The 42,382-nt window shown below is 74.5% G+C and carries 32 protein-coding genes, 2 tRNA genes and 2 pseudogenes; 22 read left to right on the top strand and 14 right to left on the bottom strand.

Annotated features, from left to right (window positions below; translation table 11 throughout):
• The coding region (locus ABZ449_RS32720) for a hypothetical protein (protein WP_360353415.1) at positions 1 to 197 on the top strand (197 nt) is incomplete at its 5' end.
• 104 nt (positions 198 to 301) lie between these two features.
• On the opposite strand, the gene ABZ449_RS32725 is transcribed toward ABZ449_RS32720, so the two are convergent.
• The 4 genes from ABZ449_RS32725 to ABZ449_RS32740 form a co-directional block, all read right to left on the bottom strand.
• On the bottom strand, positions 302 to 976 hold the full coding sequence (locus ABZ449_RS32725; protein ID WP_360353417.1) for a nucleoside/nucleotide kinase family protein: 675 nt from the start codon (positions 974 to 976) through the stop codon (positions 302 to 304).
• A 101-nt stretch (positions 977 to 1,077) separates the two neighbouring features.
• Positions 1,078 to 2,034, bottom strand: a complete 957-nt coding sequence (locus ABZ449_RS32730) for an LD-carboxypeptidase (RefSeq protein WP_360353418.1) — start codon at positions 2,032 to 2,034, stop codon at positions 1,078 to 1,080.
• A 159-nt stretch (positions 2,035 to 2,193) separates the two neighbouring features.
• A complete protein-coding gene (gene trpS / locus ABZ449_RS32735) occupies positions 2,194 to 3,198 on the bottom strand; it encodes a tryptophan--tRNA ligase (protein WP_360353460.1) in 1,005 nt (334 codons plus the stop codon).
• Between the two features lie 311 nt (positions 3,199 to 3,509).
• Positions 3,510 to 5,084: an APC family permease gene (locus ABZ449_RS32740; protein ID WP_360353462.1), complete on the bottom strand. Its 1,575-nt coding sequence runs from the start codon at positions 5,082 to 5,084 to the stop codon at positions 3,510 to 3,512.
• 324 nt (positions 5,085 to 5,408) lie between these two features.
• Between ABZ449_RS32740 and ABZ449_RS32745 the strand changes: the two genes are divergently transcribed.
• Both ABZ449_RS32745 and ABZ449_RS32750 read left to right on the top strand, forming a co-directional pair.
• Positions 5,409 to 6,533, top strand: a complete 1,125-nt coding sequence (locus ABZ449_RS32745; protein WP_360353420.1) for an iron-siderophore ABC transporter substrate-binding protein — start codon at positions 5,409 to 5,411, stop codon at positions 6,531 to 6,533.
• Positions 6,534 to 6,842: 309 nt separating this feature from the next.
• Positions 6,843 to 7,955 (top strand): hypothetical protein, encoded by a 1,113-nt coding sequence (locus ABZ449_RS32750; RefSeq protein ID WP_360353422.1) that lies wholly within the window; start codon positions 6,843 to 6,845, stop codon positions 7,953 to 7,955.
• Between the two features lie 86 nt (positions 7,956 to 8,041).
• On the opposite strand, the gene ABZ449_RS32755 is transcribed toward ABZ449_RS32750, so the two are convergent.
• Complete coding sequence (locus tag ABZ449_RS32755; RefSeq protein WP_360353424.1) at positions 8,042 to 8,584, bottom strand: NUDIX domain-containing protein; 543 nt, start codon at positions 8,582 to 8,584, stop codon at positions 8,042 to 8,044.
• A 123-nt stretch (positions 8,585 to 8,707) separates the two neighbouring features.
• On the opposite strand from ABZ449_RS32755, the gene ABZ449_RS32760 reads away from it, so the two are divergent.
• Positions 8,708 to 9,733: an ATP-grasp domain-containing protein gene (locus ABZ449_RS32760; RefSeq protein WP_360353425.1), complete on the top strand. Its 1,026-nt coding sequence runs from the start codon at positions 8,708 to 8,710 to the stop codon at positions 9,731 to 9,733.
• A 116-nt stretch (positions 9,734 to 9,849) separates the two neighbouring features.
• Here the strand turns inward: ABZ449_RS32760 and ABZ449_RS32765 are convergent, their stop codons facing one another.
• Positions 9,850 to 13,860, bottom strand: coding sequence for an ABC transporter transmembrane domain-containing protein (locus ABZ449_RS32765; RefSeq protein WP_360353427.1), 4,011 nt, complete (start codon positions 13,858 to 13,860; stop codon positions 9,850 to 9,852).
• 372 nt (positions 13,861 to 14,232) lie between these two features.
• Positions 14,233 to 14,898 (bottom strand): TetR/AcrR family transcriptional regulator, encoded by a 666-nt coding sequence (locus ABZ449_RS32770; RefSeq protein WP_360353429.1) that lies wholly within the window; start codon positions 14,896 to 14,898, stop codon positions 14,233 to 14,235.
• Positions 14,899 to 15,029: 131 nt separating this feature from the next.
• Here ABZ449_RS32770 and ABZ449_RS32775 point away from each other — a divergent pair, with 131 nt between their 5' ends.
• The 4 genes from ABZ449_RS32775 to ABZ449_RS32790 all read left to right on the top strand — a co-directional run bounded on the left by ABZ449_RS32775 (position 15,030) and on the right by ABZ449_RS32790 (position 21,492).
• Positions 15,030 to 16,739 carry a carboxyl transferase domain-containing protein gene (locus ABZ449_RS32775; protein WP_360353430.1) on the top strand — a complete coding sequence of 570 codons (1,710 nt, stop codon included), beginning with the start codon at positions 15,030 to 15,032 and terminating at the stop codon, positions 16,737 to 16,739.
• A 142-nt stretch (positions 16,740 to 16,881) separates the two neighbouring features.
• Positions 16,882 to 19,140, top strand: a complete 2,259-nt coding sequence (locus ABZ449_RS32780) for a biotin carboxylase N-terminal domain-containing protein (protein ID WP_360353432.1) — start codon at positions 16,882 to 16,884, stop codon at positions 19,138 to 19,140.
• A 32-nt stretch (positions 19,141 to 19,172) separates the two neighbouring features.
• Entirely contained in the window at positions 19,173 to 20,123 is a 951-nt protein-coding gene (locus ABZ449_RS32785) for a hydroxymethylglutaryl-CoA lyase (protein ID WP_360353463.1), read from the top strand.
• 178 nt (positions 20,124 to 20,301) lie between these two features.
• Positions 20,302 to 21,492, top strand: coding sequence for an acyl-CoA dehydrogenase family protein (locus ABZ449_RS32790; RefSeq protein WP_360353434.1), 1,191 nt, complete (start codon positions 20,302 to 20,304; stop codon positions 21,490 to 21,492).
• Between the two features lie 161 nt (positions 21,493 to 21,653).
• Here the strand turns inward: ABZ449_RS32790 and ABZ449_RS32795 are convergent.
• Positions 21,654 to 22,079, bottom strand: a pseudogene (locus ABZ449_RS32795) (universal stress protein); the annotation flags it as partial.
• Positions 22,080 to 22,385: 306 nt separating this feature from the next.
• Here ABZ449_RS32795 and ABZ449_RS32800 point away from each other — a divergent pair.
• Both ABZ449_RS32800 and ABZ449_RS32805 read left to right on the top strand, forming a co-directional pair.
• On the top strand, positions 22,386 to 22,865 hold the full coding sequence (locus ABZ449_RS32800; protein ID WP_360353436.1) for a hypothetical protein: 480 nt from the start codon (positions 22,386 to 22,388) through the stop codon (positions 22,863 to 22,865).
• Between the two features lie 434 nt (positions 22,866 to 23,299).
• The gene (locus ABZ449_RS32805; protein ID WP_360353437.1) at positions 23,300 to 24,325 is read left to right on the top strand and encodes an HAD family hydrolase; all 1,026 of its coding nucleotides are present in this window, start codon (positions 23,300 to 23,302) and stop codon (positions 24,323 to 24,325) included.
• A gap of 148 nt (positions 24,326 to 24,473) precedes the next feature.
• Here the strand turns inward: ABZ449_RS32805 and ABZ449_RS32810 are convergent, their stop codons facing one another.
• On the bottom strand, positions 24,474 to 25,280 hold the full coding sequence (locus tag ABZ449_RS32810; protein WP_360353439.1) for a GNAT family N-acetyltransferase: 807 nt from the start codon (positions 25,278 to 25,280) through the stop codon (positions 24,474 to 24,476).
• Between the two features lie 1,058 nt (positions 25,281 to 26,338).
• Here ABZ449_RS32810 and ABZ449_RS32815 point away from each other — a divergent pair.
• From ABZ449_RS32815 to ABZ449_RS32835, 5 genes and pseudogenes are all read left to right on the top strand, one after another.
• A pseudogene (locus ABZ449_RS32815) lies at positions 26,339 to 27,337 on the top strand (helix-turn-helix domain-containing protein); the annotation flags it as partial.
• Between the two features lie 899 nt (positions 27,338 to 28,236).
• The gene (gene orn / locus ABZ449_RS32820) at positions 28,237 to 28,839 is read left to right on the top strand and encodes an oligoribonuclease (RefSeq protein WP_360353441.1); all 603 of its coding nucleotides are present in this window, start codon (positions 28,237 to 28,239) and stop codon (positions 28,837 to 28,839) included.
• 175 nt (positions 28,840 to 29,014) lie between these two features.
• Positions 29,015 to 29,090, top strand: a tRNA-His gene (locus ABZ449_RS32825).
• A gap of 183 nt (positions 29,091 to 29,273) precedes the next feature.
• Positions 29,274 to 29,720: a DUF4442 domain-containing protein gene (locus ABZ449_RS32830; RefSeq protein WP_360353442.1), complete on the top strand. Its 447-nt coding sequence runs from the start codon at positions 29,274 to 29,276 to the stop codon at positions 29,718 to 29,720.
• A 110-nt stretch (positions 29,721 to 29,830) separates the two neighbouring features.
• Positions 29,831 to 30,778: a hypothetical protein gene (locus ABZ449_RS32835; RefSeq protein WP_360353444.1), complete on the top strand. Its 948-nt coding sequence runs from the start codon at positions 29,831 to 29,833 to the stop codon at positions 30,776 to 30,778.
• Between the two features lie 221 nt (positions 30,779 to 30,999).
• On the opposite strand, the gene ABZ449_RS32840 is transcribed toward ABZ449_RS32835, so the two are convergent.
• The 3 genes from ABZ449_RS32840 to ABZ449_RS32850 all read right to left on the bottom strand — a co-directional run bounded on the left by ABZ449_RS32840 (position 31,000) and on the right by ABZ449_RS32850 (position 33,169).
• Positions 31,000 to 31,515, bottom strand: coding sequence for a GNAT family N-acetyltransferase (locus ABZ449_RS32840; RefSeq protein WP_360353445.1), 516 nt, complete (start codon positions 31,513 to 31,515; stop codon positions 31,000 to 31,002).
• Positions 31,516 to 31,642: 127 nt separating this feature from the next.
• Complete coding sequence (locus ABZ449_RS32845; RefSeq protein WP_360353446.1) at positions 31,643 to 32,548, bottom strand: fused MFS/spermidine synthase; 906 nt, start codon at positions 32,546 to 32,548, stop codon at positions 31,643 to 31,645.
• 105 nt (positions 32,549 to 32,653) lie between these two features.
• Positions 32,654 to 33,169 carry a hypothetical protein gene (locus tag ABZ449_RS32850; RefSeq protein ID WP_360353447.1) on the bottom strand — a complete coding sequence of 172 codons (516 nt, stop codon included), beginning with the start codon at positions 33,167 to 33,169 and terminating at the stop codon, positions 32,654 to 32,656.
• 263 nt (positions 33,170 to 33,432) lie between these two features.
• Between ABZ449_RS32850 and ABZ449_RS32855 the strand changes: the two genes are divergently transcribed.
• On the top strand, positions 33,433 to 35,055 hold the full coding sequence (locus ABZ449_RS32855) for a tetratricopeptide repeat protein (RefSeq protein ID WP_360353449.1): 1,623 nt from the start codon (positions 33,433 to 33,435) through the stop codon (positions 35,053 to 35,055).
• Between the two features lie 99 nt (positions 35,056 to 35,154).
• On the opposite strand, the gene ABZ449_RS32860 is transcribed toward ABZ449_RS32855, so the two are convergent.
• Entirely contained in the window at positions 35,155 to 35,811 is a 657-nt protein-coding gene (locus ABZ449_RS32860) for a histidine phosphatase family protein (RefSeq protein ID WP_360353450.1), read from the bottom strand.
• Between the two features lie 241 nt (positions 35,812 to 36,052).
• Between ABZ449_RS32860 and ABZ449_RS32865 the strand changes: the two genes are divergently transcribed.
• The 3 genes from ABZ449_RS32865 to ABZ449_RS32875 all read left to right on the top strand — a co-directional run bounded on the left by ABZ449_RS32865 (position 36,053) and on the right by ABZ449_RS32875 (position 40,469).
• Entirely contained in the window at positions 36,053 to 37,267 is a 1,215-nt protein-coding gene (locus tag ABZ449_RS32865; protein WP_360353452.1) for a hypothetical protein, read from the top strand.
• Positions 37,268 to 37,494: 227 nt separating this feature from the next.
• The gene (locus ABZ449_RS32870; RefSeq protein ID WP_360353454.1) at positions 37,495 to 39,093 is read left to right on the top strand and encodes a hypothetical protein; all 1,599 of its coding nucleotides are present in this window, start codon (positions 37,495 to 37,497) and stop codon (positions 39,091 to 39,093) included.
• A gap of 8 nt (positions 39,094 to 39,101) precedes the next feature.
• The gene (locus tag ABZ449_RS32875) at positions 39,102 to 40,469 is read left to right on the top strand and encodes an AAA family ATPase (protein WP_360353456.1); all 1,368 of its coding nucleotides are present in this window, start codon (positions 39,102 to 39,104) and stop codon (positions 40,467 to 40,469) included.
• 4 nt (positions 40,470 to 40,473) lie between these two features.
• On the opposite strand, the gene ABZ449_RS32880 is transcribed toward ABZ449_RS32875, so the two are convergent.
• Positions 40,474 to 40,800 (bottom strand): hypothetical protein, encoded by a 327-nt coding sequence (locus ABZ449_RS32880; RefSeq protein WP_360353458.1) that lies wholly within the window; start codon positions 40,798 to 40,800, stop codon positions 40,474 to 40,476.
• Positions 40,801 to 41,053: 253 nt separating this feature from the next.
• On the opposite strand from ABZ449_RS32880, the gene ABZ449_RS32885 reads away from it, so the two are divergent.
• From ABZ449_RS32885 to ABZ449_RS32895, 3 genes are all read left to right on the top strand, one after another.
• Complete coding sequence (locus ABZ449_RS32885) at positions 41,054 to 41,407, top strand: hypothetical protein (protein ID WP_224284994.1); 354 nt, start codon at positions 41,054 to 41,056, stop codon at positions 41,405 to 41,407.
• Positions 41,408 to 41,681: 274 nt separating this feature from the next.
• Positions 41,682 to 42,227 carry a bifunctional DNA primase/polymerase gene (locus ABZ449_RS32890; protein ID WP_360353465.1) on the top strand — a complete coding sequence of 182 codons (546 nt, stop codon included), beginning with the start codon at positions 41,682 to 41,684 and terminating at the stop codon, positions 42,225 to 42,227.
• A 68-nt stretch (positions 42,228 to 42,295) separates the two neighbouring features.
• Positions 42,296 to 42,369 (top strand) — tRNA-Lys (locus ABZ449_RS32895).
• Positions 42,370 to 42,382 lie beyond the last annotated feature (13 nt).

A 42,382-nucleotide genomic window follows, 5' to 3' on the forward strand; every position in this document is an offset into this window, starting at 1 on the left:
CGTTCTTTCGTGTTTCCAGCTTATCAGATGTTTTCCGCTCCGTTTCCGGGGCTTCGTTCATCCAACTCGCCGGTGTCTTCCGGGGTTTGACGCCCTGTCCGACGTTTCAAACTCTAGCCGATCCCCGCTCCGAAAAGCGAATCCGGCCGCAACCCGATAAAACGCGCACACCGAATAAGCACCAGGCCGCAACGTGAAAACGACGAAGCGACCCGGCCCGAACCGGGAAGTGGTGTTTCAGAGGATTGGCCGCCCCGGGACCGTCCGCGCCGATGCGTGTCCGGTGCTCCCTGCCGAGCGACTAGAAAACACTACCCCCGTCCGGAGCCGAAGGCAAACCCGCCCCGGAGACGGTCCGGGTGCAGAGCGCCCGGCCGGGCTTCACGTACGCGCCGTTGGGGTGGTCGTTGCCGGTGACCCACTGGCGGGCGGTGGCCTCGCCGCGGCCGCCGTCGCGGTGCCGCCGGAGCAGGCGCTCCTCGCGGACCCCGTCGTCCGTGTGCACGTACCAGAGCTCGCGCAGCAGTCGGCGGGCATCGGGCCATGGGGTGTCGGAGGAGGCGAGGTAGTTGCCCTCGGTGATGACGAGCCGGGTGTGCGGGCGGACCACGTGGCGGGCGGCGACCGGTTCGTCCAGGGTGCGGTCGAAGTCCGGGGCGTAGATGTCCTGGAAGCGGTCGCCGGCGATGCGGCGCAGCAGGGCGACGTAGCCGTGGGCATCGAAGGTGGCCGGGGCGCCCTTGCGGTGGCTCAGGCCGAGGCGGTCGAGCTGGGCGCCGGAGAGGTGGAACCCGTCGAGCGGGACGTAGGCGGCGGTGCCGGGGCCTTCGGCGCGCTCGACCTCGGCGACGAGGTGGCGGGCCAGGGTGGACTTGCCGGCGCCGGGCGGGCCGGCAAGTCCGAGGATCGTGCGGGCGTTGCTGCCCGGGCCGCGGAGGAAGCCGAGGGCAAGGGCGGTGAGACGGTCCTCGTTCATGGCCGCACCTTACTGATGGCGTCCTTGCCCGGCGCGCCCCGAGCCCGGCGCGGCAGCCCTGGGCCCAGTGGGGCACCGGGCCGGGCCCGCCCGGTGCCGGCTCAGCGATCGGCGAGGGCGGGCAGGTCCAGCGTGAGGGTGCCGGCGTCGGCGTCGAGGAGGGCGGGAACGCCGAGCGGGACGGTGAGGGTGGACGGGCAGTGGCCGAAGCCCAGTTCCCAGAGCACGGGGACGCCGAGCCCGCCGAGCCGGTCGAGCATCACGTCCCGGACCCGTTCCGGACGTCCGCAGCCCTCCCAGGAGCCGAGGGCCAGCCCGGCCACGCCGTCGAGGGCGCCAGAGCGCAGGAGCTGGGTGAGCAGTCGGTCGAGCTGGTAGGGGTGCTCGTTCACGTCTTCGAGCAGCAGGATGGCGCCCTCGTACGAGGACCGGGCGGCGGGCGTGCCGCGCTCGGCGGTGAGGACGTGCAGGCAGCCGCCGGCCGTGACGCCGCGGGCCCGGCCGGGGACGAGCGGGGCGGCGGTGGGTGAGGTGAGGACGGTGACGGCGGCGGGGTCGAAGAGGGTGCGGCGCAGGTGCTCGGCGGTCGGTCCGTCGGAGACGAAGGAGGCCCCGGCGGCCAGCGGTCCGTACAGGGTGGCGAGGCCGAGGCGCTGGGCGAAGGCCTCGTGCAGGGAGCTGACGTCGCTGAAGCCGATGAAGGGCTTGGGCCCGGCGGCGCGCATCGCACTCCAGTCGAGCAGGTCGACCATGCGGTGCACGCCGTACCCGCCGCGGGCGCAGATGACGGCGTCGACGGTGGGGTCGAGCCAGGCGTTCCGGAGGTCGGCGGCGCGGTCCGCGTCGGTGCCGGCCAGGTAGCCGAGGGAGGGGTGGGTGTCGAGGACGTGCGGGGCGACGGTGACGCGCAGCCCCCAGGAGCGGAGGATCGCGCATCCGGCTTCGAGGCGTGCGGCGTCGATCGGGCCGCTGGGCGCGGCGACGACGATGTGGTCGCCGGGACGCAGGTGCGGCGGGCGGGTCAGCCCCTGGCCGGGTGCGGTCGGGTGCTGGTCCATGGGCCGGGCCACCTTTCGGGCGCGGGAGCGGGGTGCGGACGGTCGCGTTGTGGCCGCGACCGCCCGGTGACGATATGCCCCGTGTGAACCGGCCGATGTCCGGGGGCGGTGGTCCGCTGTCCGGGCGGCTCCCCCGGGGCTCCGGCGGGTGAGCGCTCTTCAGATCGCCGCTCCCATCACCTCCCGGACCTCGGCGAGGGTGGCGTCGGCGTCGGCGTTGGCCCGCTCGGCGCCGTCGCGCAGGACCTGCCGCAGGTGGGCCCGGTCGGCGGCGAGTTCGGCACGGCGGGCGCGCATCGGGCGGAGGAACTCGTTGACGGACTCCGTGACGGTGCGCTTGAGCGCGGCGGCGCCGCCGTCGCCGATCTCCTCGGCGACGGCCTCGGGGGCGCGGTCCTGGCAGAGGGCGGCGAGCAGGACGAGGCTGGAGACCTCGGGGCGGTTGACCGGGTCGTAGTCGATCCGGCGGTCGGCGTCGGTCCTGGCGCCGCGGATGATCCGGGCCGTCTCGTCCTCGGTGGCACCGAGGGCTACGGCGTTGCCCCGGCTCTTGCTCATCTTGCCGCCGTCGGTGCCGAGCAGCATCGGGGCGTCGGAGAGCAGGGCCCGCGGTCGGGGGAAGACGGCGCTGCCGTCGGCGTGCGGGTAGCGCTCGTTGAACCGGCGGGCGACGGTGCGGGCGACTTCGAGGTGGGGAAGCTGGTCCTGGCCGACCGGCACCAGGTCGGCCTTGCAGAAGAGGATGTCGGCCGCCTGGTGGACGGGGTAGGTGAACATCAACCCGCTGACGGCGGCCCGCCGGGAGTGGGCGATCTCGTCCTTGACGGTGGGGTTGCGCCCCAGTTCGGCGACGCTGACCAGGCTGAGGAAGGGAAGCAGCAGCTGGTTGAGGGCGGGGACGGCGCTGTGCGGGAAGATCGTCGCCCGCTCGGGGTCGAGGCCGGCGGCGAGGTAGTCGAGGACGAGGTTCTCGGTGTGCTCGGCGAGCCGGTCGGCGAGGTCGCGGTCGGTGATCACCTGGTAGTCGGCGACCACGACGAACATCTCGATGCCCTGGTCCTGGAGCCGGACCCGGTTGCGCAGGGTGCCGAAGTAGTGGCCCAGGTGGAGCGGTCCGGTGGGACGGTCCCCGGTGAGGACCCGGTGGGCGGTCGGGTCGTCGATCGGAACGGACGTGGCGGTCGGAACCGACGTGGCGGTCGGAACCGACGTGGCGGTCGGAACGGACGTGGCGGTCGGAACGGACGTGGCGGGCTGTGCGGCGACGGTCTCGGTGGTCAAGGTCTCTCTCCTCGGTGCGGCGGTGGTGACGGCCGTCCGGGGCGAGGGGCCCGTCCCGCAAGCGCGGGGAGCGCGGAGAACGCAGCAGGGCCGTCCATCCCGGACGGCCCTGGTCAGGCGAGTGCTGGTGGCCGTCCTAGGACGGCCACCAGCACAGGCCCACGAAGCGCTTCATGCGCCCAACAGTAATGGCGTCAGTCCTCCACGACCAGTGCCTGGGTGTCCTGGTTGAGCGTCTCGCCGCGGAAGAACTCCGGCCGGATGAAGCGGTACCAGGTCATCAGCACGGCGCCGAGCAGCAGGATGCCGACACCGATCACGAAGACCGAGCCGATGCCGAAGACCGAACCGCTGCCGTAGTCGGGGTCCCAGGCGTCGGTGAGGGTCTGGAGGAAGACCGCGGTGAGCAGCACGCCGCCGAGGAGCGGGGCGGCGCCCTTGAGCAGCAGGTCGCGGACACCGGTGCGCAGCGAGCGGCGGAAGTACCAGACGCACGCGAAGGCGGTCAGCGCGTAGTAGAAGCAGATCATCAGGCCGAGCGCCAGGATGGTGTCCTGGACGACGTTCTCGCTGATCAGGCTCATGCCGACGTAGAAGACCGCCGTGGCGATGCCGGCCGCGACGGTGGCGTAGCCGGGGGTGCGGAAGCGCGGGTGGACGGCGCCGAAGCGCGGCGGCACCGCGCGGTAGGCGCTCATCGCGAGCAGGGTGCGGGCCACCGGGATGAAGGTGGTCTGCAGGCTGGCGGCGGCGCTGGCGACGACGGCCAGGAAGAGCAGGATGCTCCACGGCGAGCCGAGCACCGGACGGGCCAGCGCGGCGAAGACGTTGTCGGCGGTGTCCGGGTTGCCGAGGCCGTTGCCGGTGCTGCCGACGCCCGCGAACATCTGGGAGGCGATCGCGACCAGCAGGTACGAGCCGACCAGGGTGACCATGGAGATCATCGCGGCGCGGCCGGGGGTCTTGGCGCTGCCCTGGGTCTCCTCGTTCATGGTCAGGCAGGTGTCCCAGCCCCAGTACATGAAGATCGACAGCGACAGTCCCGCGGTGAACGCGCTGAACGAGCTCACCTCGAGCGGGTTGAGCCAGGAGAAGGAGAAGCCGATCGAGTCGGGCAGGTCGCCGGAGGCGGCCTTGCCGATGGCGATGGCGGAGAAGAGCAGCAGCACGGCCAGCTGGAGGCCGACCAGGCTGTACTGGAACCACTTGGTGGCGGTCATCCCCCGGTAGCTCATCGCGGTGGCGCCGGCGATCAGCAGGACCACGGTGAGCAGGTGTACGGCCTTGTTCTGGTCGAGTTCGGTGACCCAGCTGCTGCCGGTCATCTCCCCGAGCATCAGGTACAGGAAGTCGGTCGCGACCCCGGCCAGGTTGGACAGCACGATGATGGTTGCCACCGTCAGCCCCCAGCCGGCCATCCAGCCGACCCGGGGGCCGAAGGCCCGCACGCCCCAGGTGAAGGACGTACCGCAGTCCGGGAAGTCCTTGTTCAGCTCCTTGTACGCGAACGCGACCAGCAGCATCGGCAGGAAGCCCGCCAGGAACACCGCGGGCATCTGGACTCCGACCGCGGTGACGGTCGGGCCGAGTGTCGCTGTCAGGCAGTAGACCGGGGCGACCGTCGAGACGCCCAGCACCACACTGCTCAGCAGGCCGACGGAACCGCCCCGTAGACCCTTGTCCCCCGCTCCCCCAGCGGTCCCCTGACTGCCGGGGACTCCACCACTGATGCCACTGACCGGGGCACCCTGCGGAGCGCCGGGCGCCATTGCCCGGCCGCTGCTCGTGTGCTCTGAGAGCTGCTGATCAAACACCAGCGCACCCTAGAGGGGGGCATGGAAGGTTGAGTAGACCAACCCTTGGTGATCTAAACCACTTGCTTCGATTCGTTCGCCATGAGGCCGTTGGGCTTGATGTATTTACGGCGCGTTAACCCATGTACCTTTGTTTCAAAGGAGTTGAGTCAAGGAAATTTCTCCCTTTTGCCAAGGTTCGACATGGTTTGCCCCTCCGATACGGAGGGCCCGGGGCCACGCTTCCCTCACATCGGATAGGTTTGCCTAACCTAAATTCGATCGTGAAAGGAGCGTCGCGTGTCCCCCACCTCCGACGACCTGGCCCTCGCCCCGCGCACCGCCACCCGCCGCAGGATCCTCACCGCGGGGATCACCGGTGCCGCGGTGCTCGGCCTCGGCGGACTGCTCACCGCCTGCGGCAGCTCGGACGGATCGGGTGGATCCGGCGGATCGGGTGGCAGCGGCGGTTCGACCCCGGCCGGCGGCGGCTCCTCCCCGAACCAGAAGTCGGTCAAGCAGGGCGGCGACGACTACGCCACCGTGATCGAGAAGATGAAGGGCTTCGGCACCGACGCCGCCCCCGGCGTCTACCCGCGCACCCTCAAGCACGCGATGGGCGAGACCGTCATCCCGGCCAGGCCCACCCGGGTCGTGGTGCTGGACACCGGCGAGCTCGACAACGTCGTCGCCCTCGGCATCCAGCCGGTCGGCGTCGTGCACACCGACGGGTCCAAGTCCCTGCCCTCCTACCTCAAGGACAAGGCCGGCAGCCCCGCCGCCGTCGGCACCATCAACAGCCTCAACCTGGAGGCCATCGCCGCGCTCAAGCCGGACCTGATCCTCGGCAGCCAGCTGCGGGCCCAGGACCAGTACGCGCAGCTGTCCAAGATCGCGCCGACCGTCTTCTCGCTTCGCCCCGGTTACCCCTGGAAGCAGAACTTCCTGCTCAACGCGAGTGCGTTCGGCCTGGAGGCCGAGGCCAAGGCGCAGCTCGACGCGTACCAGGCGACGGCCGCGGCGATCGGCGCGAAGCTCGGCGACAAGCGGCCCACCATCACTCCGCTGCGCTTCATGCCGGGCCGGATCCGGCTCTACGCGGAGCTCTCCTTCATCGGCACCATCCTCACCGACGTGCCGCTGCCGCAGCCCGAGATCGAGCGGGTCCAGGAGCTCGCGGTGGAGGTCAGCCCGGAGCAGATCGACAAGGCCGACGCCGACTGGATCTTCTACGGCGTGTACGGCAGCCCCAGCTCGACCAGCCAGGACGCGGTGCTGGGCGGCGCGCTCTGGAAGACGCTCGGGGCGGTCAAGTCCGGTCAGGCCCGGCCGGTTTCGGACGAGACCTGGTTCCTCGGGCTCGGCGTCATGGCGGCGAACGCGGTGCTCGCCGACCTCAAGGGCTTTGTCGCGCCCGCTGGTTGATCCCCTGAGCGGCCCCGGGGGTCGACCCCTTGGCCGATACCTTGACCGACCCCTTGGCCGATACCTTGGCCGATCCTGCCCGGTGGGGCGGGATCGGGGTCGGAGTCGGGTCGGGTCCGGGTCGGAGGGCGGAACCAGGCGTGGTTCCGGTCGTGTGGCAACGGTGTGCGTCCTGCGGCGTCTTGGGTGATCCGGGGGTGATCCCACGACGGTTCGGCGGTGGTATCGCGCACACCGTCGGGTTCGACGCTTGGAGCTGATCGCGTGGTGCGGGAGGATCGTCGGAACCGTTCCCCGAAGGGCCCGCAGATGACCTCGCTCCACCCCACCGCCATCGACCCGTCCCTTCCCGGCCCGCCCGGGGACAGCGCCGGTTCCTCGCCCCCGCCCACCATGACGGACCCGCCCGCCGCGGCCGTCCCGGTGTGCTCGATCGCGACCGTCGTCGAGCCCGGTGCGGCCGCGACCGGCTTCCCGGAGGGAGTGGCGCGCCAGGCCGGCTCGGCACGCCCCGACTCGGTGCCGCAGCCGCGCAGCCGGTACGACGCGGAGGCGCCGCCCGTCCTGCCGGCGGACGCGTACCGCCGACCGGTCCCGGACGTAGCGGCCCTTTTCGGCCTGGACGCGGGGGCCGAGGAAGCTCCGGCCGCGTCCGCCGCGCCCGCCGACCGGGCTGCCGCGACGCCCGAGACCCTCCGAGGGCCGGACGGAGGCGAGCCCGGGTTCGTCCGTTTCGGGTCCGCCACCGCGCCTTCCGAGGGCAGCCCGTCGGAGGGCGGCCCGTCCGTGCCGGCGCAGCGTTCGGTGCGCGAGGAGCCGCGGATCCTGGGGTCCCGGCGGCCGTCGCCCTCGCGGCGTCTGCGCCGGATGCACCCGCAGGCCGGCCAGAGCGGGCAGGGGGCGACCGCACGGGAGACGGCCGCGTCCGGCCCGGCCGGAACGGGCCTGCCGGGTACCACCGGTCGGGCGCACGAACGTGCCGGTGCGACGGGCGCGGCGGCGCAGGGGCCGTCGTCCGGAGCTCCCGGCGTCCTCGATGCCGGTCCCGCCGGCGTCGACGCCGCCATCGGCCACTCCGCCGGGGCCCCGTGGGCCGAACCACCGCTCGGCATCCTGATCGGCGCCGGCCCCGCGGAGGCCTTCGGTCGGCCGGAGGAGCGGGCGCCGGTGCGGGTCGCGGCCCGGCCGATCCGGGTCGGCCGCGGCACCTGCCTGGTGGTGCTGCCCTCCTGGCGGCCCGCCATCGCCGTCTCGGTGTCGACCGATCAGCTACTGACCGCGACCGGGCTCGGGTTCGACCAACTGATCGACGCCCAGCTGACGGTGCTGATGAACCCCGTCGCGCTGCACGACCGGGAGCTGGAGCTGCACGGCTGGGAGCCCGGTCCGGCCGGGCGGTCCCGGCGCGGCGGGCGCGCGTAGCCCTCCGGCGGGCCTGTTCGGCGGATACCGTTCGGCGGAGCCCGGTCTCGGTGCCGGGCGCCGCTTCGGCACCGGGCCGTACGGGCCTAGCGGGCCCGACGGGTGACCGGGGCGTTCGGGACGTATCCGAGGTCGACCGGTACCGGCGGTCGACCGTCCACGGCCCAGCCCGCCCGGACCGTCTCCAGCAGTTCCGGCAGTGCGGGCGGCCAGAGCGCGTCGGCGTTCTCGTCGGCGAGGTCGGCCACGGTCCACCAGCGCCAGTCCAGGATCCGGTCGACGGCGTGCACCTCGCTGACGTCGCCGACCGGGCCGCGGTGCGGTCCGCCGGTGAGGTAGATGTGCTCGTGCTGGCGGACCGGGGTGCCGTGCCAGGTGAAGTCGTGCTCCCAGGTGCAGAGCAGCGGGCCGGGTTCGAGGTCGCTCCAGCCCGTCTCCTCCCACAGCTCGCGCCGGGCGCCGTCCCACGGGGTCTCGCCCGGCTCCAGTCCACCGCCCGGCATGGTCCAGTGCACGCCGACCTCGTCGTTGTCCGAACGGAGTAAGAAGACCGAGCCGTTCTCGTCCAGGACCACCGTGCGGGCGGCCTGCCTCGGCTTGCGGTTGCGGAAGCGCAGCGGATTTCGCATCGGGTCACTCTCGCAGGGGCCGGCCGGGGCGTCGAGCGGATTCGGCACTCCGGTCGGGTGCTCGGGCCGGCCGGTCCGACGTGGCGGGCACGGGATCCGCCCGCCGACCGTACTCTGACGGCCATGCCCGAACCCGCGATCATCTTCCCCGCCGATCCGCTCAACCCGCGTCGGCCCGATCCGCACTTCGCCTGGGAGGCCAGGATGCTGCGGGAGTTGGGCGGCGAGCACCACCTGGTCGACCACGACGCGCTGCTCGCCGGGCGGGCCGAGGAGGCCGTCCGGCGGGTGCCGGGGGACAGCGGACCGCTCTGGTACCGCGGTTGGATGCTGCCCACCGCCCGGTACGCCGACTTCGCCGCCGCGCTCGCCGCCCGCGGCGGCAACCTGCTGACCAGCCCGCCCGGGTACGCGGCGGCCCATGAACTGCCCGGCTGGTACGACGTGTTCGAGGGCGCGACCCCGGCCAGTGCGTGGATCCCGTCCGACGGGCCGGTGGCGCCCGGGCCCGACGAACTGGCGGAGGCCGCGGCCCGGCTCGGCGGGCACGGGCCGGCGATCGTCAAGGACTACGTGAAGTCGCGCAAGCACGAGTGGCGCGAGGCCTGCTACGTACCCGAGTTGGCCGACCTGGCGGCCGTCGGGCGGGTGGTGGAGCGGTTCGTCGAGCTGCAGGGCGAGTACCTGGCGGGCGGCGTGGTGCTGCGGAGGTACGAGGAGTTCGAGGGCGTGGGCGCCCCGGCGGAGGGGCCGGTCGGCGCGAACGGCCCGAGCGGTGCGGCCGACACGAGCGGTGCGACCGATGCGCGCGGGGTGTCCGTTGCCGCCGGTGCGGCCGGGCCGGAGCACGCTGACGGCGGCGCGCCGTCGGGCGGCGGGCGGGCCGTGGAGGCCCGGGTGTGGTGGCTGGACGGCCGGCCCGTCCTGGTCGGCCCGCACCCGGACGGGCCGCGGCGGGCCGTAGAGCCCGACCTCACCGGTGTCCCGGCGCTGGTCCGCAGGCTCGGCTGCCGCTTCGTCACCACCGACCTCGCCAGCCGGGCGGACGGCTCCGGCTGGCGCGTGGTCGAGGTCGGGGACGGGCAGGTCAGCGAACTGCCGCGCGGGATCGACGTCTCGGGGCTGCTGGCCTCGCTGATCGCCGCCTGACGGTTCACGCGTCGAGGACCGCCAGGCGCCTGGTGGAGGGGCCGGGCCGCGGCCGGGCGGGGTCGCGGCCGGATGCCGCCCCGGCTGCGGGGCGGCCTGTCCGGGTGCGGGGCGGCCTATCCGGCGGCGACGGCCTCGGCCGCCGTGTGGCCGTCGGCGATGAACGCCTGCCAGAGCCTGGCGTAGGCGCCGCCCAGGGCGAGCAGTTCGGCGTGCGTGCCGTCCTCGACCACCCGGCCGTGGTCCAGCACGACCACCCGGTCGGCGCGCTCGGCGGTGGTCAGGCGGTGGGCGATGACCAGGGTGGTCCGCCCGCCGCTGAGCCGGTCCGCGGCATGGTTGACCGCGGCCTCGGTGGCCAGGTCGAGCGCCGCGGTGGCCTCGTCGAGCAGCAGGATGTCCGGATCGACCAGCTCGGCCCGGGCCAGCGCGATCAGCTGACGCTGACCCGCCGAGAGGTTGCGCCCGCGACCCGCCACCTCGTGGTCGTAGCCGCCCGAGAGCCGGACGATCATGTCGTGGGCGCCGACCGCCCGGGCCGCCTCCTCCACCTCGGCCGCCGACGCGTCCGGCCGACCGTAGGCGATGGCCTCCCGGACCGTGCCCGCGAACAGGTACGCCTCCTGCGGCACCACACCCAGGCGGTGGCGGTACTGGGCCAGGTCGTAGCGGGTGAGGTCGACCCCGTCCACCCGGACGGTGCCCTCCGTCGCGTCGTAGAACCGGGCGACCAGCTTCACCAGCGTCGACTTCCCGGCTCCCGTCTCGCCGACCAGCGCCACCGTCTGCCCGGCCGGAATGTGCAGGTCCACGCCGCTCAGCACGGTCGGGGCGCCGTCCGCACCGCCGTTGTAGGCGAAGCCGACCCCCTCGAAGGAGATCTCGCCGCGCAGGCCCTTGGCCACCGGCACCGGATCGGCCGCCTCGGCGGTGGTGGTCGGGGTGCGCAGCAGCTCGCGGATGCGGCCGAGGCCCACCGAGGCCTGCTGGTACCCGTCGAACACCTGGGACAGCTGGTTGACCGGCGCGAAGAACAGGTCGATGTAGAGCAGGTACGCGACCAGCGCGCCGACCGTCAGCGTCCCCGCGTCGACCCGGGCCGCGCCGACGATCAGCACCAGCGCGGCGGCCACGCTGGAGAGGAACTGGACGAACGGGAAGTAGAGCGAGATGTAGAGCTGGGCCCTGACCCGGGCCTCGCGGTAGGCGATGCCGCGGGCCACGAAGCGGTCGGTGTTGGTGTCCAGACGGCGGAACGCCTGGACGATCCGCATGCCGGCCACGTTCTCCTGGAGGTCGGCGTTGACGGTGCTGATCAGGTCGCGGGAGCGCTCGTACTGGTCCCTGGACTTCTTGCGGAACACCAGGGTGGCGATCACCAGCAGCGGCAGGACGGCGAAGACCACCAGCGCCAGGCCGGCGTCGATGATCAGCAGGGCGGCGAAGATCCCGGCGAAGGTCAGCAGGCTGACCACGGCGGTGACCATGCCGGTCTGGAGGAAGGACGTCAGCGAGTCCAGGTCGGTGGTCATCCGGGTCATGATCCGGCCGGTCAGCTCGCGCTCGTAGTAGTCCAGGCCGAGCCGGTTGAGGTGGGCGAAGATCTTGAGCCGGAGCGTGTAGAGGACGCGCTCGCCGGTACGGCCGCTGACCCGGTTCTCGGCGCCCTGCACCACCCAGTCCAGCAGCACCACGACGAGTGCGGTGAGCGAGGCGACCGCGACGCCGGACATCAGGCCCTTGCGGACGCCCTCGTCGATTCCGTGCCGGATCAGCACCGGCAGCACCAGTCCGGCCGCCGCGTCCAGCGCGACCAGGACGAGGGCGAGGAGCAGCGGGGCGCGGAAGGAGCGCAGCAGGTGGCGCAGGGTGAAGTCGGGGTCGCCGGCCTCGGCCTCGGCGCGGGGGACGGCCGGGGTGTCGGAGGCCGGCGGCAGGGCCGCGACCTTCGCCAGCAGGTCGGGGTCGGCGGAGCGGGCGGCCTTGGTCAGGGCGGGGGTGGGGAGGACGGGAGTGGCCTGGGGTCCGGGGGTTCCGGCGGTGGGGGCGGTTCCGTCGGCGGGGGCGCCGTCGGCGGCCCGCTGCCCGGTTGCCCGCTCGGGCTCCGCCGGGGACGCCGGGTCATCGGATGCCGTGTCGGGGGTGGGCTGCCGGTCGGTGCGACCGGCCTCGGGGTCGGTGATCAGGGCCCGGTACTGGGGACATCGGGCTTCGAGTTCCTCGTGCGTTCCGAGGTCCAGCAGCCGGCCGCGCTCCAGGACGGCGATCCGGTCGGCGAGCTGGAGGGTCGAGCGGCGGTGGGCGATCAGCAGCGTGGTGCGGCCGGTCATCACCGAGCGCAGCGCGTCGTGGATCTCCGCCTCGATCTGCGGGTCCACCGCCGAGGTGGCGTCGTCCAGCAGCAGGATCCGGGGGTCGGTGAGGATCGCCCGGGCCAGGGCGATGCGCTGGCGCTGGCCGCCGGAGAGGGTCAGGCCCTGCTCGCCGACCTTGGTGTCGTAGCCGTCCGGCAGCGCGCGGACGAACTCGTCGGCCTGAGCGGCGCGGGCTGCGGCGACCACCTGCTCGTCCGTCGCGTCCGGGCGGCCGTAGGCGATGTTGGTGCGGACCGACTCGGAGAAGAGGAAGCTCTCCTCGGGGACGATGCCGACCGTCGAGCGGACCGAGTCCAGGGTGAGGTCGCGCAGGTCGTGGCCGTACAGGCGGACGGTGCCGGCGGCCGGGTCGTAGAAGCGGGGCACCAGCTGGGCGACCGTCGACTTCCCGGAGCCGGAGGCGCCGACCAGGGCGAGGGTCTCGCCGGGGGCCAGCTTCAGGCTGAGGCCGTGCAGGACGGGGGCGGGGTGCTCGGGGTCGTAGCGGAACTCGACCTGGTCGAACTCCAGGGCGACGTCGGGGGTCCGCGGGCCGACGAGGGTGCGGGCGGGGGCGGCGGCCGTGGCGCCGGCGGTGGTACCGGCTGAGGCGTCGGCGGAAGTGTCGCTCGCCGGGGTGCCGGTGCGCGTGAGGTCGAGGGTGCGGGCGTCCGGGCGCTCCTGGACCAGCGGGCGCTCGTCGATCAGCTGGAGGACGCGCTCGACGCCGGCCCGGGCCTGCTGGCCGACGGTGATGACCATGGTCAGCATCCGCACCGGGCCGGTCATCTGGGCGACGTAGGTGGAGAAGGCGACGAAGGTCCCGAGTGTGACCCGGCCGTCGACGGCCAGCCAGCCGCCGAAGGCGAGGACGCCGACCTGGGCGAGCGCCGGGATCGCCTGCATCGCCGGGTTGTACCGGGCGTTCAGCCGGATCGACCGCAGCCGGGCCGCGAAGAGGTTGTGGGAGGCCGCCTCCAGCTTGTCGAGCTCCTGCGCCTCCTGGCCGAAGCCCTTGACCACGCGGACGCCGCCGATCGCGCCGTCCACCACGCCCGCCACCGCGGCCGCCTCCTGCTGGGCGGCCCAGGTGGCGGGGAAGAGGCGCTTGCGGCTGAGGACCGAGACCCACCACAGCGCGGGGGCCATGACCAGGGCGATCAGGGTGAGCGGCGGGGACAGCCAGACCATCACGGCCAGCGACATGACGAACATCAGCAGGTAGCCGGTCATCATCGGCAGCATCGAGAGCAGCCCGTTGACCAGCTGGAGGTCGGAGGTCGCCCGTCCGATCACCTGGCCGGTGTCCAGTCGGTCCTGGCGGTGGCCGTCGAGTCGGCCGAGCGAACGGAACAGGTCGCTGCGCATGTCGTGCTGGACGTCGAGCGCGAGCTGGCCGCCGTAGTAGCGCCGGACCTGGGTGCAGCCGAAGACCAGGAGGGCGGCGAGCAGCAGCACCACCGCCCAGGGGGCCAGCGAACGGGTGTGGGCGACGATGACGTCGTCGATGATCAGCTTGGTGACCAGCGGCACCAGCGCGGTGACGGCCATGCCGAGGAGCGAGGCGCCGAAGGCGAGCAGCAGGCTGCGGCGGGACCGCCAGCTGTAGCCGACCAGACGGCGCAGCCAGCCGGCCGACTCGGCGCCCTCGGCAGCCGGCCCGCTGTTGCCGGCGGCGGTCTGCGGGCTGTCGGCGGGAGCCTCCGGGGTCGGGCCGGGGGCCGGGGGGCCGCTCGGGGATTGCTCCACCGTGGATCCGTGAGTCTCAGGCATATTTAGGGATGCTAACCATTTCGTCGAGTGGCCGCCATGGCGTTTCCGACCCGGATGGGTTCGGGGTCGGCCGGGGACAGCCTCGATCGTCCGGCCGGGCGGACTGGCCAACAGCCGACGGCCTGCGGTGATTCCCGGGCGGACACCCGAACGGCCCACTCCCCCGGCCGTCTCCAGGATCGCCGACAGGCCCGCGTGGCGCCCAGCGGCCGGGGACGGGCGGGAGCCGTCCGTTGGGACTAGGCCTCGGGACGGGCTGCCGCCGCGTCCCTCACGCGTCGGCCGTGCCCCTAATGCACACGCGGCGCCCCTCATGCACACGCGGCGCCCCCTCACGTGCTCGCCGCGTCCCTCACGCGCCGGCGACGGCCCTCAGGCGCCCGGGGAGGCCGAGCCCTCGGCGGAGGCGCCGGTCGATGCCGCGGCCGCCGTGAACGCGCCGTGGGCGAGAGCGTGGAGCAGCGCGGCCATGCCGTCGCGCTGGAGGGCGGCGCGCTCGCCCTGGTCGGGGTTCGAGCCGAGGCTGTGCGGGGTCGAGTTGATCAGACCGAAGACGGCGTGCACGGCGGCCCGCGCCACCGGCTCGGCGGCGGGGTCGGCCAGCGGCGGGTAGGCCTGCCGGACCACGTCCACCCAGAGCTCGACGTAGCCGCGCTGGAGCCGGCGGACGGTGCGCCGGTCCTCCTCCTTGAGGTTCAGCAGTTCGCGGTCGTGCAGGGTGATCAGGTCCCGGTCGTCCAGGGCGAAGTCGACGTGGCCGCTGATCAGCGCGTCCAGCGTGGCGGCCGGGCCTTCGCCGCCGCCGGCGCGGCGGCGCCCCTCGTCCAGCAGGCGCTCGCTGATGTTGATCAGCAGGTCCGCGAGCATCGCGTCCTTGCCGGCGAAGTGCCGGTAGAGCCCGGGGCCGCTGATCCCGACGGCCTTGCCGATCTCGTCGACGCCCACGCCGAGGAAGCCCCGGGCCGCGAACAGCCTCGCGGCCTCCCGGCGGATCTGGTCGCGACGGGGGAGTGCGGAGGCAGCGGGGACGTTGGGCATGCCGTCCATCGTAGACAGTCGGGTTATCGGCCGTTAACCTGGGCGCGCAAGTTAACGTTAATTAACGTGCGATCACGGTCGGACCGCACCCGGCTGCCCACCTGGTGCCGAGGGCAAGGGAGCTCTTGGGAATGGTCATCTCAACCGCCGGCACATCCGCCGACGTCCGGCTCGGCGCAGCGCCCGGCACGGCGGCGCCCGGTGCCGCACCGGCCGCGGCCGCCGCACCGGCGCCCCGGCTCGGCAGCTCCGCCGACCCCGGCTCCGAGGCGTACCGCGCCAACACCGAGGCGCACCGGGCCCTGGTCGCCGAACTGCGCGCGAAGCTCGACGCGGCCGCCCTCGGCGGCGGTGCCAAGGCCCGCGCCCGGCACACCGCCCGCGGCAAGCTGCTGCCCCGCGATCGCGTGGACACCCTGCTCGACCCGGCCTCCCCCTTCCTCGAGCTGGCCCCGCTGGCCGCCGACGGGATGTACGACGGTGCGGCGCCCGCGGCCGGGGTGATCGCCGGCATCGGCCGGGTCGCCGGACGCGAGGTGGTGGTGGTCGCCAACGACGCCACCGTCAAGGGCGGCACCTACTACCCGATGACGGTGAAGAAGCACCTGCGCGCCCAGGAGGTCGCGCTGGAGAACCGTCTGCCCTGCGTCTACCTGGTGGACTCCGGTGGCGCCTTCCTCCCCATGCAGGACGAGGTCTTCCCGGACCGCGACCACTTCGGCCGGATCTTCTACAACCAGGCCAGGCTCTCCGCCGCGGGCATCCCGCAGATCGCCGCGGTGCTCGGCTCGTGCACGGCCGGCGGCGCGTACGTTCCGGCGATGAGCGACCAGGCCGTGATCGTCCGCAACCAGGGCACGATCTTCCTCGGCGGCCCGCCGCTGGTGAAGGCCGCCACCGGCGAGGTGGTCACCGCCGAGGAGCTGGGCGGCGGCGAGCTGCACTCCCGCACCTCGGGCGTGACGGACCACCTGGCCGAGGACGACGCCCACGCCCTCTCCATCGTCCGCACGATCGTCGCCGGACTCGGCCCGCGCGAGGCCAAGCCGTGGCCGCTCGCCCCGGTCGAGCCGCCGGCCGTCGACCCGGCGGGCCTGTACGGAGCCGTGCCGGTGGACCCGCGCACGCCCTACGACGTGCGCGAGGTGATCGCCCGCCTGGTGGACGGCAGCCGGTTCGCCGAGTTCAAGGCGGAGTACGGCGCCACCCTGGTCACCGGCTTCGCCCGGATCCACGGCCACCCGGTCGGCATCGTCGCCAACAACGGCGTGCTGTTCTCCGAGTCGGCCGTCAAGGGCGCCCACTTCATCGAACTGTGCGACCAGCGCGGCATCCCCCTCCTCTTCCTCCAGAACATCACCGGGTTCATGGTCGGCCGGCAGTACGAGGCCGGCGGCATCGCCAAGCACGGCGCCAAGATGGTCAACGCCGTCGCCTGCACCCGCGTCCCGAAGCTGACCGTGGTGATCGGCGGCTCGTACGGAGCCGGCAACTACTCGATGTGCGGCCGGGCCTACTCGCCTCGCTTCCTGTGGATGTGGCCGGGCGCCAAGATCTCCGTGATGGGCGGCGAGCAGGCGGCCTCCGTCCTCGCCACCGTGCGCCGCGACCAGCTGGAGGCCCACGGCGAGCAGTGGCCGGCCGAGGCGGAGGAGGAGTTCAAGCGCCCCGTCCGCGAGCAGTACGAGCGCCAGGGCAACGCCTACTACGCCACCGCCCGGCTCTGGGACGACGGTGTGATCGACCCGATGGACACCCGCACCGTCGTCGGTCTCGCGCTCACCGCCTGCGCCAACGCCCCCCTGCCGGCACCCGCTCCGTACGGCGTCTTCCGCATGTGATCCCTCCTCGTGTCACTCCCGCGTCCGTGATCCCTCCCTTCCGGGTGTGACTCCCCGCGGCGCCGGCCCACCCGGCCGGCGCCCCGACCGCCCACCGCCACCTCCTTACTTACGGCTCCCCTCGACCGGAGGAACGCCTCCCATGTTCGACACAGTTCTGGTCGCCAACCGCGGCGAGATCGCCCTCCGGGTGATCCGCACCCTGCGGCGGCTCGGCGTCCGCTCGGTCGCCGTGTTCAGCGACGCGGACGCCGACGCGCCGCACGTCCGCGAGGCCGACGTCGCGGTCAGGCTCGGCCCGGCCGACCGCAGCGACAGCTCGGCGGCCGAGACCTACCTGCGGACCGACCGGATCCTCGCCGCCGCCCGCCGCACCGGCGCCCAGGCCGTCCACCCCGGCTACGGCTTCCTCGCCGAGAACCCCGGCTTCGCGCGCGCCTGCGCCGACGCGGGCCTCGTCTTCATCGGACCGCCGCCCGGCGCGGTCGAGCTGATGGGCGACAAGATCAACGCCAAGGAGGCCGTCCGGTCCGCCGGCGTCCCGGTGGTCCCCGGCAGCCAGGCCACCGCGCCCACCGACGAGCAGCTCGTCGCCGCCGCCGACGAGATCGGCTACCCGGTGCTGCTCAAGCCGTCCGCCGGCGGAGGCGGCAAGGGCATGCGGCTCGTGCGGGACCGCGCCGACCTGCCCACCGAGATCGCCGCCGCCCGCCGCGTCGCCCGCACCGCCTTCGGCGACGACACCCTGCTGCTGGAGCGCTGGGTCGACCGGCCGCGCCACATCGAGGTGCAGGTGCTGGCCGACGCCCACGGCACCACCGTCCACCTCGGCGAGCGCGAGTGCAGCCTTCAGCGCCGCCACCAGAAAGTGATCGAAGAGGCTCCCTCCGTTCTCCTCAATTCCGAGACCCGCGCCGCGATGGGCGCCGCGGCCGTCCGCGCCGCGGAGTCCTGCGGCTACACCGGCGCCGGCACCGTGGAGTTCATCGTCCCCGGCATCGACCCGGACGCCTCCGCCTCCGCCTCCGAGGGGGTGCGGGACTTCTTCTTCATGGAGATGAACACCCGTCTCCAGGTGGAACACCCCGTGACCGAACTCGCCGTCGCGGTCGGCGCGGACTCGGCCGGGCTCGACCTGGTCGAGTGGCAGGTGCGCGTCGCCGCCGGCGAACGGCTCTCCTTCACCCAGTCCGATGTCTCCTTCCGGGGCCACGCCATCGAGGCCCGCATCTGCGCCGAGGACCCGGAACGGGACTTCCTGCCCACCGGCGGCCGCATCCTCACCCTGGACGAGCCCCGGGGCGAGGGCATCCGCGTCGACTCCGGGGTGGCTGCCGGAACCGTCGTCACCAGCTCCTACGACCCCATGCTCGCCAAGGTCATCGCGTACGGGCCCGACCGCCCGACCGCGCTGCGCCGGCTCCGCGCGGCGCTGGCCGACACCCGCATCCTGGGTGTCACCACCAACACCGGCTTCCTGCGCCGACTGCTCGCACACCCCGAGGTCGCCGCCGGCCGACTGGACACCGGCCTGGTGGAGCGCACGGCCCAGGAGCAGCCGGCCCTGCTCACCGCGCCGTACTCCCCCGCGAACGCGACCACCCCGGACGCGCCCGCGTCGGTCGAAGCACCGTCGCCCGCTCACCTCCTCTACTTCGCGGCCGCGCTGGCACGGCACCTGGAACTCACCCCTGCCACCGACCCCGTCGGCTGGACCAACCCGTTCTCCCTTCCCTCCGGCTGGCGCCTGGGCGGTACCCCTGCCTGGACCACCCACCGACTCCGCACCCCCGGCCAGGACCCGGTGGCGGTGAGCATCCGTTCGATCACTGCGGGCAACGTAGCCGATGCCACTGACAATTCCGCCGGGACCACCCGCGAGGTGGAGCTCCGGCTCGACGAGGGCCCCGCGCACCGCGCCCGCGCGACCCTGGCCGGCGACCGGCTGCACCTGACCGTCGACGGCCTGCGGACCACGTTCTCGCTGGCCACCGACGCCACCCCCGGCCTCGCCGCCGGACCGGTGACCTGGCTCGGCGTCGAGGGCGACGCCTGGCCGCTGCACGCCTACGACCCGGTCGTCGAGAGCGCCGCCGGGGCCGGGGCGCACCACGGCGCGCTGACCGCCCCGATGCCCGGCACCGTCACCGTCGTCAAGACCGCGGCGGGCGAGGCGGTCCGCAAGGGACAGCCCCTGCTCGTGCTGGAGGCCATGAAGATGGAACACGTGATCGCCGCGCCGCACGACGGCGTGGTCACCGAGCTGCGGGCCACCGCCGGCGCCACCGTCGCGATGGAGGACCTGCTGGTCGTGGTCGCCCCGGTCGAGGACGCGGCGGCCGAGGACGCCGCGGCCGACCCGGTCGCGGCCCCCGCCGAGCCCGCGGAGGTCCGGTCGTGACCGCCCCCGCCCGCGAGCCCGACGCCCTCGATCTGGGCCTGCCCGACCCGGTCCGCGCCCCCGGCCTGCCCGAGGAGGTCCGGATCCACGAGGTCGGACCGCGCGACGGCCTGCAGAACGAGAAGGCCCTGGTGCCGGTCGAGGTCAAGGCCGAGTTCATCGCCCGGCTCGCGGCCGTCGGCCTGCGGACCGTCGAGGCCACCAGCTTCGTTCACCCGAAATGGGTACCGCAGCTGGCCGACGCGGAGGAGCTGGTCCCCCGGCTCGCCGGCCTGCCGGAGCGCCACGCCGGTCTGCGGCTGCCGGTGCTGGTGCCCAACGAGCGCGGCCTGGACCGCGCGCTCGCCCACCACGTCTCCGACATCGCGGTGTTCGCCAGCGCCACCGAGACCTTCGCCCGCCGCAACCTCAACCGCTCCGCGGACGAGGCCATGGCGATGTTCCGCCCGGTCGTGGCCCGGGCCACCGAGGCCGGGATCGCCGTCCGCGGCTACCTCTCGATGTGCTTCGGCGACCCGTGGGAGGGCCCCGTCCCGGTCGACCAGGTGGTCCGGTACGGCGTGCAGCTGCTGGAGCAGGGCTGTACGGAGCTGAGCCTCGGCGACACCATCGGCGTGGCCACTCCGGGCCAGGTCAGCGCCCTGCTGGCGGGCTTCGCGCGGGCCGGCGTCCCGGTCGACCGGCTCGCCGTGCACTTCCACGACACCTACGGCCAGGCGCTCAGCAACACCCTCGCGGCGCTGCGCGAGGGCGTCACCACGGTGGACGCGTCGGCGGGCGGCCTGGGCGGCTGCCCGTACGCGAAGAGCGCCACCGGCAACCTGGCCACCGAGGACCTGGTCTGGATGCTGCACGGGCTCGGCATCCGGACCGGCGTCGACCTGCGCTCGCTCGTCGCGACCAGCGGCTGGATGGCCGAGCGACTCGGCCGCCCGAGCCCCTCCCGCACCGTCCAGGCGCTGCTCGGCTCCACCGGGAGCTGACCCGGCCGCACCCGTCCGCGGCGACGGCCGCCCGCACCACCCGGTCGGCGCCGCGCACCACCCGCACCGCTCGATTCCCTTCCGTTCATCACATCGTGCGCCCGTCATACCGTTCGACGGACGCCGGTCACCCCGCTCACGCCCGCGGCCGGCCCGGCCGGGCGCCAGGAGGATCACCGTGTTCGACCACAGGCTCAGCAGCGAGTACGAGGAACTGCGGCGCACCGTCGCCGAGTTCGCCCAGGACGTGGTGGCGCCGAAGATCGGCGGGTTCTACGAGCGGGAGGAGTTCCCGTACGAGATCGTCCGGGAGATGGGGCGGATGGGGCTCTTCGGCCTGCCCTTCCCGGAGGAGTACGGCGGCATGGGCGGCGACTACTTCGCCCTCGGCCTCGCCCTGGAGGAACTCGCCCGCGTCGACTCGTCGGTGGCGATCACCCTGGAGGCCGCCGTCTCGCTCGGCGCGATGCCGATCTACCGGTTCGGCACCGAGGAGCAGAAGCGCGAGTGGCTGCCCCGGCTGACCTCGGGCGAACTCCTCGGCGCCTTCGGCCTCACCGAGCCGGAGGGCGGGTCGGACGCGGGGGCCACCCGCACCACGGCGCGCTACGACGAGGCCACCGACGAGTGGGTCATCAACGGGACCAAGTGCTTCATCACCAACTCCGGCACCGACATCACCGGTCTGGTCACCGTCACCGCACTCACCGAACCGATCGCTCGTTCGAGTGAAGAGGGCGAATTCCGCTCGCCCGTGCGGGAGATCTCCTCCATCATCGTGCCCACCGGGACCCCCGGCTTCCAGGTCTCGAAGAAGTACTCGAAGGTCGGGTGGAACGCATCCGACACCCGCGAATTGTCCTTTACCGACTGCCGCGTCCCCGCGGCCAACCTGCTGGGCCAGCGCGGCCGAGGCTACGCCCAGTTCCTGCGGATCCTCGACGAGGGCCGCATCGCGATCGCGGCCCTGGCCACCGGCCTGGCCCAGGGCTGCGTCGACGAGTCCGTGAAGTACTCCGGCGAGCGCCGGGCCTTCGGCCGGCCGATCGGCGCCAACCAGGCCATCCAGTTCAAGCTTGCCGACATGGAGCTGCGCGCCCACACCTCCCGCCTGGCCTGGCGGGACGCCGCTTCCCGGCTGCTGCACGGTGAACCGTTCAAGAAGGAGGCCGCGATCGCGAAGCTGTACTCGTCCGAGGCCGCCGTCGACAACGCCCGCGAGGCGACCCAGATCCACGGCGGGTACGGCTTCATGAACGAATTCCCGGTCGCCCGTTTCTGGCGCGACTGCAAGATCCTGGAAATCGGGGAGGGCACGTCCGAAGTCCAGCGCATGCTCATCGCCCGGGAGCTCGGCATCGGTTCGTGACGACCACTTCCTGACGGTCACCTCCTGAGCCGCGCGCCCACCGGGCCGAGCACCGCTCAACACAGGCCTACACGACCAGAGTTGGGGGAGCCCAACGGTGAAGGAGGCATCAGGAGGAGACCTCGGGGAGGCTTCGGGAGAAGCCGCGGGAACAAGAGGCGTCAGGGGATCACGATCACCGGGCGGTTGGCCCGCCGCGCCAACCGTCCGGAGACGGAGCCGAAGATCTTGCCGAGCAGGCCGTGCGTCGTGCCGACGACGATCGCGTCGGCAGCGTACTCACGGCCGACCTCCTCGATCTCGTGGCAGATGTCCCCGCCGCGCTCGACCAGGATCCACGGCACCCCGGTGAGGAAGTCCGCGCAGGCGAGTTCCAGGCCGAGGACCTCGGTCCGGTGGTCGGGGAGGTCCACGAAGACGGGCGGCTCGCAGCCCGCCCAGACCGTGGCGGGCAGGCGGTTGGCGACGTGCACGATCACCAGGCCGCACTGCGAACGGCGTGCCATGCCGACGGCGTAGGCGAGGGCGCGCTCGCTCGACAGCGAGCCGTCGAAGCCGACCACCACACCGTGCTGGAACACCGGGTCGAGGGACGGCGCCGGGGCCTCCTGCCCGGACCGTTCGGTGCCGCCCAGTGGGCCGCCCGCCCCGGCTGCCGCCTCCGGACGCTCGGCGCCCGGGCCCAGGCGGCCCGTCACCGGAGCCCCTGCGGGGTCGGCCGGGGGCTCGCCACGCCGTTGACGGGGCCCCGGGCGGTCACGGCGGGCGAGACTGCCCCAACGGGCGAGGCCGCGCAGTGTGCGCGCGGAGCCCGGCGTGCCGTCGCGCTCCGGCGCGGGCTCCCCTGGCTCCCCTGGCTTCGCAGGCTGTGGCACGTCGGTCGACTGGATCGCGTGGACTGCTCCGGCTGTTCCGGCTGCCTCGGGCTCCTCGGTGACGTCGGCTCGCTCGTGCCCCGCCCGTACGCCCGGGACACGGCCGGAGGCATCGGCACGCGCGCCGGCCCGCCCATCGGCTCGTCCATCGGCTCGCCGGCCGGCAGGACCGTCCGCGCTGCTGCCCCTGCCGCCACCGCCGCGGTCGCCGTCCTGGCCGGTGTCGCGGTCGCCGTCGAGGCCGGCGTCGCGGTCGCCGTCGAGGTGGTCACTGCGGTGGTCACGACCGCCGTCACCGAGCCGGTCGGCACGGACCTCGGCCGCGCCTTCGGTGCTGTCGCGGGCAGACCCGCCCGCCGGGTCCACGCTGTGGGGCGTGTCCGGTTCAACCGGTCGGGGAGGCTCAAAACCAGCCATGGCTCACGGCTCTTCGATGGAGAGGGGCCGACAGGAGAGGAGAACAACGCTGCCCGGGCAGCAGGCCCGCCCACGGGATGACGTCGGTCTGCGCCGCGCAGCACCGTATGTGACCTGTTCCTTTCAGAGTACGACGGGCCTGGGGCCCAGCCCAGCGAGGAAGCCCCGGAGCGATGTTGTTCCCGCGAAAGAGGGATGCGCCCGCCGAGGCCGTGCGCCCCGCCCACAGACGATCGCGCCCCCTCCGGAGAGGAGGTTCCCTGGAGCTTGACTGAGCGGACCGAACGGCGCAACAGCCCCACGGGACACCGTGACCGGACTGTCATGGATCGGCGACGATCCGTTGCGGCGCGTCGCGAACCGTGACGTCAGACCCGCCCCAACAGTCCCGTACGACCCACCTGTCACCACTCGCCACTGGCGCGCGGAGGCCGTTTCGGCCACTCCGTACGGCTTCGCGACGCCGTCTGGCATTTGCCAGGTGCATAGGCGTGGCCGCTGGCACCATGCTTGGCATGCCCCTGCTCCTGTTCGACCTCGACAACACCCTGCTGCCCCGGGATGCCGCCTACCGGGCCTGGGCGCAGGACCTCCTGTCCGAACACGACCTCCCACCGGGCGACGTCGACTGGTTCGTCACCCTCGACGGCGGCGGGTACGTTCCGCGCAGCACCGTACTGTCGGCGGTCCGGCGCCGCTACGGGCTGGACGTCTCCGCCGACTTCCTGATTGCTCACTACCGACGCGGCATCAACTCCCACATCCACTGCCCGCCCCGGCACATCGAGGCGCTGCGCGCCGCCCGGGCGGCGGGGTGGACGCTCGGGATCGTCAGCAACGGAGGCACCCGGCCGCAGCTGGAGAAGATCCGGCGGACCGGCCTGGGCCCGCTGGTCGACGGCTGGGTCATCTCCGAGGAGGCCGACTGCGTCAAACCGGACCCGCTGATCTTCGAGATGGCCGCCCAGCGGTGCGGCATCGCACCCACCGGGGACTGGGCCGAACACACCTGGATGATCGGGGACCACGCACCCGCCGACATCGCGGGTGCCGAACTGACCGGGCTGCGCAGCGTCTGGCTGCACCACGGCCGGCCGTGGGCGGAGAGCGGCTACCGACCGACCCTGAAGGCGGCCGGTCTGCCGGAGGCGGTCGGCCAGGTCCTCGCCGCACGGAACGCGCCCTCGCCCCGGCCGGGCGCCCGTTCCGACCGGCCGCTCCGGAAGGCGACAGCGGGGGCGCCGAGACGCGCGACGGCGCTGGTCGGCGCACGGTCCGGCGCACATCCCGCGGTGGCCGCCCTGGACCTCGCGAGCGCATCCGCTTCCGCAACCACCGGGCCGGTCCGCGAGCCCGTCGCCGCAGGCGGGCCCGGTGTCCGAAACCGATCAGGCGGGTTTGCCGTGATCGCCGAGGCCCGCACGGACACCGGAGCGGACTCCGGGGCCCGGGCGGCCGGCCGTCCGGGGCCGGGCCCGGACGGCCTCCGCCCCGCACCGGCCACGGCCTCGGCCACAGCCCCGGTGGCGGCCGCCCAGTAGCGCCCGGCCGCCCCGCGCACCCCACCTCACCCCCGCCGCACCCAGCCCCGGCACGCCCCGCACCCCCGCCCCGGCACGCCCCACGTCGCCGCCACCACGTCGCCGCCACCGGGCAGCCACGAGCCACCAACCGCCACCCCGCTCCGGGCTACCCCACCGGCTCCGCCGACGTGCGGGTCCACCAACAGGTGCGGGCCTGCTCGACGAACCCGAGCTTGCGGTAGAGCGGTTCGCCGAGCGAGGTGGCGACCAGGGTGGCCGGGCGGTCCGGGTGGGCATGGGCCAGCGCGGTCTGCAGGACGGCGCGGGCCACGCCCCGGCCACGCCAGTCGGGCAGGGTGGCGACCCAGTACACGCCGGTGGCCCGGCCGTCGTCATAGGTGAGGCAGGTGCCCGCCACCGCGCCGTCGACGCGGCCGAGCCAGCCCCGCCAGCCGGGTGTGTCCAGCAACTGTTCCGGGAGGGCTTTGCCCCGGACCCAGGGCTGTCGGGCGGGCAGCGGGAAGCCCTCCACGATCGCCCGTTCGACCAGGGCGAAGCTGTCGCCGTCCCGAGTCTCATCCACCGTCAGGACGCCGCCTCCGTGGGCCTCCGAGACCGAGGGCAGGGCGGTGGTCGCGCCTTCGACCGGTCCGGGATCCCGGACCATCACCGGCATGAGCGGCATCCTGGCGGCCCCGAGGCCCGAGAGGTCGAGCCCGTCGTACGGGTCCTCGACGGTGCAGCGTATGGTCGACCACTCGACCATCAGGTCCGCCAATTCCTGCGCCACGGCCTCCGGTTCGTCGTAGGGGCGGGTCACCACGACGCGGTGCGCGTCGTCCGGGGTCCGGGCGCACCGGACCGCGGTCAGGCCCGGGCGGGTGCGGGACTGCCAGCCGTGGACGCGGGCTTGGGCGAGCCAGAAGGCGGCGGCGTTGTCGTTGGCCCGTTCGAGCCGGCTGTTGGTCTTCACGTCAGGACCGTAACCCGGCGGTCCGGTTCCCGGTTCGGCCGTCCTGGGCTTGGCCGGATGAAGCCTGGGAGGCGCACGAGTTCTCCACGTGCGCCCCCTCGTGCACCGCCGATTTTCGGTCAATTTCGCTCCGATCCCTCCCGCTTGGGCAAATCCGCAGCCCAGACCAGCCGGCCGGGCGCACCGGCGCCGGGCGCCCCAGGAACCGCCCCGCGACAACCAGCCACCGTTGCCCCGGCCCTCTTCCCAGAAAGGTCGACGGGTGCCACGCTTCGTGATCGAATGCATCACGCCAAATTGCCATGTCGACATAGCGTCGGATGGTGAACTTGTCACAACGGCAATGGTCCACCCGATAGATTTCGATCTTGGCCAGCAGTGCCGCACCACCCACACCACACCACCGAGGGGGCTTGAGCGCCTTGAGCAGGGTGAGCAGGAGCGACGCGGGTCCTGACAGCGGCCAGGCGGCGACCGGCGGCGCGGGTCGGCCCGCGAGAGGCACCGGCACCGCCGCGATCGCCACCACCCGCACCTCCGGCACCCCGGGCGCCGCCTCGCACTCCCCGTACTCCGCGGTGCCCTCCCCCGGGGCGGGCGCCGGCGTCGGTCCCGGTGCGGCACCGACCACCGCGGACCACGGCATCGCGACGCCCTACGGGGGCCAGTCCCCGTACGGAGGCCAATCCCCGTACGGAGGCCAGCCCGCCTTCGCCGGCCAGCCGCCCCTCGGCGGACCGTCCTTCAGCGGACAGCCCGTCAGCCGAGGCCACGTCAGCCCCGGCCAGCCCTACGGCGGCGAACACCCGGGCCATTCCGGCCATTCCGGCCACCCCGGGCACCTCGCCCATCCCGGCCACTACGGCGGCCACCTCGGCCATTCCGGCCATTCCGGCCATCCCGGCTACGGCGGCGGCGCCCCCGGCCTGAACGGCGCCCCCGTCGCCGCCCCCGGGCCGGGCGGCGGTCCGCTCGGCGGCGGCCTCACCCTCGGCGGCGGCTCGGGCCACGGCCCGCTGGGCCACGGCGGGCCCGGCGCGAACGGCTCCCCGACCCCGATGACGTCCTCCGCCCCGCGCAAGCTGTCCGGCCGGCGCCGCCGGGAGACCGTCGCGGTGCTGATCTTCGGCGGCGCCCCGATCTTCGAGAGCTCCATCCCGCTCTCCGTCTTCGGCGTGGACCGCCAGGACGCCGGGGTGCCCCGCTACCGCCTGCTGGTCTGCGCCGGCGAGGAGGGCCCGCTGGCCACCACCGGCGGACTGACCCTCTCCGCCCCGTACGGCCTGGAGGCGCTCGCCCGGGCCGGCACGATCGTCGTCCCGGCCTGGCGCTCGATCTCCCAGCCCCCGCCGGTCGAGGCGATCACCGCCCTGCGCAAGGCCCACCACGAGGGCGCCCGGATCATCGGGCTCTGCACCGGCGCCTTCGTGCTGGCCGCCGCCGGCCTGCTCGACGGCCGCCCGGCGACCACCCACTGGATGTACGCGCCGACGCTGGCCAAGCGCTACCCGCGGGTCCATGTCGACCCGCGCGAGCTGTTCGTCGACGACGGCGACGTGCTCACCTCGGCCGGCACCGCCGCCGGCATCGACCTGTGCCTGCACGTGGTGCGCAGCGACCACGGCGCCGAGGCGGCCAACGCGCTGGCCCGCCGCCTGGTGGTGCCGAGCCGCCGCGGCGGCGGAGGACAGGCCCAGTACATCGATCAGTCTTTACCGGAGGAGATCGGCAACGACCCGCTGGCCGAGGTGGTCACGTGGGCGCTGGAGAACCTCAACCAGCAGTTCGACGTCGAGGTGCTGGCGGCTCGCGCGTACATGAGCCGGCGCACCTTCGACCGGCGGTTCCGCACGCTCACCGGCAGTGCGCCGTTGCAGTGGCTGATCACCCAGCGGGTGCTCCAGGCGCAGCGGCTGCTGGAGACCTCGGAGCTGTCGGTGGACGACGTCGCGCGCCGGTGCGGGTTCCGTTCGCCGGTGGCGCTGCGCGGGCACTTCCGCCGCCAGCTCGGGGTCTCCCCGGCCGCGTACCGGACCAGCTACCGGGCCCGCCGTCCCGGTCAGCAGCCGAGCGCGCCGACCGGTGGGCTCGGCGACCTGCGGCTGCCCGGAGCGCTGCCGCACCCGGCGGGCGCGGTCGCCCAGGCGGGCGGGCCGCTGTTCGGCGGGGCGCACGGCGGGCCGTCGGCGCAGCCGTTCCCGGCCGGTCCGGGGGCGCCGCTCGCGATCGGGCAGCACGGGCAACCGGTGCCGCACGGCCAGCACGGGCAACCCGGTCAGCACGGGCAGCAGATCGGTCACGGGCAGCCGGGAGCACCCGGACAACCCGGCGGGTTCGGTCCGGGGCAGGTCGGGACGCCGGCCGGCCAGGGCTTCCACCCGCGGACCGGTCAGCCGTACCCGCACCAGCAGGCCGCGCAGCAGCCGCACCCCGGGCAGCAGGGTGCGACGGGGCGCGGTCCGCTGCGGCCGGCGGTGGTTCCGCCGCAGGTCGGACCGGGGTCGGGGACCGGACGTCCGCCGCGCACCGCCGAGCACGCGGCGGCGGAGGACGGCCTCCCGCAGCCGGGGGTCCGCGGCCAGGGCCAGGGGCACCGGAGCGCGGCCGAGCGGCCCGCGGACGAGCCCGGTGCGGCCGGGCGCGGTCACGGCCCGGCCACCGGACGGATGCCGGCCCCCACCGGGCAGCCGGGCTCCGGCCCGGGCGAGCTCCGCGGCCGCCAGGCCCGGGCTCCGCAGGTCCGCGGCCAGGCCGTCGGCCGGCCCGCGGCCGAGGGCGCCCGGGCGGCGCGCGAGGCCCGGACCGGACGGGACGGCCACGCGGTCCGGACCGGCAGGGACGGCGAGCACCCGGACGGCCCCGGAACGCACGACGGGCCGGAGGGGCACCAGGCCGAGGCGCCCCGCTCGACTCCACCGGTCCCCGCGGCGCGCGATCGCGCCGTAGGGTGAGTTGTGTGAATGACCGTTTGGTATGGATCGACTGTGAAATGACCGGCCTCGACCTCGACCGGGACGCCCTGGTCGAGGTCGCGGTGCTGGTGACGGACTCCGAGCTGAACATCCTCGGCGAGGGTGTGGACGTCATCATCCGGCCGCCGGCGGAGGCGTTGGCGAACATGCCCGAGGTGGTGCGCGAGATGCACACCGCCTCCGGGCTGCTGGAGGAGCTGGAGCAGGGCGTGACCCTGGCCGAGGCCGAGGAGTGGGTGCTCGCCTACGTGCGCGAGCACGTGCCGGAGGCCGGGAAGACCCCGCTGTGCGGCAACTCGGTGGCCACCGACCGCGGCTTCCTGGCCCGGGACATGCCGGCCCTGGAGAAGCACCTGCACTACCGGATCGTGGACGTCTCCTCGATCAAGGAGCTGGCCCGGCGCTGGTACCCGAAGGCGTACTACAACAGCCCGCCGAAGGGCGGCAACCACCGGGCGCTCGCCGACATCCGGGAGAGCATCGACGAACTGCGGTACTACCGCGAGGCGGTGTTCGTCCCGCAGCCCGGCCCGGACGCCGAAACCGCGCGGGCGATCGCCGGGAAGTACCGGGCACCGGCGAGCTGAGCCCGGGGCCGCCGTGCGGGCCGAGCCCGGAACGGCCCCGCGGAGCCCCGCCGGAGGGTCGGAGAAGGTGCTCGCGTTCGCCGGAACGAAACCCTGGCGCGAGCACCCTCTCGGATCCTGTAGAGTTCTTCCTGTCGGAACGGGAACGCGAGAGCGGGAACGGACCGGACAGATGGTGGGTGTAGCTCAGTTGGTAGAGCACCTGGTTGTGGTCCAGGTGGCCGCGGGTTCGAGTCCCGTCACTCACCCCAGAGCCCGAGGGGCCGATCTCTTCAAGAGGTCGGCCCCTCGGGCGTTTTCGCGTTCCCTCAGCTGTGCACGGCCTCAGTTGCGCGCTCCCCGCCGGGATGTGCGCCGCCTCACACCCGCCCGCCCGGTCGACTTTCCGGACGACCCCCTGCCACCGGAAGCTACCGACTAGTAACATCGTCGCCATGACCACACCTACGATCGGCAAGCTGCTCGACGACACCGTGCCGATGGCGCACACCCTCAACCTGGAGTACCTGGAGACCACCCCGGAGCGCGCCGTGCTCCGCCTGCCGGACCAGCCCGCGTACCACAACCACGTCGGCGGCCCGCACGCCGGCGCGATGTTCACGCTGGCCGAGTCCGCCAGTGGCTGCATCGTGCTCGCCGCCTTCGGTGACCAGCTGTCCCGGGCCGTGCCGCTCGCCGTGAACGCCGAGATCGCGTACAAGAAGCTCGCCATGGGCGCCGTCACCGCCACCGCCCTGCTCGGCCGCCCGGCCGCCGAGGTCGTCGCCGAACTGGACGCCGGCGGCCGCCCCGAGTTCCCGGTCACCGTCGAGATCACCCGCGCCGACGGCGCCGTCACCGGCGTGATGACGGTCACCTGGACCCTGCGCCCCAACTCCTGACCGCCACGCGGTCGGTGGCCCCGGGAGCGGCGGCCCCGGGGCCACCCGCGCGATGACTGTCCGTGACGGCGGGCGTGACCTCACCGCCCGGCCGCTCGTTCTCGATTCACGTGCGAGCCAATCACGCGACCAAGCCCCAGGAACCCGCCCCTCGCGGCGTCGCCGGTGCCCGCCGCGGGATCACCCGGTGGCTGCCCCGCCCCCGGGTCGTCGCGGCCGCGGGAGCCCTGCTCGCGCAGCTCTGGGGAGTCGGCGCCCCCGGGGCGTACGCGGCCACCACCGACCCGCTGCCGGACCCGGCCCGGCCCGCCGCCCGGCGCGCGGCGCACGGCGCCCCGGCACTCGACCGGCCGGTGCTCGACGGACCGGCCCTCGACGGGCAGTCAGCCGAACGTCCCGTCGGGTCCGGACCGTCGGCGGGCAGGCCGTCGACGGGCGGCCCGCCGGACCGCTCCCCCGGGCCCCCGGGGCCCACCGGGAACGAACCGGGCGGCAACGGCCCGGGCGGCGCGATCACCGGAGTCGCCGGGGGCACCGGAACGACGGGAGCGGTCGGCGACACCCTCCAGGAACGCATCCGGGCCGGCGGCCTGCCCCTGCCTGGCCAACGCGCGGCCGTCCCCGACGCCTTCGCCCTCGCCTCCGGCCTGCTCGACGTCGTCCCCGCCCAGGACCGCTCCGACGGCTCCCGCGCCTTCCGCGAGGACGGACCCGCCGGTCCGCCCTCCGCCGCCCGGCGCCGCCCCGGCGCCGCCCTTCCCGCCGTTCCCCGGCAGCGCGGGGCGGTGGAGGAAACCCTGGTCCAGGAGGCGGCGACCACGACCGTCGACGAGACCGGGCTCACCGCAGAACCCGGCCGGCCGACGGACTCCACGGCCGCGGCCGCGCCCGGCCGCGGCAGGACGCCCGCGACGGTGGCCATCGCCGACACCGCCACGGCGACCACCTCCCACGACGGCTCCGCCACCGCGACCGCCGTCCTCGCCCCCATCGCCGCCGGCCTGCTGCTCACCGGGGCGGCCATGTGCAAGCACCGCGGGCTGCCACGCGGGCACTGAACGGGCCGGGGTCTGACACTCGCCCGCCCGTCGCCCGTCCCCCTGCGCTCGGCCGCTCGTCCGCCCGGAGGGCAGGGCAGCGTTGGGGTGCGTGCGCCGCAGAGGCGGAGGTGGGGCGCCTCCCGGTCGGAGCCCAGGGCGCATTGCCGCGCGGGCCGCGGGCGGGAGTTCGAGGACTGGCCCTGGAGCCCCGGTTGGGTCGTGGCGTCGGCGTGGTGCGCCTACCGAGGCCGAGGAGGCGTCTCCCTCCGCCGCGCGCGGGCCGAGGCGGAGGGTTCGGGCCGCGCGGCCAGTTCCAGGACCAGCAGCGGGAGTTCGCGCCCCGGGATCGAGCCGGACGGGACGCTGCCGATCCGGGTGGCACCCATCGCGAGGTAGAACGGCTCGGCATTCGGGTCGGAGTCGATGGTGAACCGGCGCAGGCCGAGTTCCACGGCCAGGCTCCGAGCCCGCTCGAACAGTGCGCGGCCGACACCACGGCCGATCGACTCGGGCTCGACGAAGAGCTGGTCCAGCGATCCGGTCGGCGGCGCGCCGGAGAACGAGACGAATCCCAGCAGGCGCCCGGCGTCCTCGGCCACCATCGTGGCCGACCGCTCGATCACGCCGGCGTCCATGGTCAGCTCCGCCCGGCAGGCGGCCATGAACGCCTCGTCGTAGCCCCAGTACGCCTTGGACCGCAGGGCGATGCCGGTGAGCCGCACGGCCTCCTCCGGCCGGGCCGGCCTGATCTCCATGGCTCTCCCTCGAGTCGGTGTCCGAACGGCAGCGCCATTGTCGGCCGCCGCTCGGTCGTCCGCCAACGGATGTGCGCCGGGCTGCACGGGCGCCGGGGAACGCCGGGAGACGCACCGGCGGCGGTCGTCAGTGGAAGACCCCCGGCGGCGGTTGTGGGGAGGGCGCCGCCGTGGCGTCCGTCGCGGGAACAGCACCGGCCGCGAAGTCGGTGAGGGCGCCGCCGTGTTCGACCCGGGCGTGGGCGGAGTCGGAGGCCGCGCGGCGGGTGAGCTCGGCGACCGGAAGCGGGGTGTGGGCGGCGGCCAGGACGAGGTTGCCGAAGCGCTTGCCGCGCAGTACGGCGGGGTCGGCGATCAGGCACAGCTCGGGGAAGACCGCGCCGAGGGTGGCGACCTGGGAGCGGGCGAAGGGCAGGGCGCCGCCGTCGGCGATGTTGGCGGCGTACCAGCCGCCGGGGGCGAGGGCGCGGGCGGCGAGGGTGGTGAACTCGACGGTGGTGCAGTGGGCGGGGGTGCGGGCCCCGGAGAAGACGTCGGTGATCACCAGGTCGACGCTGTCCTCGGGGGTGCGCTCCAGCACGCTGCGGGCGTCCGCGCCGCGTACCTTGATCTGCCGGCCGCGCTCCAACGGGAGTTCGGCGCGGACGAGTTCGGTGAGCGCGGTGTCGATCTCGGCGACCTGCTGGCGGGAGCGCGGCCGGGTCGCGGCGGTGTAGCGGGCCAGGGTGAGGGCGCCGCCGCCGAGGTGCAGGACGGTGAGCGGGCGCCCGGGCGGGGCGACCAGGTCGATCAGGTGGCCGAGCCGGCGCTGGTACTCGAAGCCGAGGTGAGTGGGGTCGGCGAGGTCGACCAGGGACTGCGGGGCGCCGTCGATCAGCAGCGACCAGGCGGCGGGCCGGTCGCGGTCGGGGCGCAGCTCGGCGAGGCCGGACCCGACGGGACGGCTGAGCGGGCCCTGGGCGTGGGTGCGTCCGCCTTGTCCGGTGGTGGCCGCCGGTTCCGGGCCGCGCGCGGCTCTGCTGCTTCGTCCCATGCCAGCCATTATCGCCGTCGGGGTGGAACAGCCACAGGTCAGGGGCGTGCCGCAGGGACCCGGCCGGAGGCTCGGGGGCCCGGCGGGATCCGCACGGCGCGCCCGCTAGAACGGGCCGAGGCCGCCTGCGGTGAGCGTGCAGGCGGCCTCGCAGAGGGCTGAGCGGAGCACCCAGGCGTCGGTGGGGCGTGCGGTGCGGCCGGCGCCGGAGGGCGGGATCACCCAGCGGGGGTCGGTGCCGGCGGGCACGAGCGCGCCCGCGGTACAGGAGCTGCCGGGCAGGTGCCAGGTCTCCCAGGTGCCGGCCGGGACGAGGAAGGAGACGGTGCTGCCGTTGCGGCTCTGCAGGACGGCTCCGCAGGCGCGGCGCAGTCTCAGGATGTCGACGGCTTCGAGGCCGTGCCGCAGGGCGACGGTCACGGTGTCGCAGGAGGTGACGGGGGTGCCCTCGTCAGTGGTCGTGCGCTCGCGCCGGCGGCCGCCGCAGGGGAGCCGGCCGCCGCCGACCGGTCCCTGGCCGGAGAGTCGGTCGTCGGCGGGTTCGGGGAGCAGGGCGGGAGCGGCGCCGGCGAGCACTCCCCCGCGGCCGGGGCGGTGCTGCGACAGTCCGGTGGCCATCATGGACTCTCCTGTACCTCGTCGGTCCGGAAGCACAGCCGTCGGGCGGGGCCGCCGGACTGGGACGGGCCGGGGCTACGGCATGGGCTTTTTTCCGTGTACCAGGACAACGCGGAGGCCACACCCCAGGCCACGGGGCGCCTTACAGCAAGGCATGGCATTTCATGGCGGATATCCCGCAACATCGCCCCTTTTGCCATGGTTCGACGGCAGATGTCCCACCAACCGAATGTGGCCGGTCGGTGACTCCGAGTACTCTCGGCGCCATGGCAGCCACCCCACCGGCCGAGCCGAACCGACCGTCCCCCAACAGCGTGATGCGCGCACTGCGCGGCGACCGTTCACCCGGCGAGTTCGCCACGGCCGTCCGCAGAGCCGCCCGCGAGATCGGCGAGCACGTGTCCTGCGACGCCCGCTACGTCGGACGGGTCGAATCCGGTGAGATCCGCTGCCCCAACTACGCCTACGAGCGGGTGTTCCGGCACATGTGGCCGGACCGCACGCTCACCGACCTCGGCTTCGCCCCCCGGACCTCCGTCCGCCGCCGCCCGGCGGCCGGATCCGTCCGGTGGACCGAACCGCCTCCGCTCCACCCGACGTTCCCGCCCCTGCCCGCCCCGCGCTCACCACTCTCCACCCAACTCCCGTACGCTGCCTCGCCGTACGCGGATCCAGCCGCTCCGGACGGGCCCCCGTGGCCGAGCCCCGGGACGGTGCCCCGGGGGCCCGATGGATCGCCCAATCTCGACGAGGAGAACGACGACGTGCGTCGCCGTACGTTCCTGGCCGGCGGCACCACCGCGCTGGCCGCCGTGATCGGCATCGACCGGCCGGCCGCGGCCACCGGTCGGCCGGCCGGCGCCGACCGCACGCTTGCCGCACTCAGCGGCCAAGGCGCCTTTCCCGGTGCGGAGTTCGCCGCGCCGTCGCTGCTCGGCGGCGAACCGGTGGTGCCCGGCCGGCCCGGGCCGGTGACGCCGTTGCGCCGGGTCGGCGCCGCCGAGGTGCTCGGCGTCGAACAGGCCGTCCGGGAGATCCGGCTGGCCGACGACGCGCACGGCGCGGATGCCCTGTACGAGCTCGCCGGGCAGTCGCTGCGCAACGCCTACGTGCTGCTCAACGAGTGCGAGTACAGCGCCGAGACGGAGCGCCGGCTCCAGACCGGGGCAGGCGAACTCGCCATCTCCGTCGGCTGGTTGGCCCATGACTCCAATCGCCTCGCGGACGCCCGCTCGTTCTACGCCGAGGCGCTCGCCACCGCCCGGATGGCCGGGGACTCCGCCCTGGAGGCGCACGTCTTCTGCAACAGCGCCTTCCTCGCCCGGGACGCCGGCCGCCCGCGCGAGGCGCTGCGCGCCGCCCAGGCCGGGCAGGTCGCCGCCCGGGAGCTGCGCTCCGAGCGTCTGCTCGCCCTGCTGAGCATGCGCGAGGCCGGCGCCTGGGCGCTGCTCCAGGACCGCGCCTCCTGCGAGCGCGCGCTCGGCCGGGCGTACGCCCTGTTCGACCGGGGCCCGGGCGAGCGGGACCCGGAGTGGATGTCCTTCTTCGGCGAGGCCGAGATCGCCGGGCTCCAGTCGCAGTGCTGGTCGGCGCTCGGCGACTGGGACCGCGCCAGCGAGCAGGCCGGGCTGGCGATAACGCTCCAGAAGCCGCACTTCGTCCGCAACCGGGTGCTGTACACCGCCGAGCTGGCCCACGACCGGCTCGGCCGCGGGGACCTGGCGGGCGCGGCGCACCACGGCTCGGCCGCCGTCGCACTGTTCGGCGCCGTCCGCTCGGCCCGGATCCGGAGCATGCTCGCGGACACCGCGGGACGGCTGCGCCCGCACGTCGCGGTTCCCGAGGTGCGCCGGTTCCTGGCCGAGTACGACCGGGCGGCGGCCGCCTAGAGCCCGGCCGGACCCCCGGCAGACTCCGGGCAGAGCCCCCGGAGCCGCCCGGCGGACCGGGCCCCCGAGGTCGGTGCCCGACGGACCGGGCCCCCGCGGTCAGTGCCCGGCGGTCAGGCCGTCCAGGTGGGACAGGTCGTTCCAGATCTCCACCGCCGGCGCGCCGTACTCCCAGGACAGCACGCAGAGCGCGGCCGTACCGAGCTTGAACCGCTGGGCGAACTCGGGCGGCAGGCCCAGCCAACGGGCGGTGAGGATCCGCAGCAGGTGGCCGTGCGCGAACAGGACGACGTCCTGGTCGGCGCAGTGCATCACGGTGGTGTCCGGCTCCGGGACGCCGTGCTCCTCGTTGAGGCCGGCCAGGAAGGCGTCCACCCGGGCGGCCACGTCGGAGAGCTTCTCGCCGCCGGGCACCCCGTCGCGCCAGATCAGCCAGCCGGGGTGGTCGGTGGCCCGGATGTCCGCGCCGGTGCGGCCCTCGTACGCGCCGTAGTCCCACTCCATCAGCTCCGGGCGCTCCACCGCGCGGTCGCCGAAGCCGGCCAGCTCGCAGGTCTCCTCGGCCCGGCCGAGCGGGCTGGTGTAGACGAGCGCGTCCGGCATCCCGTTCCAGGGGGCCTCGGCGAGGCGGGCGCCGAGGGCCCGGGCCATCGCGCGGCCCTCCTCGGTCAGCGGGATGTCGGTGCGGCCGGTGTGGCGGCCGGTCGCGGACCACTCGGTCTCGCCGTGGCGGACCAGCACGATGCGGGCGGGCATGGGGGCTCCTAGCGGCTGCAGGGCGGTGGCAACGGTTTCGGTCTCACCATTGAGCACCGGGCTCCATGATCCCCCACCCGGACGGCGGAGACGATCGCGGGGCCGGGAGCGGCGGCCGCCGCCGCACGCCGGTGGGCACGTCCGCCCGGCACCCCCTTCCGGCCCCGCGGTGTGCCGGACGGTCGTCCAACGGCCGGTCCGCGCCGCGTTGTCGGACCCGGATGCGACACTGGGCCGCACCATGAACGTCTCGACGAACGTCCCGCCGGGCGGGCCCGCTGAGCCGCTCGCCCAGCGGCTCGCGGAGCTGCGCGGACCGGCCCCGCAGCGCAGTCTGAACGCCCGCTCCCTCGCCGCGCTCGCCGCCAATCCGGGCTGCCACCGCCGTGCCGTGCTCGACGCGGCCGGGGTGGACAAGTCGGGGCTGGCCGCCCGGCTCGGCCGCCCCGCCCCCTTCGGCCAGTCCCCCTTCGCCATAGCCCGCGGCGTGATCTTCGAGTCCCGGCTGAAGGCGGACGGCTACGCCGCGCTGCTGGAGCCGCTCCGCCACCACCTGGGCATCCCCGCGGACGACCGGTTCCCGCTCCAGGTGCCGGACCTGCTGCACCGCTCCGGCCCGGCCGTCCGCGCCGACCGGACGGCCGAGGCACTGGCCCGGGCCGCCGCCGACCCGGAGGCCTGGACGCTGCTCGACCACCCGATGCTGCGCCTGGGGGTGGCCGGCAGCACCGCCTACCTGGAGCCGGACGCGCTGGTGGTGCACGGCGGGCGGTGCACCGTGGTCGAGATCAAGTCCTTCCCGGTGCTGGACGGCAGCGCCGACCCGGCCAAGGTCGGCGCCGCCGCCCGGCAGGCCGCGGTGTACGTGCTGGCCCTCCAGCAGGCCGCCGCCGCGGCGGCCGGGCAGCCGCTCGCCGAGGACCCGTACACCGAGCAGCGGCTTCCGGGCAGCCCCCGCACCGGTGTGCTGCTGGTCTGCCCGAAGGACTTCGGCAACCGGCCGACCGCGGTGACCGTGGACGTCCGCCGCGAACTGGCCACCACCCGGCGCCAGCTGAGCCGGATGACCGGCATCGGCCGGCTGCTGGAAGCACTGCCGCCGGACACCGACTTCGACCTGGCCGCCGACGAGGACGGCGCACCGGCCCGGACCGCCGAACAGCTGGCCGCCTCGGTCGAGGCGGTGCCCGCCGCGTACAGCCCGGACTGCCTCTCCACCTGCGAACTCGGCTTCCACTGCCGCGCCCGGGCCCGCTGCGGCGACCGGGTCGAGCAGCTCGGCCGGGGCGTGCGCGGCGAACTGGGCAGCATCCGTACGGTCGCCGAGGCGCTGGCCGCCGCCGGCACCAAGAACGAGGACCTGGACGGCGCGGACGACGCCGCCGAACGCCTCGCCTACGCGGCCGCCCTGCGCGCCGAGGCCCTGGGCGCCGCGACCACGGGAGCCGTCGCATGAGCGAGCGCAGCGAGAGGATCATCGAGGCGCGCGCGTGGGCGAACGCCCTCGCCCAACGGAGCGAGGCGGGCGCATGAGCGAGCGCAGCGAGAGGATCATCGAGAGGCGCGTGTGGGCGAATGCCCTCGCCGAGCGGAGCGAGGCGGGCGCATGAGCGAGCGCAGCGAGAGAATCATCGAGAGGCGCGTGTGGGCGAACGCCCTCGCCGAGCGGAGCGAGGCGGGCACATGAGTCTGCTCACCACCCTCGCCCGGCTGGAGGCCGTCCGCAGCGGCCGGGCCGAGCCGCTGGCCACCGTCCGGCACCGGCACCTGTCCGACCGCCCGATGGTGCTGGTCCCGCTGACCGCCGCCGGCGAGTCCGGCGCGCCGCTCGCGGTGATGCTCGGCACCGACCGGGACGCGCCCCGGCTGCACCTGGTGCCGCAGCCGCTCAACCGCACCCTGCGGTTCGACTTCCTGGCCGAGCTGGCCGCCGACCTGCTGCCCTACCTGGAGTCCTTCGCCGAGGACGTGGAGCAGATCGAGGGCTCCGAGAAGGATCCGGAGACCGGCGAGAAGACCCAGGTGTTCCGCGAGCTGTGCGCGGACGCCCCGCAGCTGATCGTGCCGAACGGCGCGGGCGTGCACCACCTCGCCCTGATCGGCCGCTCGACCCGTTTCCGCCGCACCGCCGAGGACGAGGAGCCGGGCCCGTACCCGGCACCGGTCCGGGTGCCGCTGCTCGGCCGCTGGCTGACCCATCTCACCGACCGCGCCCAGGTGCCCGGCTCCTCGCTGCTGCTGCCGATGACCGGCCTGCTGGCCCGGCACTGGGCGACCGGCCAGAGCCACCTGGAGGACCAGCACCTGGCGGCCCGGCTCGCCTGGCACCACCCGCCGGCCGGCCTGACCGGCGCGCGGGCGGCCGAGCTGGCCGAGTCCGCCCGGGACGACCGGGGGCAGCTGCTGCACCCGCCGGCCGGCCCGGCGACCGACCCCCGCTTCGACGAGTTCGTGCTCGCCCCGGCGATCGCCCGCTACGACTCCGCGGTGGGCGCCCTGCAACACAGTGCCGAGGAGCGCGACGAGGCCGCCGCCGCGCGTGCCCGGGCGGCCGTGCGGGCCGCGTTGGCCGCGTTGGAGGAGGCGCTGTCGTCCGTCCTGCTGCCCACCTGGCGGGACGTCTGGCGGGGCCTGGACCTGCTGCGCACCCTGCCGTCGGCCGGCCACCTGGAGGAGCGCTGGACCGGCGACCGTTGGTCCTACACCGGCCACCGGGACCGGCTGGCGGCCGGCGAGCCGCCGCAGCCCCGGCAGGACGACGCCGTCACGGCGGCCCGCAAGCTCGCCCAGCGCGAGCGCGAGCAGGCCCGGCTCGACGTCCAGGAGGCGCTGGACGACCCGCTGGCGATGGCCGAGCACCGGCTGGCCGGCGAGGCGTTCAGCGGCGTGGTCACGGAGGTGGTGCCGGACTGGGACACCTCCGGCCGCTCCCCCAAGCCGCGCCCGCTGGTCACCCTGCGCACCGTCGACCGCCCGCACGCGGACCTCGGCCGTGAGGTGCACCGCGTGCACGGCCCGTCCGCGCAGAAGGCGGAGATCGCCGCGGTGGACGCCGCCGAGGGCACCCTCACCCTGCGGGTGCTCTCCGGCATGGGCCGCAGGAAGGAGCCGGAGCCGGGCAGCCTGCCCGAGCCCGGCGAGTCGGTCACCTTCACCCTGTTCGAGCTGACGGTGCGGCAGTCCGCGCCGCTGCCCGAGCCGGACGACACCCCCTGGACCCACGGCGGCCCGCCCGGCGCCGCGCCCGTACCCGCCCCGTCCGTCTCCGAGGAGTGGGAGTGAGCCGTCCGATGCCCCCCGAACAGACCCCGGGCGCGCAGGCCCCGGGCGAGGCCGCCGATGCCGCGGTGGCCCGGATCCTGGCCGCCACCGTCCGTCCGCCGGCCGGCGCCCCCCGCGGTGTGGTGGTGGACTCCCCGCCCGGCGCCGGGAAGTCGACGCTCGTGGTGCGGGCCGCGCGCGAGCTGGTCGAGGCCGGCGAGCGGCTGATGATCGTCGCCCAGACCAACGGCCAGGTGGACGACCTGGTCGGCCGACTGGCCGAGAAGGCGCCGGAGCTGACGATCGGCCGGCTGCACGCCGCGGACTCCCGGCCCGGCCCGGAGGTGCTGAAGCACGCCAACGTCACGCCCTCCGACAAGGTCGCCGACCTGGTCGAGCACGACGTGGTGATCTCCACCTCGGCCAAGTGGCAGTGGGTGCGGGCCGAGGCCCCGTGGCGGCACGCGATCGTCGACGAGGCGTACCAGATGCGCTCGGACGCCCTGCTCGCGGTGGCCCGGCTGTTCGAGCGGGCGCTGTTCGTCGGCGACCCGGGCCAGCTGGACCCGTTCACCGTGGTCGGCACCGAGCAGTGGGCGGGGCTGTCGTACGACCCGTCCGGCAGCGCGGTGGTCACCATGCTGGCGCACAACCCGGAGATCGAGCCGCACCGGCTGCCGGTCTCCTGGCGGCTGCCCGCCAGCGCCGCGCCGCTGATCTCGCGGGCCTTCTACCCGTACACGCCGTTCCGCTCCGGCACCGGCCCGGACGACCGCCGGCTGACGGCCTCCGTGCGCCCGGACGGCTCGGCCCTGGACGCGGTGATCGACCGGGCCGCCGAGCACGGCTGGGCCCTGCTGGAGCTGCCCGCCCGGCACACCGTACGGACCGACCCGCAGGCCGTGGCGGCCGTCGCGGCCGCCGTCCGCCGGCTGCTGGAGCGGGGGCTGACCGCCCACTCCGAGCAGGGCGAGGCCCCGCTCACCGCGGACCGGGTCGCCGTCGGCACAGCCCACCGGGACCAGGCGGCGGCCGTGCGCGCGGCGCTGCTCAAGGCGGGCGTGCCGGTGGACGGCGCGGCCGGGCCGGCCGTCACGGTGGACACCGCCAACCGCCTCCAGGGCCGCGAGTACGACGTCACCGTGGTGCTGCACCCGCTCTCCGGGCGCCCCGACGCGACCGCGTTCCACCTGGAGACCGGCCGGCTCTGCGTGCTCGCCTCCCGGCACCGGCACGCGTGCATCGTGGTGGCCCGGGCCGGGATCGCCGAGCTGCTGGACGAGCACCCCGCGACCGAGCCGGTGCAGCTGGGCGTCCCGGTGGCCTTCCCGGACGGCTGGGAGGCCAACCACCAGGTGCTGGACCACCTGAGCGGCCACCGGGTCCACGTGCGCTAGCGGGTCAGTCCTCGGTCTCGCGGACCGCGAAGGCCACCACCGAGCCCCGCTGCGCCTGCGCGCTCCACCCGCGCGCGTCGGCGGTGGGGCCGTCGGCGCGCACCGGGCCGTCCGCGTCCGGCTGGAGCCGGTAGCCGCCGCCGGTCAGGTGGGTGCCGGACGGGCAGGTCGCCGTGGAGACGCCGCCCGGGCCGCTCGGCTGCCCGGTGACCACCAGCGCCTCCTCGGCAGCCGCGGCGGGCGGGGCGACGGAGGCGGCGACCGCGAACAGCGCGCCCAGCAGGGACAGGACGGACAGGGCGGGGGCCGTGAGGCTCCTTCTCACACGCATGGGGGTGCTCTCCAGCTTCTTCGGACGGTCGGCGTGCACCGGGACAGCCGGTACACCGGGACAACCGGTTCGCATGCGATCCGGTAGCGCGGCGCGCGACGCGCACGCCCGGCGCGCACCGGGGAATAGCGCTCGCGTGCGCACCGTTCCGCTACCGGCCACCGCCGCGAGACAATGGACGGCGGCCCCGACCGGGCGGCGCAGCCCGGACCCGATTCCTTCCACCCCACCCGAGACCCGGAGGTGTCCGTCCATGCCCGACTCCCCAGAGTCGTCCGAGCCCACCAGGCGCCTGCGTCCGGTGCAGCTGCTGTTCGAGCCGCAGTCCGCCGAACCCGAGCCGGAACGATTCTTCGACCTGGAGTCGATCGAGGACCCGGCGGAGCTGCTGCGCCGCTCCACGGAACTGGCCCTGGCCTTCCGGGCCGCCGCCGAGCGGGCCACGGACTTCCAGGCGGTCGCCGCCGCACAGCTCGCCGACCCGCGCCGGTTCGACGCGCTGTCCGACGCCGAGATCGCCCAGCGGGCGGACTGGACCCCGGACTACGCCGCCAAGATGATCGAGTACGGCCGCACCCTGCTCCAGCCGCGCCGGCACGAGGACTGAGCCCCTGCTCCGGCCGCGCCGGCACGAGGACTGAGCCCCTGCTCCGGCCGCGCCGGCACGAGGACCGAACCCCGCACCCGTCGGCCGGACACGGGCCACTGGCATATGCGCGGCGGGGAAGGGTACGCCGTCCCCTGCCGCGCTGTCCGGCGAACCGCGCTTTCCGTCCCGGTGCGGGCGTGCGCCGCACAGGCTGCTCTCCGTGGAGATCTGGACACAGCAGTCGGTGACGCAGCAATCGGTGACGCAGCAATCGGTGACGTACCCGTCGGTGATGCACCCGTCGGTCGAGTACGTCGGCGCGGCCGGGGAGGCGTGGCTCGCTTCCGCCAGCGAGTACCCGCGCAGCATGCGCGCCCTGTGGGAGAGCCGTCCCTGGGCGCCGTCGGTGCTGCCCTGCGGGCGCGCCTTCGACGTGATCAGCATGCCGGCGCTGTTCGGCCGCCGGGTGCTGGACGAGCTGTGGACCTCCGGGCCGGGCTGCGGACCGGTGGCCTCCCACCGGGGGCGGCTGCTGCTGTTCGTCCAGCCGGGCGCGGCACCCCGGCTGCGCCGGCTGCTGGCCTGGGAGGAGTGGGCCCGGGACGTGCCGCCGCTGCTGTGCCACGGCAAGGGCGACACGGTGACCGTACCGCCCCTGCAGCGGATGGTGAACAGCCCGGACTCCCCGGGGCAGGGCGCTGGCCGGTGGATCGTCGCGCCGGAGCGGCGCGACCCCCGGCTGCCCGGCGCCGCGGTGGTGCTCTGGGCCTGCGTCCGGGCGGCGCGCGAGGAGGGCGATCCGGTTCCCGCCGGGGCGGCCGTCGTGGCCGGGGGGTGAACGCGGGGCGACCGGTATTCGATTTTGGCGCGGCCGCAGGGCGCTGCTAGAGTCTTCTCTGTCAGCAGGCGCCGCTAGCTCAGTTGGTTAGAGCAGCTGACTCTTAATCAGCGGGTCCGGGGTTCGAGTCCCTGGCGGCGCACAGACAGCCGGAA

It is taken from the genome of Kitasatospora sp. NPDC005856 (genome assembly GCF_040629945.1).
In the GTDB taxonomy this organism is placed as follows: Bacteria; Actinomycetota; Actinomycetes; order Streptomycetales; family Streptomycetaceae; genus Kitasatospora.

Excerpts from the sequence above, each read along its gene's own strand:
- ABZ449_RS32855 (WP_360353449.1), top strand. The coding sequence starts at position 33,433 with ATGGCAGCCACCCCACCGGCCGAGCCGAACCGACCGTCCCCCAACAGC.
- ABZ449_RS32860 (WP_360353450.1), bottom strand. The coding sequence starts at position 35,811 with ATGCCCGCCCGCATCGTGCTGGTCCGCCACGGCGAGACCGAGTGGTCC.
- ABZ449_RS32730 (WP_360353418.1), bottom strand. The coding sequence starts at position 2,034 with ATGGACCAGCACCCGACCGCACCCGGCCAGGGGCTGACCCGCCCGCCG.
- ABZ449_RS32765 (WP_360353427.1), bottom strand. The coding sequence starts at position 13,860 with ATGCCTGAGACTCACGGATCCACGGTGGAGCAATCCCCGAGCGGCCCC.
- ABZ449_RS32885 (WP_224284994.1), top strand. The coding sequence starts at position 41,054 with ATGCCCGACTCCCCAGAGTCGTCCGAGCCCACCAGGCGCCTGCGTCCG.
- ABZ449_RS32740 (WP_360353462.1), bottom strand. The coding sequence starts at position 5,084 with ATGGCGCCCGGCGCTCCGCAGGGTGCCCCGGTCAGTGGCATCAGTGGT.
- ABZ449_RS32725 (WP_360353417.1), bottom strand. The coding sequence starts at position 976 with ATGAACGAGGACCGTCTCACCGCCCTTGCCCTCGGCTTCCTCCGCGGC.
- ABZ449_RS32845 (WP_360353446.1), bottom strand. The coding sequence starts at position 32,548 with ATGGGACGAAGCAGCAGAGCCGCGCGCGGCCCGGAACCGGCGGCCACC.
- ABZ449_RS32880 (WP_360353458.1), bottom strand. The coding sequence starts at position 40,800 with ATGCGTGTGAGAAGGAGCCTCACGGCCCCCGCCCTGTCCGTCCTGTCC.
- ABZ449_RS32890 (WP_360353465.1), top strand. The coding sequence starts at position 41,682 with ATGCACCCGTCGGTCGAGTACGTCGGCGCGGCCGGGGAGGCGTGGCTC.
- ABZ449_RS32750 (WP_360353422.1), top strand. The coding sequence starts at position 6,843 with ATGACCTCGCTCCACCCCACCGCCATCGACCCGTCCCTTCCCGGCCCG.
- ABZ449_RS32840 (WP_360353445.1), bottom strand. The coding sequence starts at position 31,515 with ATGGAGATCAGGCCGGCCCGGCCGGAGGAGGCCGTGCGGCTCACCGGC.
- ABZ449_RS32755 (WP_360353424.1), bottom strand. The coding sequence starts at position 8,584 with ATGCGAAATCCGCTGCGCTTCCGCAACCGCAAGCCGAGGCAGGCCGCC.
- ABZ449_RS32875 (WP_360353456.1), top strand. The coding sequence starts at position 39,102 with ATGCCCCCCGAACAGACCCCGGGCGCGCAGGCCCCGGGCGAGGCCGCC.
- ABZ449_RS32780 (WP_360353432.1), top strand. The coding sequence starts at position 16,882 with ATGTTCGACACAGTTCTGGTCGCCAACCGCGGCGAGATCGCCCTCCGG.
- ABZ449_RS32850 (WP_360353447.1), bottom strand. The coding sequence starts at position 33,169 with ATGATGGCCACCGGACTGTCGCAGCACCGCCCCGGCCGCGGGGGAGTG.
- ABZ449_RS32865 (WP_360353452.1), top strand. The coding sequence starts at position 36,053 with ATGAACGTCTCGACGAACGTCCCGCCGGGCGGGCCCGCTGAGCCGCTC.
- ABZ449_RS32770 (WP_360353429.1), bottom strand. The coding sequence starts at position 14,898 with ATGCCCAACGTCCCCGCTGCCTCCGCACTCCCCCGTCGCGACCAGATC.
- ABZ449_RS32760 (WP_360353425.1), top strand. The coding sequence starts at position 8,708 with ATGCCCGAACCCGCGATCATCTTCCCCGCCGATCCGCTCAACCCGCGT.
- ABZ449_RS32870 (WP_360353454.1), top strand. The coding sequence starts at position 37,495 with ATGAGTCTGCTCACCACCCTCGCCCGGCTGGAGGCCGTCCGCAGCGGC.
- ABZ449_RS32830 (WP_360353442.1), top strand. The coding sequence starts at position 29,274 with ATGACCACACCTACGATCGGCAAGCTGCTCGACGACACCGTGCCGATG.
- ABZ449_RS32775 (WP_360353430.1), top strand. The coding sequence starts at position 15,030 with ATGGTCATCTCAACCGCCGGCACATCCGCCGACGTCCGGCTCGGCGCA.
- ABZ449_RS32805 (WP_360353437.1), top strand. The coding sequence starts at position 23,300 with ATGCCCCTGCTCCTGTTCGACCTCGACAACACCCTGCTGCCCCGGGAT.